The following is a 57,671-nucleotide window of genomic DNA, read 5'->3' as shown; positions in this document are numbered from 1 at the left end:
GCTCGTTTCAACCTTTTACCTGCCGCGCCATAGTCTGGCCGATAAAAAAACACCTCCGCCCTTCTCCCATCGCATGAGCGATGCGGAGAAGCTGACGGAGGTGTTTTCCATTGCGGTCAGACTGTGCGCCGCCAGTCAGCATTGCACGGCAGCGCCAGCCGGCACGACTCAATGCTCGTGCATGCCCTTGTGCAGACGGCGCAAGCCCAGCCACACCACTGCCGCGAACACCGGCACCACGATGCCGGTGGCGATCTCGGGATTGATAGGCACGCCGGCCGCCTTGGCCGCCTTGCCCAGATAGCCGAACAAGCCCACCATGTAGTAAGAAATCGCCGCCACCGACAGGCCTTCCACCGCCTGTTGCAGCTTCAGTTGCTGCGCCGCGCGGGCATTCATCGATTGCAGGATTTGCCGGTTCTGCTGCTCCTGCACGATGCCGATGCGGGTGCGCAGCAAATCATTGGTATGTGCAATCCGCTCGGCCAGCGCCGCCTGCCGCTGCGCCAGCGCCTGGCAGGTATTCATCGCCGGCGCCAATCGCCGGTCCATGAATTCGCCTATGGTCGGCACGCCTTCGATGCGGGTCTCGCGCAACTCTTCGATGCGCGCCTGCACCAGCCTGAAATAAGCTTGCGAGGCGGAAAAACGATAGCTGTTTTCCAGCGACATCTTTTCGATGCGCGCCGCCAGGCCGGTAATCTTGCGCAGGATGCGCTCATCCTCGGCGTGCTCTTCCGGGGTGCCCTTGAAGGATTGATCGGCGGTCACCATCGCGGCGGTCAACGCCGCCAGATCGCCTTCGATCTGATTCATGGTCGGCCCGGCCTGCTGCGCATGCGGCAAGCCCAGCAGAGCCATCATGCGATAGGTTTCGATTTCCAGAATGCGTTGCACCAGACGGCCGCCCTGCAGATCGCGCAGATCGATGTCGCGCACCACGAAGCGGCTGAAGCCGTCCGACTGGATGACAAAGTCGGTCCAGATTTCGCCGCCCTGCAAGACCTTGCTGGAGGTCATCAGCTTGCCTTCGAAGATGGCCTCCATGTCTTGTGCGGTCTGCGCGGTATCGTCGGCGCCATGCTCCAGCACCACGTGCGCCGCCACCATGATCTTGCCTTGCAGCGACAGCAGCCACTCCTGCGGCACATGCGCCAGCGGCACCTGTGCAAAGGCCTGCGCCGTCGGCAAGGCGCTTTGATGCTCTTGCGCAAAAGTGTAAGTGGCAAATTCGGTGTGGCATTCCCACTTCAGGCGAAAACGGCCAAAGTCGTGATAGAAGTGCTTGGCTTCCTGATCCGGTGCAGATACGCCGAAATGCGTGCACAGCGCACTGAGCAAGACATGCTGATCCTTGCCGTGGTTGATGCCGTTGCCCGCTTCACGCACATACACAGCGAGGTGGGTCAGCGTCTCCGGCGCATGCAGCCGCAAAAACGGCCGCGAGTGCACCTCGGCGGCCAGGGCCACGCGTTGCGGATGATTCAGACTGGCATAGACGATCGACATAGTTCCCCTTTTACATTTACTACGGTGTTGCCATTTATTCTGATTGCAGCAGGAGCGGCATGATGCCGTATTTTTCCCCGTTTGACTGCATAAGCTGCACACTCTGCGCCGTTCGACTCCTGCTTACGCGAAATTCATGCCAGCGCGAACATTAAAATCCGGCAAGGCCTAGCCCGGAACACAGGCATCGCGCAGGCAGGCACAACACATGGGCTCAGGATGAGGCTCTATCTACTAATTGGGAGCGCCGACGTCAGAACAGCGCGGCGCAAGCCGGCGGGGCAGACTCAGGATTGCGGCGCCGGGTAGGAGACTTCCAGTATCGTCAGTTGTTCGACGCCGGCCGGCGTCTGCAGGCTGATCTCGTCGCCCTCGCGTGCCTTGGTCAAGGCGCGCGCCACCGGCGAAATCCAGCTGATTTTTCCATTCAGGGGATCCAGCTCATCAATGCCGACGATGGTCACCGTATGCGCTTCGCCCTTCTGATTTTCGTAGGAAATGGTCGCGCCGAAGAAGATCTGGTCGCTGCCGTGATGCACCGCCGGATCGACCACTTCGGCCAGATCCAGACGCTTGGTCAGAAAGCGGATGCGGCGATCGATTTCGCGCAGGCGGCGCTTGCCGTAGATGTAGTCGCCATTTTCCGAGCGGTCGCCGTTGGACGCCGCCCAGGACACGATGCGTACAACTTCCGGCCTATCCTCGTCGATCAGCTTGAGCAACTCATTCTTGATGCGCAGGTGACCGGCCGGCGTCATGTAATTCTTGGTGCCGGCGGGAATTGCCGGCAAGGCCAGCTCATCATCGTCGTCGCCATCGGACTCTTTTACAAACGCTTTATTCATGATTCTTCAACTCTCTGATTGCCCTGATTCCCGGCATGCATGCCGCAGCGGCAGATGCTGCAGCTGCGGCATTGGCGCGCAGCACGGCATCCGACTATCTCGCATTTTAACGGTATGTTAAAGTCGCGGCGAACGCATCTCCGCGCGCTGCATATTTCGGCCTGCGGATCGCATAAAAATGAATGGCAGTCCCTGCGTACTCAATCATCGTCGGATCGCCTCAACACCATTGCCGCATTCAGCCCACCGCTCAACACTCCCGACGCCCATGTCTTCCATGCCCTCAAACACTTCCCGCTATCGTATCGGCCTGGCCGCCAATCGCGCTCATCAGGACGCACCGGACTCCGCACTGGTGCAACTGCTGAGCGGCTCGCGTACATGCATAGAGCTGCTGCAACCGGAGCTGATCGTGGTCGGCCGCACGCTGGATGCGATGGGCCAGATGAAGCTGCTGGACGGCTATGCGCACATCGAGCGCTTTCCCTACGGCCGCCAGGGCGGCCTGATGAAGCTGGTGTCGCGCGTGGTCGATACCGACCCGGCACGCACGCTGGACGCCATCATCTATCTGATCGATCCGGTCGATCCTTCTTCCACCTTCCCGGAAGCCGTGGCGCTCAAGCGCCAGTGCGTGATTCACGGCAAGCCGTTTTTATCGACGCTGGCCGGCGCGCAGGAGTGGTTCGAACTGGAAGCGGTGGCCAACGGCGCCGCGCCTGATCCGGCACTGAACGATCGCTTCGATCTGGCGCAGGAAGGCATCGCCCTGATCGCGCACGATGCCATGAAGTCGCGCATGCTGGAGCTGGCTGAAAAACATTTCGAGGTACTCGACAAATTCGGCTTCCGCTGCGCTACCGGCACCACCGGCGGCTTGCTCAATGAGCTGGCGGTCAAGATCAAGGGAGAAGCCGGTCGCAACTGGGTCAAGCCTTTCCTGAGCGGTCCGCTGGGCGGCGATGCGCAGATCGCAGAACTGATCCTCGATGAACAATGCCGGCGCGTGCTGTTCCTGGAAGACCCGCACGTCGCGCGCCAGCACGAGGCCGACATCCAGTTGCTGGAACGCGCCGCGCGCACCGTGACCGGCTATGCATCCTGCATGAGCGACATCAAATGGGGCGACCGCTGGCTACGCCAGATCAATGCACGCCAGAACCCGTGAACCGCGCTGAGCGCCCACTCCCACGTTGAACAAATCCCCTCGCCCGCTGCGCAGCTTCGCGGTCCGGTTGCGCAAGGTCTTGCTGGCGCCCTGCATCTGGCTGATCGCCTTGCTGCTGATGCTGGAGGAATGGCTGTGGGCAGTGACGCAGCGTTTCATGGACTGGCTGCCCAACTGGCCTCTGCTGATGCGCGTGCAGCGCTGGATTGCGGACTTGCCGCCCTATGCTGCATTGGCCATTTTCATCGCACCCAGCCTCTTGCTGCTCCCGGTCAAACTGCTGGCGCTGATGTCGATCGCGCACGGCCATCCGACGCTGGGCTTGCTGGTGATCCTGATCGCCAAGGTACTCGGCACCGCCCTGGTAGCGCGTATTTATCTGCTGACACAGCGCAATCTGCTGAAGCTGGCATGGTTCGCGCGCTGGCGTATTACCCTGCTGAATTTCAAGGACAAGATGATTGCTCAGCTGCACGCAACGCGCGGCTGGCGGCAGATTCAAGGCCTCATGGCGAGCATCAGGCTGGGCGTCAAACGGTATTGGGAAGCGCTGAAAATGCGCAGGGAAAATCGAGATCGGTCATCAGCGATGTGGAGCGGTTTGCAGCGTGTGAAGCGGCTGGGCCGGAAATTCCTGGCGCTGATCAGGCGCAAGAATCGCTGAAATCAAGACAGCACCGGACGGTACTGAGACCTGCCGCATTGCAGACTTGTCGAATGTCTGGGGCAAAGACGGCGTCATGCTCAACCGGGACGGCGATGGCAGCATACACAAGCTGCCTGCCTCCACCTCAATCGTCGTCGTCCTCGTCCTTGAACGCTTCCTGAGCCGCCGGCGATGGCACGCCGAGGTTGGTGGAAATGCTGTTGCCCCATTCGAAGGCCAGCTTTTCAGCCTCGAAGAAATCTTCCCAGGTCAGCGAGAGTTCGGTCAGCAGCGCATTCATTTCCACCAGATTATCTTCGCGCTGCTCGGTGCACTCCACCAGGCGCAAGACTGAACCGTAGAAACCGCCGTGATGCAGCAAGGCTTCGCGAATTTCGGCGCTGACGGTGATCTGGCGCAAAACCCCTTCCATGTTCATGCCGAACAGCACATCGACCAGCGACATGATGCCGACGGTGAAGGAAATCTCGGACATCTTGCGACGGCCCGGACGAATCTTCTCGGTGATCAGCTCCAGCATCTTGCCGCGCGTGGCCGCCAGAATCAGCAGCGGCGACAGCGTGTGCGCCTTGTGGCGATCGGTATTGGCGAACAGCAGAATCTGCATCCAGCGCTTCAATTGCCGGCGCCCCAGCACGATCAGAGCCTGGCCCAGCGAATCGATGAACTTCTGGAAGCCGTAGACCGGCGTATTGACCAATCGCAGCAGGGTCAGGCTGAGCGCCACATCGCGTTTGATGTAGCGCACGATTTCGCCGTTGTCCACATTGCGCACCAGCAGCGCCAGAATGTGCATGATGACGATCTTGGAGGCTTCCAGCTTCTTGCCTTGCAAGACCATGGGCTTGGCGAAGTAATAGCCCTGAAAGTAGTCGAAGCCGAAGGTCACGCAATCGCGGAACTGCTGCAGGGTTTCGACCTTCTCGGCCAGCAGCTTCTTGTCCGCGCGCTTGAAGTGCACGCTCAGCTTGAGCAACTTGCTCGGATCCACTTCCATCACGTCGATCTTGATGATCTTGACCAGCGGCATCAATTGCTCGATCTCTTCCGAGGCGGCAACCACGTCATCCAGCGCAAAGACATAACCGGCGTCGGCCAGTTGCTTGACGCGTGCCACCAGTTCAGGCGTGACTTTGACGGTTTCCAGAATTTCCAGTACTACCTTGTCGGCCGGCAGAAAATGGATGAAGTCGCTCATCAGCACAGCGGCATCAACATTGATGAAGCCTTGCAGCGCGCCGATGACGTTATTGAGACCGAGTTCGGAGGCGTGTGCGATCACCGCGGCGGTCGCCGACACGTCGTCCTTGACGTTGGCCGGACCTACTGCGGCGCTGCGAAACAGGAGTTCGTAGCCGATCAGTTCCTGCTCGCGATTCAGAATCGGTTGGCGGGCAAGGAAAAAATCGAGCGCAGGCAGCACGGGGTTGATTTGATCGGAAGGCGAGTCGGTCATGGTTATTGTTTTAAATTACCCCAGCAACGGCGTGAAATGTTTTCCCTGAACAACATCGCGCATTGTAAGCGCTGTTACCGCTTCTTTGGCAAAACACAGGCTTGCCCGCTGAAAAAAAACAGCACTTTCTCCGACCCGGAAAAATTGCGAATACGTCATGCCTCACCTGTCTCCAGCAGAAAATCTGCCTCTTCATCCACGCCGAGCACGTCGACCAGATACGGCATCATCTCACGCAGCATCGGTTCCAGCGTCCATGGCGGATTCAGAATAAACATGCCGCTGGCGTGCAGACCGAAGCCATCCGGCGCCGGGCCATGGATAGACAAGGTCACATTCAGCCAGCTCTTGGCACCCAGGCGCTTCAGGCGCTCAGGCAATTGTTTGGATTCATTGCGTTGCAGAACCGGATACCAGACCGCATACGTGCCGGTCGGAAAACGCAGCAGCGCTTCTTCCAGCACATCGCGCACGCGCGAATAATCGCGCTTGTCTTCGTAAGGAGGATCGATCAGCACCAGGCCGCGACGCGAAGGCGGCGGCAACATGGCTTTCAGACTGGCGAAGCCATCGGCCCGCTGCACCATCACTCGCTTGCCGCGCGCCGAAGGACGTTGTCCTTGCGCCAGGGCATGTGCTTCGAGCTTGCGGAAATTTTCTTCCAGAATCTTGCCTTCGGCGGGATGCAGCTCGAACAGACGCAAGCGATCCTGCTCGCGCATCTTCTTTTCCGCGCAATAAGGCGAACCCGGGTAGTAGCGCATCTTGCCGCTCGGGTTCATGTCTTTGATCAGTTGAACGTATTCGGCCAGCGCTTCGGGCAGATCGTCGCGATCCCACAAACGTGCTATGCCGGTTTCATACTCGGCATTCTTGCTGGCGAAATTGCTATCGAGCGCATACACACCGGCGCCGGCGTGCGTGTCGATCACCATGTAGGCGGTTTCTTTTTGACCGAGGTAACGCAGTAATTGGATCGTCACGGAGTGCTTGAGCACGTCGGCGTGATTGCCAGCGTGGAAGGCGTGGCGGTAACTCAGCATAAGAAAATCAGTTCTCTTTAAACGTTACTTTGCTTGGGTCAAACGTCTTTGACTCAAGGATATTTTTGCCGAATCAGCGAATAATTTGGCATTCTAACAAGGATAAACGCTGAATAGCGGACGGCTCCCTTTATTGTTACAAACTACTCCGCGCTTAACAATTCTTTACTGCAAGGCTTCACTCGCATTCGCTCACTGCTTCTCAATTCCGATCCCGGCTTTCTCAGCGCGCTCAAGTAATAGTTACTTCCAGGCTTAACTGTTAGCCACGCGATCCAGCCTGAAGTAAGCATCCAGCAATGAGGTCTTGTAGACCGCGCCCAGCAGCAGCGGCTCTTCGCTACTCGCAATCACAGGCAAACGCTCGCCCTGATGATCGAGAAACAATTCCAGCGCTTCGCCCAGCGACATTTCGGGCGTCACTTCGTGCAGAAAATGGGGCCGCAGAAAATCCCTGGCGCGCTTGTCGCCGGCATCTTTCTTATCCATCAGGCAAGACGTGATGTCCTGCAAGGCCACGACGCCGCAGTAGTAATTGCGAGCGTCCACAATGTAGATATATTTGACCGGATATTTGAAGAACAGCGCACTCATTTCCGACAACGTCGCCTCAGTGCCCAGCACGGTTTCGGCCGGGCGGATCAGTTCGCTCATATGCGTCCCGCGCAGCTTCAGGCGCTCCTGCGCGTCGCGATGCCGCTTGAGCGTGATCTCGTACATGGAGCGGCCATCGATACTGCGTGCGATCACGTAGGCAACGACACAAGACAACATCAGCGGCAAGACCACCTGATAGCTGAGGGTCATTTCAAAGATCATCAGAATCGCCATCAGCGGCGCATTGGTGGCGGCCGCCAGAAAGGCGCCCATGCCGACCATGGCATACGCAAACGGTTGCGAGATCTGATACGGCAGCAAGGCATGCGCCATGTCGCCGAACAGGAAACCGGCAGCCGCCCCCACGAACAGGGTCGGCGTAAAAATACCGCCGACGGCGCCGGACCCGGTAGTCAGCGCAGTTGCCAGAATCTTGAACAGCGCCACCGACAATACCGCCGTCCACACCCAGTGCGTATGCAACAAGGAATTCACCACGCTGTAACCATTGCCCCAGACCTCGGGCACCTGCACCGAGATCAGACCGACCAGCAAGCCGCCGACGCCAAGCCGCACCGGCAACGGCAGCTTGGTCTTGCGAAACACCTGCTTGCTGAAATCAAGCAGACGCAAAAACTGCGGCGCCAGACAGCCCGCCAGAATCCCAAGCAGCACGAACAACAACAATTCGGGACCGGCGATTTCCGGGAAGAACGGCATTTCGTAGGCCGGTTTGTAACCCGGCAATTCGCGCATCGTAATATTGGCGACCACCGAAGCCACCACCACCGGGCCGAAGCTTTCCATCACCAGCGCGCCGAGCACGATCTCGGTCACAAAAAAAGCGCCGGCGATGGGAGCGTTGTAAGCCGAGGTAATTCCGGCGGCGGCACCGCAAGCCACCAGCAACCGCAGACGCGAAGAAGGAAAATGAGAGATGCGCCCGATCAGCGAAGCGCACAAGGCCGCCAGTTGCACCATCGACCCTTCGCGGCCGATGGAACCGCCGGAGGCGATTGTGGAGAGCGATGAAATACTGCGCAACAAGGTGTGCCGCACCGGAATCTGACCATCGCCGATCGCCACCGCTTCCATATAGTCGGAGCCGGCGCTGGCCGGCATGCGTTTGGCCCAGACCAGGAACAGGCCGGCCACAATGCCGCCGCAAGTCGGCAACAACACTCGCATTTGCCATGGAAGGCCTTTGGCGATTTCGACGAAACTGCCGCTGTGACCGGTCAGCAGGATCTGCAAACCGGCGATGCATTCGCGAAAAGCAATGGTCGCCAGCGCGCCGACAAAACCTGCTACCGCGCCCCACAAAAGCATGGAATGGGTTTCGGAAACGCGCAAGCCATTGATCAGGCGCAAGCGATATTTGAGCAAGAGATCGCGCATAGCCAGGCGGCCTCAGCCTTGATCCGACATGAGGGAATTGAGATGGGCGAGATCGGCGGAGATGGCCGTTTCTGCCTTCTTTTGCATGCGTTGATAGCGAGCCAGGACTTCCCGGCCCAGCGCGGTGATCACAGCGCCGCCGCCGCGTGCGCCGCCGGTTGCGGTTTCCACCAGCGGCGAAGCAAAACAGCGGTTCATTTCTTCCACCAGCAACCAGGCGCGCCGATAGGACATTTCCATCTCACGCGCACCGCCGGAGATTGAGCCGCTACGTTCTATCGCCTGCAAAAGTTCGGCCTTGCCGGGGCCGAAAGCAATACTTTCGCCCTGCATCACGCGTAATCTGACGGCCTTGGAATAAGTCATGCGCGAGATTGTAACAAGGCAGATGCAGATGGTCAGACAGAATTGTGGCGGATGCGACAGATTTAGCGGCCCGAGGTTAAGACGCAATACCGGATTGCAGTCAGCAAGGAGCCGGCAAGACCTGCGGTTGACGCTCGTTATATCCTTGCGTATATTCCGAATGCGATTTCAAAGCGCGCACGAAGGATGACGCCCGTGCGCGCTTTTGCATGTCTGCGAGGGCCATTTTCATGCGTCGGCAGAGCAAGACCGCAAGTACAGCGCAATCCTGCCGCCCTCGCCATCACATAATGAATCAGACTTCGAGGAAAACATCCATGTTCACCAAGACCACATTCAAGGCTGCCGGCAGCATCGCATTGGCCACAGCCCTGCTGTTTTCGGCCCCGGCCGCGCAAGCCACCGATCTGGTGGTGTCGGCTGCCGCCAGCCTGACCAACGCCTTCAAGGACCTGGCGCAGTCCTTCGAGCAACAGAATCCGGGCGTCAAGGTGATCACCAATTTCGGCGCCTCCGACATCCTGATGCAGCAGATCGTGCAAGGTGCGCCGGCCGATGTCTTCGCCTCGGCAGATCAGACCGCGATGGACAAGGCGGTCGCCGAAAAGGCCGTCAATGCCGCCACCCGCAAGAATTTCGCCGCCAACCAGATCGTGCTGATCGTACCGAACGACAGCAAGCTGAATCTGAGTTCGCTGAACGACCTGACCAAGCCCGAAGTCAAGCACATTGCCTACGGCAATCCGGCTTCAGTGCCGTTCGGCCGTTACACCAAGGTCGCGCTGGAACATGCCGGCCTGTGGGATCAAGTCTCGGCCAAGGGCGTGCTGGCGCAGAACGTGCGCCAGAGTCTGGATTACGTGGCACGCGGTGAAGTCGAAGCCGGCTTCGTGTTCGCCACCGATGCGGCAGTGATGCCGGACAAGGTCAAGGTCGCGGTGCGCATTCCTTCCGACTCGCCTGCGACATATCCGATTGCCCTGACCGCCGGCACCAAGCAGAGCGAACTGGCTGCCAAATTCCTGGCCTACGTGCTGTCGCCGACCGGCCAGACCGTGCTGGCGCGTTATGGTTTTCTGAAACCTTAAACTGCCAGGCTGCCTCATGCATTCAGTCTGGACACCGCTGCTGCTCTCGCTCAAGGTCGCGGGCTGGGCCACCGCGCTCAATCTGATCTTCGGCGTTGCAGTGGCTTATGGCTTGTCGCGCTGGCGTTCGACTGCACGCGACCTGGTCGACTCCATCCTGACCTTGCCGCTGGTGCTGCCGCCCACTGTTCTGGGTTATTACCTGCTGGTGCTGTTCGGACGCCGCGGCACTTTCGGCGCCTGGCTCGACAGCATAGGCGTGCAACTGGTATTCACCTGGCAAGGTGCCGTGGTGGCCTCCACCATTGTCGCGTTTCCGCTGGTATTGAAAGCGGCGCGCGCCGCGTTTGAAAATGTCGATGCACAACTGGAAGATGCCGCGCGCATATTGGGCGTCTCCGAGCTCGGCGTGTTCTTCCGCGTCAGCCTGCCGTTGGCGGCCAAGGGCATCGTCGCCGGCGTGCTGCTGGCATTCGCCCGCGCCCTCGGCGAATTCGGCGCCACGCTGATGATCGCCGGCAATCTGCCGGGCCGCACTCAGACCTTGTCGGTCGCGATATACGAAGCGGTGCAAGCCGGCGACGACGCCACCGCCACCATGCTGGTACTGATCACTTCGATCACCTGCGTGGTGGTGCTGATGGTGGCCGGACGGCTGGTGCCGAATCGCACGCCGCTGCCTTTGCGCTGATCTGAACACGACTAAAATGCGCCGTACCAAGGCACTCCGAAACCGACCAGACCCGACAGATTTTCCATCGTGAGCGTAGAAATCCAGATCCAGAAAGAATTGCGGGCGGGCGAGCGCAGCTTCCGGCTGAACATCAGTTTTGCCTCGGAAAGCCGGCGCATCGTGCTGTATGGCCCGTCGGGTTCAGGCAAGAGTCTGACGCTCAAGGCCATGGCCGGCCTGATGACACCCGACAGCGGCAGCATTCGTCTGCATCAGCGCCTGCTGTTCGACGCCCGGCAGCGGATCAATCTGAAGCCGCAACAACGCAAGGTGGCCTATCTGTTTCAGGATTACGCCTTGTTTCCGCATCTGACCGTAGCGCAAAACATCGCCTTCGGCCTGCGCAGCGGCGCCCTCAATCTGTCTCGCCCGACAGAGCATCCCTCGGTGCAAAAGTGGTTGCAGGCCTTCGATCTCAAGAACATCGCCGGCAATTATCCGGCACAGATTTCCGGCGGTCAGCGCCAGCGTGTCGCGCTGGCGCGCGCGCTGGTGCCGGAGCCCGACATCCTGCTGCTGGACGAGCCATTTTCCGCGCTCGACCTCTCGCTGCGGGAGCGCATGCGCAAGGAGCTCGGCGAGCTGCAGCAGCAATTGCAGGTGCCGATGCTGCTGATCACCCACGATCCGGCCGATGTGGAGGCCCTGGGTGAGGTCGTGTTCGACGTGCGCGACGGTGAAATTCAGGGCCAGCGCACACTGTGATGTTGAATGCGTCGGCGCGACACGGCGCACATGTTTGGACCTCGCCATATCAAATCTCGCCAGACCATAAAAAAAGCCGCACTCTTGTGAAGTGCGGCCTTTCTTACAGCGGGGATGTTGTCCCCTCTCTCCTCTCGCAATCTTTCACCTGAATTGATCAGGCCACTTTTCGATCCGCCTTTTGTTCGAAGAACTGTTCGTCCTCGGTGGAACCGTGCAGTGCAGTGGTCGACGACTGACCTTGCTGAATCGCCTGGGTCACCGCATCGAAATAGCCGGTGCCGACTTCGCGCTGATGCTTGACGGCGGTGAAGCCCTTTTCAGCGGCAGCGAATTCCGCTTCCTGCAGTTCAACGAAGGCCGACATCTGGTTACGGGCATAGCCGTGCGCCAGATTGAACATCGAGTAGTTCAGCGCATGGAAACCGGCCAGCGTGATGAACTGGAACTTGTAGCCCATGGCGCCCAGCTCGCGCTGGAATTTGGCGATGGTGGCATCGTCCAGATTCTTCTTCCAGTTGAACGACGGCGAGCAGTTGTACGACAGCATCTTGCCGGGGAACTTGGCATGAATCGCTTCCGCGAATTTTTTGGCGAAGGCCAGATCCGGCTTGCCGGTTTCGCACCAGACCAGATCGGCATATTCGGAATAGGCCAGACCGCGCGAGATCGCCTGATCGATGCCGGGGCGCGTCTTGAAGAAGCCTTCGACCGTGCGCTCACCGGTGACGAAAGGCTTGTCGTTGTCATCCACGTCGGAAGTCAGCAGGTCGGCCGCTTCGGCATCGGTACGCGCAATCACCAGCGTATTGGTGCCGGAAACGTCGGCCGCCAGGCGCGCCGCATTCAGCTTTTCGACCGCTTCGCGGGTCGGCACCAGCACCTTGCCGCCCATGTGGCCGCACTTCTTCACGGATGCCAGCTGATCTTCGAAGTGCACGCCGGCGGCGCCGGCTTCAATCATCGATTTCATCAGCTCGAAGGCGTTCAGCACGCCGCCGAAACCGGCTTCGGCATCGGCCACGATAGGTGCGAAAAAGTCGATGTCGTTCTTGCCTTCCGACCATTGGATCTGGTCGGCGCGCTGGAAAGTATTGTTGATGCGCTTGACCACCATCGGCACCGAATTGGCCGGATACAGCGATTGATCCGGATACATTTCGCCGGCCAGGTTGGCGTCGCCGGCCACTTGCCAGCCCGACAGATAAATCGCCTTCAGCCCGGCCTTCACCTGTTGCATGGCCTGATTGCCGGTCAGAGCGCCCAGCGCATTGACGAAGGGTTCATTGTTGATCAGATTCCACAGCTTCTCCGCACCGCGCTTGGCCAGCGTGTGCTCGATCTGCACCGAGCCGCGCAGACGCACCACGTCCTCGGCGCTGTAATTGCGCTTGATGCCGTTCCAGCGGGAATTTTCTGCCCAGTCGGTAGTGAGCGCCTGAATTTGTTGTTCGCGAGTTGCCATGGTAAGTCTCCTTTGAGGTCAAAAAATGAAGCCGGGAAAATGAACCTGAAACGAGCGAAAAGTAATTCGGAACACGTCGCATCGGCGCTCAAAATCACTTTGCACTGCAAATTCCATGACTTCATAGTAGACCTCGATGTGCGTAGCAACAATGTCTTATATAAGACATAAAAACATTTTTTTATTATTTATATTCAATCACTTAGACTATTAATTTTGCGATGCGAAACCATATTTCTGAAAATGAAAAATAATTTTGGTGCTGTGCAATCGCGTATTTCACAATGCAAAATGAAAACTGCTCATCGTGAAATCTGCCGATTATTTCTGTTCAATTTCGGCGCCGTGATCCAAGTCGACACGGCCAGGCTTACGAAAAAGTCTGCAGCCGATTGAATCTTGCATAATAATAGTCAGCTCGCGAAATCAATGAAATCCGCAGCTACAACAATGCCTGCAACTGCGGCGGCAAGGCCAGACACGGTGGCGACACCGTTTGCCTGGCTTGCGCCACGGCTGACTGCAACCGGCTGCGACACACAACAGGACTGAAACAATGACGACAAGAGAAGAGACGCTCGCGCTGTGGCATGCGCAAGAAAAAGAAGTCAGAGCCCGGCTGGCGGCGCCTGGAGTATCCACGCTGGCGGACCTGAAAGCCGGCAGCGGCATGGCGTTTCTGCAGAAAATCTGGGACGGCCAGTTGCCGTCGGTACCTATCGGCGAAACCCTGGATTTCATCCCGGTAGAAGGCGAACCCGGGCGCATCGTATTTCAGGGCACACCGGACAAGCGTCATTACAATCCGCTGGGCAGCGTGCATGGCGGCTATTTTTGCACCCTGCTGGATTCGGCGGTGGGCTGCGCGGTGCATTCGGTGCTACCGCAAGGTCTGGGTTATACGACGCTGGAGCTCAAGGTCAACCTGATCCGCACACTGACGGACAAGTCCGGGCCGGTGCGCGCTGAAGGCAAAGTGATTCAGGTGGGCAAGCAGGTCGGTATTGCCGAAGGCCGCATCCTCGATGCCGAGGGCAAGATTTATGCGCATGCCACCACCACCTGCCTGATTTTTCCTCTGCCCTGAATCAGAACCGCAGATATTCAAGCAACGGTGCGGGCGACTGGTCTGAGAGGCAACACGCCCAACCACTTAAGGCGCCGCAGTTTGTTGTTATATAGAAGCGGCCGGCAAGAGCAGGCAGCTTGCCGGCGTGGCCCATATCAAATCTGCAGTTCCATGCAACATTCAGCGTCATGCAGCGTCATGCGCTAACGCCTGCCAGCCCTGCCGATCGCCTCAATCGGCGGGTTCGGTTTCGAGGGCGGTCCGATCATCGGTTGTTTAATCCTCCAAGAAGGCACAAAATGGCGGCTACGAAAATTTAATCGCGCCGCAACGCGTCTATAGCCTTCATGCATTACGCCCTGGATATTCGTACGTTTCTGTTCAGTCACTATTTCTACACAGGGGTACGCATCGCCATCGGAGTGATCGGCCTGACCTTGCTGGTCTTCAACGTGGCCGACGACATGCAGGTCACGATGACGGTCTTCCTCGGTGCGCTCTGCACCAGCCTGATGGACTTGCCCAGTCCGCTGCGTCACAAATTCAATGAAATGCTGGCCGGCGTGCTGCTCTGTACGCTGGTCATGCTCATCATCAGCCTGTGCGCGCCCTTCCCCTGGCTGGTGAGCGCCATGATGGTGGTAGTCAGCTTCTTCGCCAGCATGATGGTGGTCTACGGCAAGAAAACCATGCCGCTGCAATTCGCAGCGCTGATGGTGATGACGCTGACCATGGAAAACCAGTTGCCGATCGGCGCGGCGATCATACACAGCTTCTTCTTCCTGTGCGGCGGCCTCGGCTATCTGGCCTATTCGATGGCGGTATCCTGGTTTTTGCGGCGCCGCATCAAGCAGCAGATTCTGGCCGAGGCCTTGTTCGAACTGGCGCGCTATCTGCGCATCAAGGCCGACTTTTACGATGTACGCAAGGATCTCACCGCCCAATTCAATCTGCTGGTGCGCCAGCAGATCGTGCTGGCCGACAAGCAGCAGGCCGCGCGCGACCTGATCCTGCGCGATCTGCACACCAAGCAGGATGGCCTGCTGGTGCAGGTCCACCTGAGCATGCTCGAGCTGTACGAGCAGATTCTCTCGACCCACGGCGACTACGCTTTCCTGCGCAGCCATTTCGGCGACAGCGACGTCATGATCTTCCTGCGCGATCTGGCCAACAAGACCGCCGAAGACATTGAGTCCATCGCCTACGCCATCACGCGCAAGCGCGAATCGACGCCAAGCGTCAACTACAAGGCCGAACTGCGCGCGATCCAGTATGAAATGCAGCAGTTGCAGCAAGACAATCAGGCCGGCAAGATTCCAGACGAGGCGCTGACCATCCTGCGCGTGACCTACAACAAGATCCGCGACATCATCGAACTGATCGGTCAGTTGCACCTCGCCACTTCGCGTCCGGTCGACCCGATTCCTATCCTGCCGGGTTCCGACATGACGCCGTTCATGACCCAGCAGAAATACAAGTTCGGCCTGCTGCTGTCCAACCTGCGCTGGCAATCGCCGATCTTCCGCTTCGCCATTCGTGTCGCGCTGGCCGTCACCACAGGACTGTGGATCTCCAATCACCTGCCCTACATGGCGCACGGCTACTGGATCGTGCTGACCATCGTCATCATCCTCAAACCCAATTTCAGCTCCACCAAGCAACGCATGGCCGATCGCCTGATCGGCACCGTCATCGGCTGTCTGATCACGGCGCTGATCCTGCGTTTCGTGCACAGCCAGGCCGGTCTGATGGCGGTGCTGTTCCTGGCCAGCGTCGCGGCACCGGCCTTTACCTACGTCAAATACCGCTATACCGCGATCGCCGCCTCGGTGCAAATCCTGATGCTGCTCAACCTGCTGCTGCCGGCCGGCCATCAGGGCGTGGTCGGCGAACGTCTGGTCGACACCATCATCGGCGTCATCATCGCCACCATCTTCAGCTACGTGCTGCCGAGCTGGGAATATCGCGACCTGCCGCGCCTGATGCGCGGCGTCCTGAAATCCGGCGAACGCTATCTCACCGCCAGCCGCGACATGCTGGAAGGCAAGGTCGGCGACGACTTCTTCTATCGCGTTTGCCGCAAGGGCTTCATGGACAGCCTGTCGGCCCTGATTTCGGCGCTGGTGCGCATGATGGATGAGCCGGTCAGCAAGCACCGCGCGGTCAAGGAAATCAATCGTTTCATCGTGCAGAATTATCTGGTCGCAGCCCACATCGCGGCCTTGCGCATACTGCTGCGCCGCCATGCCGAAGGCCTGCCGCGCGATGCCGTGAATGACATCGTCGAGCGCAGTTATCAGCAGGCCAGCGATCAGATCAGCACCGCTCAGCGTATTCTGGCGCCGGCCAAGATGCGCAAGGCCAAGGCCTCCGCCAGCGCGGTGGCCGTAGCCGACGCCGCCTCAGCCACCGTGCCGATGCCGAATGATGAACAGGTGCTGGTCGGCCCAATGCTGCCGGAGCAAGTATCGGTTGAGACCAGCAACTGGTCCGGCTGGCATACCCTGCAACGCCGCAGTGCTCTGCTGAACCAGGACTTACAGGAAATCGTCACGCAGACCGTGGCGATTCAGCGGGTCTTGCGCGAGCCCTGAAGCACTGGCTGGCGGCATCGTAGATGAGAACGGAAGCGCAGTGAGCGCCTGCACGACACCTGTATGACAGAGTCCATGTGATCAATCGCCCTGCTCTTTTCATCGCCCGCTCTCCGACGAAAAAATGCTTCGCAGATCGTGATTCACCACGCAGACTCGAAGCATTTTTAAAGCAAGCTGCTTTGCTTTTTCATCTTTAAAACGCAATCAAACCAGAAACCGGCACTATTCAGCTCCGCCGGTTTTTCCTGTTCTGCAAGCCACAATCGGCATGCTAAATTCCGCCGCTTCACATTGGGCCGGCGCGCAGTCGCGTCGGCCCGAGGATGCGGCGCCGGCCCCCGTGCGTCGTCCATCCCGCCCTTTTCGGAGACGAACCATGCGGCAAAAAGTAATTCTCGATTGCGATCCCGGCCATGACGATGCCATCAACATCATGCTCGCCTGCGCCAGCCCGGAACTCGAACTCATGGCGGTCACCACCACTTATGGCAACGTCAGCCTGGAGCGCACGACTTACAATGCGCGCGTGATCCGCGAGATGATAGGACACGACTTTCCCATTTGTGCCGGTGCTGAACTTCCGCTGATGCGCAACCGGCTCAGCGCTGAATCCTGCCACGGCGCCAGCGGCCTCGACGGCCCCGATCTGCCGAAACCGGTGCGCGATGTCGAACCCATGCACGCCGTCAATTTCATCATTGAATCGGTGTTTCGTTATCCGCATCAGATCAAGATTCTGCCGACCGGGCCGCTGACCAATCTGGCGCTGGCGATGCGACTGGAACCCAAAATCATTCCGCTGATTCAGGAAGTGGTGCTGATGGGCGGCAGCGTCGACGTCGGCAACTGGAGTCCGGCCGCCGAATACAACATTCTGTGCGATCCGCACGCCGCCCGCGTGGTCTTTGAAAGCGCGGCGCCGGTCACCATGTTCGGCCTCAATATCACGCATCAGGCCATCGCCTCGCCGGCGCGTGTTGACGCCTTCCGCAAGCTCGGCACCCGCAACGGCGAATTCGCCGCGGTATTGCTGGAGTTCTTCCGCGAGCATCACGAACAGCGCTACGGCTGGGACGGCGGTGCCTTGCACGACCCCATGACGGCGGCCTATCTGATCAAACCCGAACTGTTTGAATTCCGCGACATGCACGTCGCCGTCGAAACCCAGGAAGGCAGCAGCTACGGCCGCACCAACTGCGACTACTGGCGCGTGCTGGAAGCTCAAAAACGCAGCAAAGTCGGCGTCAAGGTCGATGCCGACGGATTCTTTGCGCTACTGACCGAGCGCATCGCCCGCTTTCCCTGATCCGCTTGCCGGGACGGCCGGGTAGCCGGCGATCAGTTCATTGCCCGCGCCGCCTCCCGCCGGTCTCCCATCAGCCGCCTACGCCCACGCCACCTTCATGCCGCGCCTATGTCCATTCTGAAAGCACTCATCTCGATCGCGCTGCTGTTGCTGCTCGCCTATGCTTTGTCGCCCGACCGGCGCCGCATCGCCTGGCGCACCGTGCTGCTGGCGCTGTTGTTGCAAAGTCTGCTATTCATCGTGATTTCATATATTCCGCCGGTGCGCGCCGCCTTTTTCAGCATCGGCGCCGCCTTCACCGCCCTGCTCGATTTTGCCGGCGTCGGCGCCCATTTCCTGCTGGGCAATCTGACCTCGGACAATTTCGGCCTGGTCAGGAATGCGGCCGGCGAAGTCAGCTTGGGCACCGTCGTCGCGCAAGACAGCAGCGAACAGTTGAAGCTGTTCGACTGGATCTATGCCTTCAAGGTCTTTCCCATCCTGATCTTCTTTGCCGCGCTCACCAGCGTGCTTTACCACTTCGGCATCCTGCAAAAACTGGTGGCGGCGATGGCCTGGCTGATGCGCCGAAGCATGCGCCTGAGCGGTGTGGAAAGTCTGGCGACCGCCGGCAATCTGTTTCTCGGCATGTCCGAATCGCCCTTGCTGGTGCGCCCCTATCTGAAGCACATGACGCAGTCGGAGCTGGCTTGCCTGCTGATCGGTGCCATGTCTTTGCTGGCCGGCAGCACGCTCGGCGCCTACGTCGGCCTGCTGGGCGGCGACAATCCGGTCGATCAGGCGCGCTTCGCCTCGATGCTGATTCTGGCGTCCTTCATGAACGCCCCGGCCGCCATCATCTTTGCCAAGATCCTGTTCCCTGAAAACCCTCAGCATTTGGCCGTTGCCATCAGCGCACGCGCCGGCATGTCCAGTTCCATGCACGCAAGCGACTCCGGCGAAGGCGAAGATACGCAGGAGCATGGCGCCGGCCGCTCCTTGATGACTGCCATCGTTGACGGCGCAATGGACGGCGTCAAGATGTGCGTCGCCAGCGCCGCGATCCTGATCGCCATCATTTCGCTGATTGCCCTGCTCAATGCGCTGACCCGCGATCTGGCGGGCGAGCTGCTGGGCGTCAATGCATGGATACGCACCAGCAGCGGCGGCGTGTTCGACGGCCTGACCTTTCAATATCTGTTCGGACAGATCATGCGCGTCGTGGCCTTCATGATCGGCGTCAGCTGGAGTGAGTCGCTGCAGGTCGGCAGCCTGCTAGGCACCAAGATCGTGATCAATGAATTCGTCGCCTACATCGAGCTGACCAGGATGCGCACCGCCGGACAATTGTCGCAGCACGCGGTATTCATCTCGACCTTTGCACTATCCAGTTTTTCCAACTTCGGTACGGTCGGCATCATGACCGCCGGCATCTCTGCGCTGGCGCCCTCGCAACGCGACACGCTGGGGCGCATTGGCCTGCGCTGCCTGCTGGGTGCGGTGCTGGCCGGTTTTCTGACGGCCAGTACCGCCGCCATGTGGACTTCCCTGGCTAACTGAAGATTGAAACAAGAGGTTCGACCATGAGCTGCAACAGCAACGTTCATTCCGCCATATCGCCCAGCCACATCGCCATTCGCGGCGGCACGGTGGTCAACGCCGACCACCAGTTTCGCGCCGACGTGCTGTGCCGCGACGGCCGCATCGTCGCCGTCGGCGAGCAGATCGAGGTGCCGGCCGGCGCCGCCATCATCGACGCCGGCGGCCAGTACGTGATGCCGGGCGGCATCGATCCGCATACCCACATGCAACTGCCTTTCATGGGCACGGTCACGGCCGACGATTTCTATTCCGGCACCGCCGCCGCGCTGGCAGGCGGCACCACCAGTATCATCGATTTCGTGATTCCGGCGCCTCAGCAATCGCTGCTGGAAGCATTTCACATCTGGCGCGGCTGGGCTGAAAAATCGGCCGCAGATTATTCCTTCCACGTCGCCGTCACCTGGTGGAGCGACAGCGTCGCTGCCGAGATGGAAACCCTGGTCCGACAGCATGGCGTCAACAGCTTCAAGCACTTCATGGCGTACAAGAACGCCATCATGGCCGACGACAGCGTGCTGATCAGCAGCTTCGCGCGGGCGCTGGAACTCGGCGCCATGCCGACCGTGCATGCAGAAAACGGCGAACTGGTGCATCTGCTGCAACAGCAATTGCTGGCGCAAGGCATGCGCGCGCCGGCGGCGCATCCGCTGTCGCGCCCACCGCAGGTCGAGGCCGAAGCCGCCGGCCGCGCCATCGCCATTGCCAATGTGCTGCAAACGCCGCTGTACATCGTGCATGTCTCCTGCGCCGAATCGCTGGCGGCGATTGCCCGCGCCCGCGCTGCCGGCCAGCGCGTCTACGGTGAAGTGCTGGCCGGGCATCTGCTCATCGACGACAGCGTCTACGCCAACCCTGACTTTGCCGGCGCTGCGGCCCATGTCATGAGTCCGCCGTTTCGCCCGGCCGAACATCAGCAAGCCTTGTGGAAGGGATTGCGCAGCGGCGACCTGCACACCACCGCCACTGATCACTGCACCTTCTGCGCCGGGCAAAAGGCCATGGGCCGATCCGATTTCACGAAAATTCCGAACGGCTGCGGCGGTGTGGAAGAACGCATGAGCGTGATCTGGGATGCCGGCGTCGGCAGCGGCTGGCTCACGCCTTCGGAATTCGTCGCCATCACTTCGGCCAATGCCGCGCGCATTTTTAATATCTATCCGCGCAAGGGCTCTGTGAGCGTAGGTGCGGATGCCGATCTGGTGGTGTGGGACCCGCTGGCCAGCCGCACCCTCTCAGCCGCCACCCAGCATTCGCTGGGCGACTTCAATGTGTTTGAGGGGCGTACAGTACAGGGTCTGCCCAGCCATACCATCAGCCGCGGCAAGCTGGTGTTCGAACGCGGCGAACTGCGCGCAGAACGCGGCGCAGGCCGCTATGTAAGACGGCCGCCATTCGCCCCGCAAAAACAGATCTTGCAAGCGCCGGGCAAGCACGACAAACAAGGGAGCAAGCAAAAATGATCGTCATCATCGGCAGCATCAACATGGATCTGGTACTGGAAGTGCCGCGCATGCCCTTGCCCGGCGAGACCCTGGCCGGCGGCCGCTTCCACACCGCGCACGGCGGCAAGGGCGCGAATCAGGCGGTAGCCTGCGCGCGCCTCAGCCGGGCGCCGGCGCAGACAGCCATGATCGGCTGTGTCGGCGACGATGCCTTCGGCGCGGCATTGCGCGAAAGTCTAACCAATGACGGCGTCGATATCCGCCATCTGCAGCAAGTGCCCGATACCGCCAGCGGCATTGCCGCCATCACGGTCGATGCTCAGGGCCAGAACAGCATCCTGCTGGCCGCCGGCGCCAATGCCGAACTGCATCCGCGCCACATTGATCAGGCCGAACAATTGCTCAGCCGCGCCAGCATCGTGGTGCTGCAGCTGGAAGTGCCGCTGGCCACCATCAGCCACGCCATCGAGCGCGCTCATGCGCTGGGCAAGACGGTGGTGCTCAATCCGGCGCCGGCAGCGCCGCTGCCGTCAGCATTGTTGAGCAAGGTCGATTACCTGATCCCTAACGAAATCGAAGCCGGCATGTTGCTAGGCACCAGTCTGGACGGCGGCGACATGCAGGCAGTGCAAGCCGCCGCGATCGCCCTGCAGGCGCAGGGCTGCCGCAATGTGCTGATCACGCTGGGCAGTCGCGGCGTCTATGCGGCGCTGGGCGAAACATGCGCGCACCATGCCGCTACCGTGGTCGATGCCGTCGACAGCACCGCCGCCGGCGATACCTTTATCGGCGGCTTCGTCACGGCCCTGTCGGAAGGCCAGACACCGCAGGCTGCCATTGCCTTTGGTCAGAACGCGGCAGCCTATAGCGTGGCCCGGCGCGGCGCGCAGACCTCGATTCCTTACCGACGCCAGATCGCTTGATCCGCACATGCGTGCATGTGCGCGTGTATGCGTTTGCATGCGATCCTCAACAAAAAGGGCCGCCTGAGATGGCGGCCCTTTTTTCATTGCAGACTTAGCACCTCACTCGGCGTGACTGCAGCAGCTTTCGCCGGAATGTATGCCGGAGCCTGCAGCAAGCGTCTGCGCCGGCGATGACAGCTTCGCCTGCCCCGTGTCAGCCTTTGCCGAGCGCAATTGCCTTGCCGCCGCCACCATGTTGGCCAGCGCCGCATAGGTCTCGGGCCAGTTGCGTGTCTTCAGGCCGCAATCCGGGTTGACCCACAGACGCTGATCGGGAATCACGCCGCGCGCCTTCTGCATCAGGCGCACCATTGCCGCGACCTCGGGAATACGCGGCGAGTGAATGTCGTACACGCCGGGGCCGATATCGTTGGGATACGCGTACTCACCGAAGCCGTCCAGCAACTCCATGTCGGAACGCGAGGTTTCGATGGTGATGACGTCGGCGTCCATGGCTGCGATCCAGGGCAGGATGTCGTTGAACTCCGAATAGCACATGTGCGTGTGAATCTGCGTCTCATCCTGTACGCCGGCTGCGCTGATGCGGAAAGCGCGCACCGCCCAGTCCAGATACTCGCGCCAGTCGGCGGCTTTGAGCGGCAAGCCTTCGCGGAAGGCAGGTTCGTCGATCTGAATCATGCCGATGCCGGCCTTTTCCAGATCCACCACTTCATCGCGCAAGGCCAGCGCAATCTGCAGCGCGGTGGTCGAGCGCGGCTGATCGTCGCGTACGAAGGACCATTGCAGCATCGTCACCGGGCCGGTCAGCATGCCCTTCATCGGTTTCTCGGTCAGGCTTTGGGCAAACTTGCTCCAGCCTACCGTCATCGCTTCGGGGCGATACACGTCGCCATAGATGAAAGGCGGCTTCACGCAGCGCGAGCCATAGCTCTGCACCCAGCCGTTGGCGGTGAAAGCGTAACCCCACAATTGCTCGCCGAAATATTCGACCATGTCGTTGCGCTCAGGCTCGCCGTGCACCAGCACATCGAGGCCCAACTCTTCCTGCTTGTCCACCACCAGACGGATTTCATCGCGCATCTTTTCCAGATAATCCAGATGGCCAATTTCGCCGCGCTTGTAGGCCGCACGCGTCTGGCGGATCTCCGCCGTCTGCGGAAAGGAGCCGATGGTGGTGGTCGGGAAAGCCGGCAATTGCCATTTCTTTTGCTGGGTCGCGATACGCTCGGCAAAACCCGAGTGGCGCTCGGCATCGGCCGCCGTCACGCCTTGCAGGCGCTTTTGCACCAGCGCGTTGTGGATGCGTTCGGAACTGTTGCGCGCAGCACGCGCGGCACGCGCCAGATAGAGTTTTTGCTTCAACACTGCACCACCGTCCTCGCCTTCGCTCCTTCCCAGCGCATCCCTGAGCAGCACCACCTCGTCCAGCTTCTGCACCGCAAATGCCAGCCAGCTTTTCAGCTCGGCATCCAGCTTGTTTTCATTCGCCAGATCGACCGGCACGTGCAACAGCGAGCAGCTTGATGCAATCCACAAACGCTCACCGAGTTGCGCCTGCGCCGTCTGCAAGATCTGCAGCGCGTGGTCGACATCGGTGCGCCAGATATTGCGGCCGTCCACCACGCCCAGCGACAACACCTTGTCTTGCGGCCAGCCGGCTATGAATGCAGCCAGTTGCTGCGGCGCCCGCACCAGATCCAGATGCACGCCCGCCACCGGCAAACCGCTCAGCAATTCAGCGTGCGCGGCCACGCCGTCGAAATAGGTCGCCAGCAGCAAGGAAGGAATCGATTGCGGCTCCACCGCCAGCGCCGAATACACCGGCGCAAACGCACGCCGCCATTGCGCGTCCAGCTCCAGCGCCAGAATCGGCTCATCGATCTGCACCCATTCCACGCCGGCCGTCTTCAGCTTTTGCAGCAGCGCCTGATAGGCCTTCAGCACGCGCGGCAGCAAGTCCAGCTTGTGCGACAGGCCGCTCTTGATCTTGCCCAGATACAGCAGGCTCAACGGCCCGAGCAGCACGACCTTGGCCTGTGCCTTGCCGCCTTGCCGCAGCAGGGCCCGGGCTTCGGCGATTTCATCGAACAGCCACTCGGCGCCGCCGTCGAAGCCGACATCGGCAGTCCATTCCGGCACCAGATAGTGATAATTGGTATCGAACCATTTGGTCATCTCCATCGCGAAGTTGACCTGGTCGCCGCGCGCCAGCGTGTAATAGTCGGCCAGCGTCAGCCGTTGCGCATCAAAACCGAAACGGGTCGGCAGCGCACCCAGCAGCGCCAGCGTATTCAGCACCTGGTCGTACCAGGCGAAATCGCCCACCGTGATCAGATCCAGACCGGCATCGACTTGCGCCTGCCAATGGCGCGCCCGCAGCGTGCGGCCGGTCTCTTGCAGATGCTGCAAGGCCGCGGCATCGCCCGGCTGCTTCCAGAATGCTTCCATTGCAAACTTCAATTCGCGCTGTGCGCCTATGCGCGGAAAACCCAAAACGTGTGCCACTGCCATGCCGACCTCCGGTATTCGTCAAAATGATCTGGAATCTGAAAGCCGCATTGATCGCATTGGTCGCGTTCATCGCATTGATGTGAGATTTGATGGAAATCATCGCTGCGGCATTTCGATGCTGGCATCTTGCCGGGCGCTCATATATTATTCAAACGATATATTCTATGAATAAACTTGAGATTTACTAATAGTCAGTCGGAGCAAGGCTTTGCGCCGGATTTTCGGTACTTTTCGCCCCGAACCAAGGCTGAGCACGGATAAGAACGCATGCAATCGATACTTGAATTACGCCATCTGAAAACCCTGCAAGCGCTCAAGGAAGCCGGCAATCTGATGCGCGCCGCGACGCTGCTCAACGTCACCCAGTCGGCGCTGTCGCATCAGATCAAGCAACTGGAAGATCATCACGGCGCACCGCTGTTCGAGCGCAAATCGGTGCCGGTGCGCTTCACCCCGGCCGGCGAGCGTCTGCTGAAACTGGCGGAAAGCGTGCTGCCGCAGGTCGCCAATGCCGAACGCGATCTGGTACGACTGCAGCAAGGCGTCGCCGGGCAACTGCGCATCGCGGTCGAATGCCATACCTGCTTCGACTGGCTGATGCCGTCCATGGACGCCTTCCGCCGCCGCTGGCCGGAAGTGGATATGGATATCGTCTCGGGTTTTCAGGCCGACCCCATCGGCCTGCTGTATGACCGGCGTGCCGACATCGCCATCGTGGCCGACATCGATCCCGGCGAAGACGTGGATTTCCACGCCTTGTTCCGCTTTGAGATCGTGGCGCTGCTGGCGCACGATCATCCGCTGGCTGATCGGCCCTTTCTGAGCGCCAAGGATTTCGCCACCGACACGCTGATCACTTACCCGGTGCCGGACGACATGCTGGACGTGGTGCGCCAGGTGCTCAAACCGGCCGGCATCCAGACCGAGCGCCGCACCACCGAATTGACGGTCGCCATGCTGCAACTGGTGGCGAGCCGGCGCGGCATCGCCACGCTGCCGATCTGGGCGGCGCAAAATTATCTGAACCGGGATTATGTGCTGGCCAAACGCATCACGCCCAATGGCCTGACCGGCCGGCTATACGCGGCTTGTTTGCCGGAAGTATCCGAGAAATCCTATCTGAGCGAATTCATCGCCACCACGCGCGAGACCAGCTATCTGAATCTGCCCAGCGTGGAGTTGCTGTAGCCGGGGCCGGCAAGTGCCAGGCAGGCGCCGGCCTCGGCAACAATTCAATAGGCCAGGATGCGATGCATCCGCTTCTGATCGAACATGCGTGAATCGGCCACCCGCAACAGCGTTTCCACATCCAGTCCGTCCTGCGGGAACAGCGCCACGCCGACCGAGGCATCGATCTGATACTCGTGACCATCGCGGCCCGGTATCGGCTTGTTGATCGAATGGCGGATCTTCTCGGCAATCGACTTGGCGATTTCTTCGTCAGACACGCCATGCAGATACACCACGAATTCATCGCCGCCGAAGCGCGCAACCGTATCGTCGCGGCGCAGCGCGCGCTGCAGTTGTGACGCCACCGAAATCAGCACGCGGTCGCCTTCGTCATGACCGAACTGATCGTTGACCGCCTTGAAGCGATCCAGATCGATGAACAGCAAGGCAAAGTGCAGCGGATTGGCCTCCGAGGCATTGCGTCGACGGAATTCGATCTGCGCAATCAGCGAGTCGCGATTCAGTACATTGGTCAGGCGATCGGTGCGCAGATTGCGCTCCATTTCCTGGAAGCTCTGCGCCAGCTGACCGATTTCATCGCTGCGGTCGATATTCAACTTGGGGAAAGGCTCGCCGTTGCCGATGCTCTTGGCCGCCAGCGTCAGCATGCGGATATCTCGCAGCACCCAGCGCAGCAGCACAAAGCCGATGACGAAGGTCAGGCATACCGCGACCAGGCCCAGCAACAGCGTCTGATAGACGCCGCCGGTGACCGAGCCCAGAAAATCGGAACGCGGCGCCGCACTGATCGCCAGCCAGTCGATGCCGGCGTCATCGTGATGCAAGCGGAAGGCCACCGCGATCTGATTGTTGCCGGCCGGCGATGCCAGCAACACCAATTGGCCGGGAACCGGCTTGTTCGTTTTCAGATATTCCTGCACCGCCATGAAAGCCTGCTGCACGGTAGCCGACGTGCTGCGGCTGGCGTTCAGGCGCTCGAACTCGCTGCCGGTGGTCGGCTTGTAGAGGGCTTCGTTGGCGGAAGACGCGATCATCTCGCCGCCCATTTCAGTCACGAAGGCGACGCCATTGCTGCCCAGCGGCAAGGTCTGCAAAAAAGTCGTCAGATGGCGCAGGCCGATGCTGCTGGTGGCCACGCCCAGCAATTGGCCGCTCTCGGCATAGACCGGCTTGGACAGCGTCAGACCGAGGAATTTGAGACGAAAATCGGTAAACACCGGCGACCAGGTTTCGCGCTTGCGCTCGACCGCCCGGGTATACCAGGGGCGATCGCGCGGTTCGTATTCCTGCACGGCGCGCAACTTCATTTCGGTGCCGGGGCCGTTCAGGTAGTACACATAATTCTTGCCGCCCTGACCGTCGCGTGTGCTGAACATGTAGACATTCGCGCTTTCCTGGCGCAGGCCGGTAAAGCTGCCGTCGACTCCGCCGAAATAGACGTAGCTCGGATCTTCGAACAAGGAATTGGCGATCCACAAACGCTCTTCCAGCAAGCGGCGATCAGTGGGGAAAGGAATCAGTACCGGCTTGCCGCCGATTTCAAGGGGAGGAATGGGATCCGGCGCAACCACGCGCAGACTTTCACGCGCGCTCAGGGTCTGGCGATCGATCGCCTGGCCGACGCGGCCCATGACCTCCATCAAGGCATTGCGTGCCAGTACTTCCGTGGCGTCATTACCCGCACGATAGAGAAACCATCCTATCGTGCATGCGAGACACACCATCAGAAAGATGAACGGCAAAATAAACAGCCGCTGCAAAGAAGACTGCTTCAGAATGACACCCCCTGCCCTTCACTGCCACCAATTTTTCGCACGATCTTGTCCTGCGCCCGTGTTTGCTTTTGCACTGCAAATTGTTGCCGTCATGCAGCAAAATGTTTTCGTAAGGGCAACTATTGTATGCGAAAAAAAACCCTTGAATCTCAGCCAATTTTTTTTCGATTTATCTATCGAATTTATAGCGAGTTATAGAACTAGATAGCATAGGCCTTTCGCTTTGAGCAAGGCTTTTCCTAGTCCCACCTCTTACTCTCTCTCTGCATGAAAAAAATCATGTCAAATGTGTAGCCTTTCTGCAATAAATCCCATCTTTATATGTATGACAACTTTCATCTGCAGTGCAATAAAAAAACGCGATGAGGTCGCCCTCATCGCGTTTGAATTTCCTGCAGGGCCAAGCCTTTTTGAAGCGCCGGCACGGCAGATATTGCCTTTATTGAAACAAATCAGGCCGCAGTGAATTCCAGCGCACCGTCCTTGACGGCGATGTGCACCACATCCTTGGGCCCGAATTTCCCGGCCAGGATCAGTTTCGACAGCGGATTTTCGATTTCCTGCTGAATCGCGCGCTTCAGGGGCCGCGCGCCATACACCGGATCGAAGCCGGCCTCGGCGATCTTCTGCAAGCCGGCGTCCGAGATCTGCAAACCGATGTCCAGCTTGTTCAGACGCTGCTCCAGAATCTTCAACTGGATACGCGCGATGGCGCCGATGTTCTTCTCGTCGAGCGCATGGAACACCACGATCTCGTCGATACGGTTGATGAACTCGGGACGGAAATGCCCGCGCACTTCAGCCATCACGGCCAGCTTCACCAGGCCCGGATCGCTGTCTTCCATCGCCTGAATCCTGTGCGACCCCAGATTGGAGGTCATCACGATCACGGTGTTCTTGAAGTCCACCGTGCGCCCCTGACCGTCAGTCATGCGGCCATCGTCCAGCACCTGCAGCAGCACGTTGAAGACATCCGGATGCGCCTTCTCGATTTCGTCGAGCAGAATCACGCTGTACGGTTTGCGCCGCACCGCCTCGGTCAGATAACCGCCTTCTTCGAACCCGACATAACCCGGTGGCGCACCGATCAGCCGTGCCACAGAGTGCTTCTCCATGAATTCACTCATGTCGATGCGGATCATCGATTCTTCGGTATCGAACAGATAAGTCGCCAGCGCCTTGCACAGCTCGGTCTTACCGACCCCGGTCGGGCCCAGGAACATGAAAGAACCGTAAGGCCGGCCAGGATCGCCAAGCCCTGCGCGGGAACGGCGGATGGCATCGGAAACGGCCACAATCGCCTCTTCCTGCCCCACCACGCGCTGATGCAATACCTCTTCGATATGCAAGAGTTTCTCGCGCTCGCCCTGCATCATGCGCGACACCGGGATGCCGGTGGCGCGCGCCACGATTTCGGCGATTTCTTCCGCACCCACCTGGGTACGCACCAGGGTGGGCTTGTGCGCGGCGATGCCGGCTTCGTCCTTCTTGTTCTGCACTTCCAGCGCTTTTTCCAGCTCCGACAGCTTGCCGTACTTCAGTTCGGACACCCGCTGCCAGTCGCTCTTGCGGGTTGCCTCTTCCATTTGCAGGCGCACCTTTTCGATCTCTTCCTTCAGTTGCTGGCTGCCCTGCACGCTGGCTTTTTCCGACTTCCAGACTTCTTCCAGATCGGCGTATTCACGGCCCAGCTTTTCGATTTCATCCTCGATCAGCTGCAGACGTTTTTGCGAAGCTTCATCCTTCTCGCGCTTGACCGCTTCGCGCTCGATCTTGAGCTGGATCAGACGACGATCCAGCTTGTCCATCACCTCTGGCTTGGAATCGATTTCGATCTTGATCTTGGCCGCCGCCTCGTCGATCAGATCAATCGCCTTGTCGGGCAAAAAGCGGTCGGTGATATAGCGATGCGACAGCTCGGCCGCGGCCACGATGGCCGGGTCGGTAATATCGACGCCGTGGTGCACCTCATACTTTTCCTGCAGACCGCGCAGGATCGCGATGGTGGCCTCCACGCTGGGCTCATCGACCAGAATTTTCTGGAAGCGACGCTCCAGCGCGGCGTCCTTTTCGATGTATTTGCGATACTCATCGAGCGTGGTGGCGCCGACGCAATGCAGTTCGCCGCGCGCCAGCGCCGGCTTCAGCATATTGCCGGCGTCCATCGCGCCTTCGGCCTTGCCGGCGCCGACCATGGTGTGCAGCTCATCGATGAAGACGATGGTCTGGCCTTCGTCCTGCGCGATTTCCTTCAAGACCGATTTCAGGCGTTCTTCGAATTCGCCGCGATACTTGGCGCCGGCCAGCAAGGAGGCCATATCGAGCGATAGCACGCGCTTGGACTTCAGGCTGTCCGGCACTTCGCCGTTGACGATGCGCTGCGCCAGACCTTCGACGATGGCGGTCTTGCCGACGCCCGGTTCGCCGATCAGCACCGGATTGTTCTTGCTGCGACGTTGCAGCACCTGAATCGCGCGACGGATTTCATCGTCGCGGCCGATCACCGGATCCAGCTTGCCGTTGCGGGCGCGCTCGGTCAGATCGAGGGTGTATTTTTTAAGGGCTTCGCGCTGGCCTTCGTCCTGCTGCGAGGACACGCTGGCGCCGCCGCGCACGGCGGTAATCGCTGCTTCCAGCGACTTGCGCGACAAGCCATGTTCACGCGCCAGTTTGCCGGCATCGGACTTGTCGTCGAGCAGGCCGAGCAGCACCATTTCGCTGGCGACGAACTGGTCGCCGCGCTTTTGCGCTTCCTTGTCGGCCAGATTCAGCAAGGCCAGCAGCTCCCGCCCCACCTGCACTTCGCCGCCGTTGCCGGTGACCTTGGGCAAGCGCTGTATGGCGCCCAGCAACGCGGTGTTGAGACTGGCGACATTCACGCCGGCGCGCTGCAACAGGGAATGGCTGCCGCCATCATCCTGATTCAGCAAGGCGCGCAGCAAATGCAGCGGGTCTATATATTGATTGTCATTGCCGACAGCCTGGCTCTGCGCATCAGCCAGCGCTTCCTGCAATTTGGTCGTGAGTTTGTCGATTCGCATGTTTCGCTCCAATTTTTCAATGAATACAAAATTGGGCCGTACGGTCGATTTTCAAGCGAAGCGCGATAGCTAAATCGTCGCGCAGACAGAAGCGAATCGGCATTGAATTTGATCTGCATCAGCTTCGTTTTCCGGCGCCGGGGAACCACTCCACCGCACTGCGAACTGTGGCGGAGAAAACAAGGACCTAGGCGCCGGAAGTGGCAACTGCCGCCCTATCCGGCCAGCGCCCGATAGCTTGCAAAGCCGGCCACACACAGAATGATGGATCCGAACAGATGCAGTGCCGAATGGCCGATGGCCAACAGGTAATCGCCACGCTGCAGCAGCATCATGGCTTCAGCCGAAAATGTAGAGAAAGTTGTCAGGCCGCCCAGAAATCCGGTGATGGCAAACAGACGCCATTCCGGCGAGAGGCTTTGATGCTGCTCGAAATACGCCACCAGAAAGCCGATCACGTAGCCGCCGATCCAGTTGGCTGCCAGCGTGCCGATAGGCAAGGCATGCCCGGCCACGTTCATCACCACGCTCATGCGCCAGCGCAGCCATGCGCCCAGTGTTGCCCCCGCCCCGACCGCCAGCCATCCCATATGTATCCTCTGCGCAATTGCATTTCATGTTTGAAGAAAGTGCCATGATGCCAGAACGGCTGCGCTTCAGACAGGTGCTGCGCCGGCAAAATCGCCGGTGCCGGCCGTCTCAGAGACTGCCATGCGCGGCGCCTTCGTTGGCGGTATTGATGCCCTGCATTTCTTCGCGCAAGGTGGCGATGCGTTCCATCGCCAGATGATCTTCCTGCAAGGCCTTGTCCACGCTTTCATGCATCCAGTCGACCCAGGTGCTGATCTTGGCGTCCAGATACTGGCGCGAGGGATACAAGGCGTACACCCCCATCTGCTGCATGCGATGCTGCGGCAGCACGCGCACGATGGTGCCGGCGCGCAAGGGGTCAACCGCCGAATAGATAGGCAGCACGCCGATACCCATGCCTTCGCGGATGCTGAGCAGCATGGCTTCCGCCACATTCACCTGAAAGTTGCTCTTGATCGCAATCTGGGTATGACCGTCCGGGCCCTCGATCACCCATTCATCGAGCGGCGAGACCGGACTCACCAGTTGCAGGCAGGCATGATTGACCAGATCTTCCGGTTTTTGCGGTGAGCCGTATTTGGCAACGTAGGCCGGCGAGGCGCACAGCATGCTGAAAGTGCTGCCCAGCTGACGAAAGATCAGGCCGGAGTCGGGTAATTCACGCGCCAGCACCAGTGAGACGTCATAGCCCTCTTCCAGCATGTCCGGAATGCGTTGTGCCAGCGTCAGCTCAACCGCGACATCGGGATAACGCTTCTGATAGCCTGAAATCGCCGGAATCACATAACGCTGGCCGAAGCTGGTCATCGCATGAATCCGCAGCCGGCCGGACGGCTTGACGTAGGCGGCGCTGGCTTCGGCTTCGGCTTCTTCGACGTAAGACATGATCTGCTGACAGCGCAGCAGATAGCGCTCGCCGGCTTCGGTCAGGGCGATGCGGCGCGTCGTGCGATTCATCAGGCGCGTGCGCAGATGGCGCTCCAGATCGGCCACCGCGCGCGAGACGTGTGCGGTCGTCAGGCCCATCTGCTGGGCCGCCGAGGTAAAACTGCCGGCATCGACCACGCGCGCAAAAATGCGCATGTTTTGCAAGGTATCCATTCCACTCCTATGCTGAAAACCAGGGCGGAAAATCGCTGAAGGTGAGATTTCCGGCAAGCGGCATTCACAAGAAACGAGCGTGAAAGCAACAGACGCTGGGCGGGAATCAGCTAAAAATCGACAGAACAACAATGAAACATCGACGAAAAAACGGCAGGTATACAAGAATCCTGAATCACGCAAACCACTTTCATGCGTAAATGAATCCGCGTTTTTACTATCGGCAAAGTCAAATCTGCGGCTTCCCTTGAAGAAAATCCGAATTTAAACTCGCATTATTTCTGTCCATTCTCAGCATTTCCGACACTGGTGGGCATCAGCATTGTTACTCAATTCAGGGGAATCATTGTTGCAGTATTTGATAAAAACCATTGCGTATAAGCGAATTTTTCCATTTATCGTTACAAAATATAATGCATAGCATCTGATATTTGCATATTTTTAGGTAATGACATGAACAGTAGTTCCAATCGTCGCCTGCTGGTTTTCCCCTTCATTGCGCTGAGCTTGATAATTGCCGGCTGCGCCGATCAGGGTGGCATCAAGCCCCAGGCCAATGTGCGCGAAGTCGCCACGCTGGACGCCGGCCAGGCCATACGCCAGGTCGGCGCCGAAGCCGGCTGGCCCAGCCGGGCCTGGTGGCAAGCCTATGCCGACCCGCAACTCGACCGGCTGGTGGCCGCCGCCGTGGCCGGCAATCCCAATATGGCGATCGCCGCCGCCCGCGTACGCCAGGCGCAAGCCATGGCCGTCGTGGCGCATGCCGGCGAATTGCCGCAAGCTTCGCTGGATGCCGCCATCGGCCGCAAGGACTGGTCCGACAACGTGTATTACGGCGCCAGCTTCCGCGACAAGCTGACCTGGAACAACACCGCGGTGCTGAGCCTGTCCTATAACCTCGACCTGTGGGACCGCAACCGCAACACCACCGAACGCGCCCAGGATGAAATCCATGCCGTCGCCGCCGATGCCCGCGCCGCGCAGCTGGAGCTGGAAAGCAATGTCGTTCGCACTTATGTACAGTTGTCGTTGCAATACGGCCTGCTGGACAACACCGAGGCCACGCTGAAACAGGAACAGCAGATTCTGGATCTGGCCAATCGCCGCTTCAGGGGCGGCATCGGCACCCAGATGGAAATCACGCAGGCCGAAGTGCCGCTGCCGGAAACCCGGCGCCAGATGGAAGCGCTCAACGAAAGCATCGCACTCACCCGCAATCAACTGGCGGCGCTGCTGGGTGAAGGCCCCGGCGCCGGCGACAGCATCACCCGCCCCGGCATGAAGCTGCAGGCCGCCCTCGGTTTGCCGAGCGCCTTGCCGGCCGAACTGATCGGCCGCCGTCCCGACATCAGCGCCGCACGCTGGCGTGTGGAAGCTGCCGCCAAGGGCATCGCCGTGGCCAAGGCCAATTTCTATCCCAACATCAATCTGCTGGCCAGCATCGGCCCGACAGCAGCCGGCGGCGGTCTGCTGAGTTTTGCCAGCGCCAAGAACATCACCACCACTTACGGCCCGGCGATTTCGCTGCCGATCTTCGAAGGCGGACGTCTGCGCGGCCAGCTCGGCGCCACCACCGCCGGTTACGATCTGGAAGTGGAACATTACAATCTGCTGCTGACTCAGGCGCTGAAAAGCATCTCGGATCAGGTGGTGACCCTGCGCGCGCTCGACCGCCAGCAGCAGCAAGCCGACCTCTCGGTGCAGGCGGCGCAAAAAAATGTCGATATCGCCACCCGCGCCTATCAGCGCGGCCTGACCAGCTATCTGAACGTGCTGACCGCGCAGACCCAATGGCTGCATCAGCAGCAGATGGTGCAGCAGTTGCTGGCGCAAAAGCTGAATGCCTTTGCCAGCCTGACGGTGGCGCTGGGCGGCGGTCTCGAACCGGCGCCTGAAGAAGTGGCGGCAGCGGATGCCTCGACAGAGGTAAAGGCTCAAGCAGGAGTCGCCAAGTGAGCACGCCCGCCACATCGGTACAGGCATCGCCTTCCCCCTCGCCTGGACGGCAATTGCGCGAGGCCGCCAGCGAATGGTGGCAGACCGATTTCCCCAACTGGATCTATGTCTTCAAGATGGTGTTCGCCGGCTTGCTGGCGCTGGGCATCGGTTACGCACTGAATCTGGACTCGCCGCGCTCGGCCCTGATCACGGTGTTCATCGTGATGCAGCCGCAGAGCGGCATGATCCTGGCCAAGAGTTTTTACCGCGTGGTCGGCACCCTGATCGGTTCGGTCGTCGTGGTGCTGTTCGTCGGCCTGTTCGCACAGACGCCCGAACTGTTCCTGCTGGCCTCGGCCTGCTGGATCGGGCTGTGCACCGTGGGTTCGGCCCACAACCGCAATTTCCGCTCTTACGGTTTCGTGCTGTCCGGCTATACGGTGGCGCTGATCGGTCTGCCGGCGGCGCTCAATCCTGCCACCACCTTCACTTCGGTGATGACGCGCGTGACTGAAATCACGGTCGGCATCGTCTGCGTCGGCGTGGTCAGCGCGCTGGTGTTCCCGCAAGCCAGTTCACCCGGTCTGGTGCGCATCATCCGCTCTCGCTTCACCGCCTTCGTCGATCTGATCGGCAGCACGCTGGGCGGCACCTCCGACCGCAAGCAACTCGAAGCTACCAACGCCCGCTTCGTCGGCGACATCATCGGCCTTGAAGCGCTGCGCAGCTCGGCCATTTTCGAAGACCCGGAAGTGCGCCTGCGCAGCGGCCGCCTGACGCGCATGAACAGTGAATTCATGGCGCTGTCGACCCGCGTGCACGCCCTGCATCAATTGATGAACCGCCTGCACACCAGCAGCAATGCTTCGGCGCAGCGCGTGATCGACATGATCTCGCCCTACTTCCGCGAAGTGCAGCCGCTGCTCACGCGCAGCGGCGGCGAACCGGTCATGGGCGCGCTGGATGCGGCCGATGCAGCGCTCAAGCTGGATGCCTACAAGCAGGAACTGCCGCGCCGGGTGCGCGCCACCCGGACTGAAAACGCACAGTTGCTGGACGACGAGGCGATACTCGATTTCGACACTGCCTCCGAGCTGCTGTATCGCGTGATCGATGAGCTGCACGCCTACACGCTGACCTACGCATCGCTGGTGCAACGGCGCCATGAACGCGAACAATGGGAGCACAACTACGCACCCAAGACCAGCATGGTGACCGCCAGCATCGCCGGCGCCCGCGCTGCGATCACACTGATCGGCCTTTCCACGTTCTGGATTCTGAGCGGCTGGCCCAGCGGTAGCGTAGCGGCGCTCAATGCGGCCGCCTTCTGCGCCATTACCTCGGCCGCGCCGGATCCCGCCAAAGCCACGCGCACCGTGACCATGGGTGTGGTGGTGGCGATGGTGCTTGGCTATGTATATACCTTCCACATCCTGCCGCGCCTGGATGGTTTCTGGATGCTGGCGGCGGCGCTCACGCCGGTGCTGATGATGGCCGTGCTGCTGACCACCAAGCCTAAGCTGGCCGGTTACGGACTGGGCATCTGCATCTTCTTCCCCTTCCTCGCCGTACCCGACAATCTGGTGCACTTCGACGCCGCCGGTTATATCAACGAAGCGATTGCGCTGATCGTGTCGCTGGTGGTCACCACCATCGCTTTCATGCTGCTGTTACCGCCGACCACCAACTGGACCGTGCGCCACCTGGAAAAACAATTGCGCAAGCAAGTGGTGCAAGCCTGCTTCGGCAAGCTGGCGCATCTGGCGCTGCAGTTCGAAAGTGGCACCCGTGATCTGATGCACCAGATCACGGTGCTGACCAGCAGCCGTCCGGGACTGCGCCAGAACGCCTTCGGCTGGATGTTTGCGACGCTGGAAATCGGCCACGCCGTGATTGAATTGCGCACCGAACTGCAGGCCATCCGCAGCGGCAATCCGGGTCTGTTGCCGCCGCCCGCCTATGCTGCGCTGGATCGCCTGCGCGAAACGTTGCCGGAGCTCTTCAACCACCCCAACCCGGCCACCCGGGCCGCAGTGCTGAGCGCCAACGACGGCGCCATCGCCGAAGTGCAACAAGCCATCGGCCCGCATTATCGCGAACGCAGCGAACGCCATCGCCTGCAGCGCACGCTGAGCTACCTGCATTTCATCCGCACCGCCCTGCTCGATCCTTACTCGCCCTTGCAGCCTGCGCCGAAGGACGGCCAAGATAGCAACAGCAACATTACCTCTGGAACCAATGGAGCCTCTCATGCCGCGTGAAATCTCATTCTTCGACGCCTACGTGCCGACGCTGTTGCTGGCGGTGCTGATTGCCGGCGCCATCACGCTGCTGCTGGACCGGGTGCTGGTGCGCTTCGGTGTGTATTCGCTGGTATGGCATCCGGCGCTGGTCCGCGTCAGCCTGTTCACCTGCATCGCGGCCTGGCTCGGGCTGGCCATCTACGCTTAGCCAGTTAAATTCGCTACACAACACCCGGTTCCAAGAAAAACAGATACAGAAATAAGTCAGGAGTTTTCCATCATGTCGGTCAAATCGATTCTTCGCTTCATCATCACCACGCTGATCTTCCTTGCAGCGATCTTGCTGGCCTACAAGCTATGGCAGCACTACATGGAATCGCCATGGACGCGCGACGGCCGCGTGCGCGCCGATGTCGTCAACATCGCACCGGATGTCGCCGGCCAGGTAGTCGCGCTGCCGGTGCGCGACAACCAGTTGGTGCACAAGGGCGATCTGCTGATGGAAATCGACCCGGCCCATTACCAGCTGGCGCTGCAACAGGCCGATGCCACCGTGCTGGCGCGCAAGGCCGATCTTGATGTGCGGCGCGCAGAAGTCGACGGCCGCCGCACCGATCTCAATATGCGCCGTGCACAGGCGCGTCGCCGTGCCGACATGGATGCACTGGTGGTCTCGCGTGAAGCGCGTGAAGATGCCGGCAGCCAGGTTACCTCGGCCGATGCCCAGTTCCAGGCGGCGCAGGCCCAGTATCAATCGGCTCAGGCGCAATACCAGGTGGCACTGGCGCAACGCGACACGGCCAAACTGAATCTGGACCGCACCAAGGTATTTGCACCAGTGGATGGCTACATCACCAATCTGAATGTGCGCCGCGGCGACTTCGCCAGCGCCGGCGTGGCCAAGATCGCCATCATCGACAGCAACTCCTTCTGGGTCTACGGCTACTTCGAAGAAACCAAGCTGCCGCTGCTGAAGGTCGGCGACAAGGCCAGGATTCAACTGATCAACGGTGCCACACTGCGCGGCCACGTGGACAGCATTTCGCGCGGCATTTACGACCGCGACAATCCCCAAAGCCGCGAACTGCTGGCCGACGTCAACCCGACCTTCAACTGGGTACGTCTGGCGCAACGCATCCCGGTGCGTATCCAGATCGACGAAGTGCCGCAAGGCGTGTTGCTGGCGGCGGGTCTGACTTGTACGGTGGTGCTGGAGCCCGGCACATCGGCGCAACAGCCTGCGCAGACGCAAGCGGCGCCGGTCAAAAACTAACGCGTGCAGCATGCAGGCGACAGAGTCGCCAGAACCGCAGAAGTAAAAAAACGGCTTCCGAACTTCACTTCGGAAGCCGTTTTCATTTGCGGGCAGTTAATCGGCAAACACCTGAATCACCAGCCAGATGTTTGCCGCGGAAATCGTCACGAACAACAGCCAGGCCACCGCCTTCACCAGCCAGGAATTGACCAGATCGCCCATCAGATCGCGGCGGTTGGTGAGACGGATCAGGGGATACATGGCGAACGGCAATTGCAGGCTCAACACCACCTGGCTCAACACCAGCAGACGGCCCACCGATTGCGAGCCCAGCATCAATACCCCGATCAGCGCCGGGATCAGCGCCAGTCCACGCGTGATGATGCGTCGCTGCCAGCACGGAATCCGCATCTGCAAAAAGCCGTCCATGATCACCTGCCCGGCTATCGTGCCGGTGAAAGTCGAACTCTGGCCGGCCGCAAACAAGCCCAGTCCGAACAGCACCGCCGCCATCGAGGAACCGGTGATCGGATCGAGCAGGTGATAGGCCACATCCAGATCGGCCACGGTCGTATTGCCGGTGCGATGGAAAGCCGAGGCCGCCAGAATCAGAATGGCAGCGTTGATCGCCATCGCAATCATCAGCGAAACGATGGTGTCGACCCGGGTGTAGCGCACTGCGTCCAGCAAGGAAGCCGGATCGCGCTGCACGCTGCGCGTCTGCACGATGGAGGAATGCAGATACAGGTTGTGCGGCATCACGGTGGCGCCGACGATGCCGATCGCCAGATACAGCGGCTCGCGCCCGGACAGCGCCGACAAGGACGGCACGAAACCCTGTATGACGGCATGCCAGTCGGCCTTGACGAAGGCAAGTTGCGCCAGCAGGCAGGCGGCGATGGTGATCACTAGCCCGAGAATGATGGCCTCAATCTGGCGGAAGCCGCGCCCTTTGAGGCCCAGCACGATCAGGGTATCGAGCGCGGTCAGCATCACGCCGACCGGCAGCGACACGCCCAGCAAGAGATGAAAGGCCAGTGCGCAACCCAGCACCTCGGCCAGATCGCAGGCGATGATGGACAGCTCGGCCATCAGCCACATTCCCTTGCCCGCCAGCGGCGAATATTGCTCGCGCGTATGCACCGCCAGATCCTTGCCGGTGGCAATGCCCAGACGCGCGCACAGGCATTGCAGCAAAATCGCCGCCAGACTCGACAGCAAGACCACGAACAGCAATTGATAACCGAACTGGGAGCCGGCCTGTATCGACGTGGCCCAGTTGCCGGGATCCATATAGCCGATAGAAATCAGCAAGCCGGGGCCGACATAGAGTTTGATTTTTTGCCAGACGCCGGCACCGGGCGGCACCGCAATGGTGCCGGCGATTTCTGCCGGACAGAACGGTGCGGTGGCGGTGGTCGGCAAAACGGGCATGCGCGGCATTCTGAATGGGAATGGCAAGAGCGGAGTTCCTTAAAATTTGTTCCATTTGGCGAGCGCCTGCGCATCGCTCTCGCGCGCATCGACCCAGCGCGCGCCCTGCGGCGTCTGTTCCTTTTTCCAGAACGGCGCCTGCGTTTTCAGATAGTCCATGATGTATTCACAGGCGGCGAAGGCTTCGCCGCGATGCCGCGAAATCACCGCCACCAGCACGATCTGATCCAGCGGCAGCAGCGGGCCGACGCGATGAATCACCAGCGCATCAATGATCTGCCAGCGCCGCCGTGCATCGCCGACGATCTCTTCCAGCGCACGCTCGGTCATGCCGGGATAGTGTTCCAGTTCCAGCTCCGACACCTGCGCGCCGTCATTGAGGTCGCGCACCGCGCCGACGAAAGCCGCCACCGCGCCGACCTGCGGATTGTCACGGCGCAGTTGCGCCACCTCAGCGGAGAGATCGAAATCGGCGGACTGGACGCGGACGGGCATGGCTGAATCTGTTTGAAAAAGGGTGATAGCGCATATCAATGCGCGGGAACTTGCGGCCCCTGATTCTACCAGCAGCGTGCGGCCTGCATTCGACGCGCGCCAGCACCCCAGCGCCAGGACAAAAGAAAAACGGAGGCCCCGGCCTCCGTCTTTTTTTCAGGCTGCGGCGGTCCGTTCAGATACCGCCCGCAAACTGCCATCAGACCAGAAAGCCCCACAACAGCAGCGTCATGCCCAGACCGATCACCGACACCAGGGTCTGAATCACCGACCAGGTCGCCAGCGTCTGCTTCAGGTTGAGTCCGAAGTATTCCTTCACCATCCAGAAGCCGGCGTCGTTGACGTGGCAGAAGAACACCGAACCGGCGCCGATGGCCAAAGCCATCAAGGAATTATGTGTAGGCGACAGCCCCGCCACCAGCGGCGCGACGATGCCTGCCGTGGCGGTGGTGGCCACGGTAGCCGAACCGGTGGCCTGACGCAGCGCCACGGCGATGATCCAGGCCAGCAGGATCAGCGGTACATGGGTGCCGGTAGCAACCTTGGTAATAGTGTCGCTGATACCTGCAGTCAGCAGCGCCTGCTTGAGGCCGCCGCCCGCGCCTATGGTCAGCAAGAGACCGGCGATCGGCGGCAGCGCCTTGCGCAGCGTGGTGCCCACCACGAAGCGGCTGGTGCCCTGGCTCCAGCCCAGCACCACGACCGCGAACAGCACCGTGACGGTCAGCGCAATGATGGGCTCGCCGAAGAAGTTGAGCATCTCGAACAGCTCGGTCTTGGGCGTCAGCCAGATCTTGGCGACGGTGCGCCCCAGCATCAGCAGGACGGGCAGCAGAATGGTGATGATGGAAGGCAGAAAGCCCGGTTGCGACTGGTCTTCGCGGGCGCTGAACAGCTTGCCGATCTGATCCGGCTCGCTCACGTTCAGGCGCGGCGCCAGCCAGTTGCCGTACAGCGGACCGGCGATGATGACCGCCGGAATCGCAACGATGAAGCCCAGCAGCATGGTGGTGCCGAGGTCGGCGTGCAGCGCACTGACGGCGATCAGCGGGCCAGGATGCGGCGGCAGCAAGGCGTGCAAGGTGGTCATGCCAGCCAGTGCAGGAATCGCCACGCGCATGATAGGCATGTCGGAACGGCGCGCCATCACGAAGATGATCGGCGCCATCATCACCAGACCCACTTCAAAGAACAGCGGCAGGCCGATCACCAGCGCCACCACCGCCATCATCCAGGGAATGGCCCTGCCGCGCGCATATTGCAGCAAGGTGCTGACGATGCGGTCGGCGGCGCCGGAGTCCGCCATCAGCGCCCCCAGCATGGCGCCGAGCGCAATGATGATGCCGGCTTCGCCGAGAATGCTGCCGGCGCCCTTGCTGAATGCGGTGGCGATATGTTCCAGCGGCAGGCCGGCCCCGATGCCGGCGACGAAGGTGCCGATCAGGATGGCGAGAAACGGTGCGATGCTGAGAAAGCTGATCAGCGCCACAATCGTCAGCAGCGCCGCCAGCGTCACTAGCAGCAGTTGTGTGTCATGGGCCGCCCAGGCGGCCAATTGGGTAGAAATCACGTCTGAATCCTTCTTTAGGTGTGGATGAGTACGCATCGTTGAACGATGTCTTGTAAGTCTCCCCCGACGGGCATGTTGGCGACATGCTTCGATTTCCTCCCAAAGAAACTGGATTGTCCGGATGCTCATACGCAGAAATGTGCTTCCGCGTTCCGCTTCTGTATTCCTTTAATTTACGTGTTCAGCTGGGTTCCTGCATCGGCGCTGCATCAGCCGTCTATTGCCGTACACCCGCCAGCAGCGCACCGGCGCCGATGAAGGTCGCGCCCGACAGGCGGTTGAACAGGCGCGCCCGGCCGGGCGTTGCCAGCCACGGCGCGACGCGCGCGGCGAAGGCGGCATAGAAGCTGAGCCAGAACAACTCAAAACAGACGAAGGTCGCGCCCAGCATCAGAAATTGCGGCAATTGCGCTGCATGCGGATCGATGAACTGAGGAAAAAATGCGGTGAAGAACAGCAAGGCCTTGGGATTGCTGCCGCCGACCAGCAGTCCTTGCAGATACAGGCGCAGCAGGATCTTGCGACGCGTGGCGCCGGATTCGACAAGGGCGGTGGAGGCGGCTGACTCAGCATCGGCGCCGCCCTCTTTCGACGGTGCCATATCGAACGCCGACTGCCTGGAGAAAAACGTCTTGCAGCCGATATAGCCGAGGTAAGCCACGCCCAGCCATTTCAACACGAGAAAGACCTTCTCCGAACCGGCAAGAATCGCACCGAGACCGGCGGCCGACACCGCCATGATGCAGCACACTGCGGTGATGCTGCCGAGTGCGCTGACAAGCGCGCGCCGTGTGCCGTGATGGATGCCGTTGGTGATGCACATCAGTACCGCCGGGCCCGGCGTGACGGTCAGGACGAAAACGGCGGCGACATACAGCAAAAAGGTTTGCAGGCTCATGGATGAGGATGGATCAGGTAGGTCTGTTCTTGTTGAATTATTGCCTTGGCCGGGCTCGTTTGATTGCGCATTTGACCGAGATCCGGCAGCAGATATCGGATTTCGGTTCAACTTCATGCGGCAATCGCGAACTCTCCGCGCTTCAATTCCTGCGCCACAGGCTGGCAAGCCAGGGCTGTTGCTCGCGCGGCAGGCCGTCAGGCCGGTAATAATGCCGCAATTCGGAAAAACCTGCAGCGAGCAGGTAACGCCGCCAGCCTTCCAGGCTGTGCCAGACGCCATAGCGCTCACCGCTCCAGCCCTCCTTGTCGTCGCCGCGCGGATTGGAGCTGAACAGAATCCCGCCGGTTTTCAGCGTCGCATGCAATTGCGCCAGCACACTCGGCAAAGCGGCCGACGGCACGTGAAACAGCGAGGCATTGGCATACACGCCATCGAAGCGCCCGGCGGGCAAGTCCAGTTGTAGAAAGTCCTGATGCCAGACCTCGCAGCCCGATGCCGCGCGCGCCATCTCGACGAAACCCAGTGTGCCATCGAGGCCGACCGGCTGATGCCCGAGCGCCTTGAACGCCAGCAGATCACGCCCCGGCCCACAGCCGAAATCGAGGATGGAAAAAGCGGCGTCAGCATCTGCCCCCGGCAAGGCGTAGCCGGTCTTCAAGCCATCCAGCAACGCGGCGATGTTCTGGCTGACGTCATGATCCCAGGTACCTTCGCGGAACTGTTCTGCATTGCGCTGATAGTGGTCCAACGTGACGAGCGAAGTCTGATTCATGAGCGGCTCATTGTGCGGTGGCAAAAGACAAAACCGGCCGGCTCAGCCACCGGTTACCGGCGGGAAGAAAGCCACTTCGCCATCGTCTTCGATCAGCGTGTCGGCTTCGGTCATCACCTGATCGTAGGCCATGCGCAGAGCTTTTTCCGGCGCCAGCACTTCGGCCCAGATACCGCCGCGGCCCATCAGAAAAGCACGGACGTCGCCCACGGTTTTGACGCCGGGCGGCACCTCAAGGACTTCCTGCGAGGTTTGCAGCGCTTCGCGCACGCTGGCGAAGAAACGTAATTCGATTTTCATGAAAGCACATCCGAGAAAGAAATGAAGCGCACCATATCGCCGGCGGCAATGGTCTGGCCCGGTGGATTATCGACCAGGCCGTCGGCCCACACGGTGGAGGTCAGCACGTTGGAACCCTGGCTGGGGAACAGATCCAGCCCGCCTTCGGCGTTGCGCCGCACGCGCAGGAATTCCTGACGCTTGTCGGCTTTGGGCCAGTTGAAATCGGCGCGCATCGCGGTGACTTGCGGCGCGACTGCGGCGGCATCCATGCCCTGCAGACGCAGGATGAACGGCCGCACGAACATCAGGAAGGTGACGAAGGACGAGACCGGATTGCCCGGCAGGCCGATGAAGAAGGCCGGACCGTTGCTGCTGCCGGAGCCACCGCCCTTGCTGCTATCGACGGCGCGATCAACTTCGCCGAAGGCCAGCGGCTTGCCCGGCTTCATGGCGATCTGCCACATATTGAGCCGCCCTTCGGCTTCGACTGCCGGCTTGACATGATCCTCCTCGCCCACCGACACGCCGCCGCTGGTGATGATCAGATCATGCGCGGCTGCCGCCGCACGCAAAGTCTGGCGCGTCGCCGCCAGTTGATCCGGCACGATGCCGAAATCGCTGATCTCGCAACCCAGCTTTTGCAACAGGCCGCGCAGCAGAAAACGGTTGGAGTTGTAAATCGCGCCCGGCTTGAGCGGTTCGCCCGGCATGCTCAGTTCATCGCCGGTGAAGAACACGGCCACGCGCAACTTGCGGCGCACGCTCAGCGTCGCCTGTCCAATGGATGCCGCCAGCCCCAGTTCTTGCGGACGCAGGCGCGTGCCGGCGTGCAGGATGGTGCTGCCGGCGCGGATGTCTTCACCGATGTGGCGCACCCATTCGCCGCTGGCCGGCGCGTGGCGCACGATAACGTAGTCGCCATCGGCCTCGCGCACCGCTTCGCAGACTTCCTGCATGACGGCGGCGTCGGCGCCTTGCGGCATCATGGCGCCGGTGAAAATGCGGGCGGCGGTGCCGGCTTGCAGCGGCGTGCCGACGTGGCCGGCGGGAATGCGTTGCGACACCTTGAGTTTCGCTTCGCCGCCGGCGCAATCTGCCGCGCGCACCGCATAGCCGTCCATCTGCGAATTGTCCATGCCAGGCACATTGATCTGCGACTGCACCGCCGCTGCCAGCACGCGGCCGCAGGCGTCCAAGGTCGGCAGTTCTTCGACTTCACTGACAGGAGCTGCTGCCTTGAGCAGGATTTCCAGAGCCTGCGCTACGCTGAGCAGCGGCGGCCGCATCGGCTTGCCAGCTGCGCCACTTGCGGCGGAAGAATCTGAAGAAGCGGGAGAGGACGAATTCGGCGGCATGGGAATGATCGGTTCGTGTGAAATCGGTAAGGCCGGGTAATCCGCGTAGCGTTTCGTCCGGCCGGATACAACGGCCTGCCATTTTAGAGCAATCCGCCGCAGCAGGCGCCGCAAACGAAGAACGCCGCTAGGCGGCGTTCAGCTTAAGACATGTGCATGGCGAACCGGCGCAGGATTTACAGGCCGGTATGTTGCGCGACGAAGGCCTTGATCTTGCCGGCCTCTGCCGGCATCACTTCAAAGCGCTGCGGCAATGCTTCGATGTTTTCAAAACCGGCCGGACGTTCGGCGTCGCGTCCCAGCGCTTCGCGTATGGTCTCGTTGAACTTGGCCGGCAAGGCGGTTTCGAGCACGATCATGGTGACGCCCGGCGTCAGGTTTTCACGCGCCACCTTGATGCCGTCGGCGGTGTGCGTGTCGACCGTGATGCCATATGCCTGTTCGGCGAAGCGGATGGTTTCCAGACGATCGGTGTGCGTCGATTTGCCGGAGGCAAAACCGTAGCGGATCACGCTGGCGAATTCATTGCCGTCGCTGCCGTCCTTGCCGGTCAGATCGAAACCGCCAGCGGTCTCGACCTTGTGGAACAGGTCTTTGACACGCTGGCTGTCGCGGCCGAGCAAATCGAACACGAAACGCTCGAAATTCGAGGCCTTGCTGATGTCCATGCTGGGGCTGCTGGTGTGATAGGTCTCGGCCGACTTGCGCACGCGGTAGACGCCGGTGCGGAAGAATTCGTCGAGCACGTCGTTTTCATTGGTGGCGACCACCAGTTTGTCGATGGGCAGGCCCATCATGCGTGCGATGTGGCCGGCGCAGATATTGCCGAAATTGCCGGACGGCACGGTGAACGAGACCTTTTGCTCGTTGCTGGTGGTGGCGCTCAGATAACCGCGGAAGTAGTACACCACCTGCGCCACGACGCGCGCCCAGTTGATCGAATTGACGGTGCCGATCTTTTGCGTGGCCTTGTAATCGAGATCGTTGGACACCGCCTTGACGATGTCCTGGCAATCGTCGAACACGCCTTCCACCGCCAGATTGAAGATGTTGGGGTCTTGCAGGCTGAACATCTGCGCGGTCTGGAAGGCGCTCATCTTCTTGTGCGGCGACAGCATGAACACGCGTATGCCCTGCTTGCCGCGCATCGCGTACTCGGCGGCGCTGCCGGTGTCGCCTGAGGTGGCGCCGACGATATTGAGTTCCGCGCCCTTCTTGGCCAGCGCATATTCAAACAGATTGCCCAGCAACTGCATTGCCATGTCCTTGAAGGCCAGCGTCGGGCCATTGGAAAGGCCTTGCAGCACCAGCTTCTTGCCGTCCTGCTCTTCCAGCGTACGCAGCGGCGTGATGCGCGCAGCGTCATCGCCGGCGCGCGTGTTGCGATAGACGTCGGCGGTGTAGGTCTTGTGCGTCAGCGCCTTCAGATCGGCGTCAGGAATATCGGTCGCGAATTTCTTCAGCACTTCGTAGGCCAGGTCGGCGTACGACAGCGTGCGCCATTGATCCAGCTCGGCGCCGCTTACCTGCGGATAGTGTGCCGGCAGATACAGGCCGCCGTCCGGGGCCAGACCGCCCAGCAGGATTTCGGAAAAGGAAGGAGTAGCTGAGTGACCGCGAGTCGATACGTATTGCATGGCTGAATATGTTTTTGCGTAATGGTGAGTATGGGCGATAGCCGAAATATCGGCAGGCGCGCGGGCGCGCGTTGCAAAGACCGACATTATAGCCGCGTCGCCGCCGGCAACGACATCCGGGCGCGCATCCGGGCGGGTAAGTCCGGCCGCATCACTGAGCGCATGCTGACAAGCCGGCAGGTTTTGAAATAAAACGTTACCAGTCTTGAAACGGCCCGGAAGGCAGGCTATGCTGCGCCACTCGGGCAGATGGCAGTCAGGAGAAAAAAGGCCGTCAGCATGGGCGCGAAGCGTGATTCAGACGACAGATCAGTGAATTAATCCGGCGCCGGCGCCTCAAAACACGGTTACAACAAAACAAGGATACGGCATGAAACAAAGCACCAAGCACAGCATGAAGAAATGGATTGCAGCGGCAGGCATCGCTGCCGGCACACTGGCCTGTGCTACGGCACACGCCGAAAGCTGGCAAGCCATCGGTGGTTCGGACACCTCCGAACTGTCGATCGACACCGACTCGATCATCGAAAGCGGCGGTATCCGCCAGGCCTGGTCGATGTGGAATTTCAAGGAAGCGCGTCCGAACAAGGGCGATTCCGGCTTTCCCAGCCTGAAGTCCTACAAGGATATGCACCAGTACAACTGCAAGGCCGGCACCATGAAGCTGACCAATGAAATCATCTACGCTGAAAACGACGGCAAGGGCGACATGCGCAACCATTCCGACGCGCTCAAGGGCATGGAATTCTCCAAGCCGAAGCCGATGTCGGTGGCCGATGCCATGTTCCAGGCAGTGTGCAGCTACGAAATGCCGAAGAAGTAAAGCAAGCAGCGCCCGCTGTACCCGCAAATGAAGCGAGCGCCCATGAGGCGCTCGTTTTGTTATTGGCGACGCGCTTCTGCGCGTCGGCCTGCTCAATGCGCAAACGGCCCCGGCGATTTCTTTCCGGGCATCATCGACCGCCGGCGATCAATGGCTTACAAAAAACGGAGCCCGCAGGCTCCGTTTTCATTTGAGGCTCAGCTTAAGGCCGAGCCATCAATCAGCTCAGCTCTTCCAGACGAATCTTGGTCACGCTGCCCACCACCGTCGACAGGGCTTCGATCTTGGCGATGGCCGCTTCGATGTTCCGCTCCTGCGTCTGATGCGTCAGCATGATGATGTCGGTCTGCTGCTCGCCTTCGGCCGGCTCTTTCTGCAGCATGGCATCGATGGAAATTGACGAGTCCGCCAGAATGCGCGTGACGTCGGCCAGCACGCCAGGCTTGTCGGCCACATGCATGCGCAGGTAGTAGCTGGTGGTGACATCCTGCATCGCTAGCACCGGCGTGTCGGCCATGGCGTTCGGCTGGAATGCCAGATAAGGCACGCGATGCCCGGGGTCGGCAGTTGCCAGACGGGTGATGTCAACCAGATCGGCGATCACGGCCGAGGCGGTCGGCTCGGAGCCTGCACCCTTGCCGTAGTACAGGGTTTCGCCGACGGCGTCGCCGCGCACCATGACCGCATTCATCGCGCCTTCGACATTGGCGATCAGACGGCTGGTCGGGATCAGCGTCGGATGCACGCGCAGCTCGATGCCCTTCTCGGTCTGGCGCGTGATGCCCAGCAGCTTGATGCGATAGCCCAGCTGTTCAGCGTAGGTGATGTCGCTGGCCTGCAGCTTGGTGATGCCTTCCACGTGCGCCTTGTTGAACTGCACCGGAATACCGAAAGCGATCGAAGCCATGATGGTCAGCTTGTGCGCAGCGTCCACGCCTTCGATGTCGAAGGTCGGATCGGCTTCGGCATAGCCCAGACGTTGCGCTTCCTTGAGCACGACGTCGAAGTCCAGCCCCTTGTCGCGCATTTCGGACAGGATGAAATTGGTGGTGCCGTTGATGATGCCGGCGATCCACTGAATGCGGTTGGCGGTCAGGCCTTCGCGCAAGGCCTTGATGATAGGGATGCCGCCGGCCACTGCCGCTTCGAACGCGACCATCACGCCCTTCTCCTGCGCGGCCTTGAAGATTTCGTTGCCGTGCGTGGCGATCAGCGCCTTGTTGGCGGTGACCACGTGCTTGCCATTGGCGATCGCCTTCAGAACCAGATCCTTGGCGATGCCGTAGCCGCCGATCAGTTCGATGACAATATCGATGTCCGGGTCGCTGACCACCAGATTGGCGTCGTTGACCACCTTGACTTCTCCATTGGTCAGCTCGGTGGCGCGCTCTGTGTTCAGATCGGCCACCATCGTAATTTCAATGCCGCGTCCCGCGCGACGCGCAATCTCTTCCTGATTGCGCTTGAGAACATTGAAAGTACCGGAACCCACGGTACCGATGCCGAGCAAACCTACTTTGATGGATTTCATATTGTCTTCGTGGTTGATAAAAATGACCGCCACGCGGGTGTGGCGGGTACTGCGGTAAAACTCATGCTGATGCTGCTATCCGAAACAGGCAAGTTCAAGCCGCCTGACGCAGCATCAGGCCGTCCCGTGGCGGCGGCGATAGCCTTCCAGGAAATGCGCGATACGGCCCATCGATTCCGCCAGATCGTCAGGATTCGGCAGGAACACCACGCGGAAGTGATCCGGCGTCGGGCAGTTGAAACCGGTGCCCTGCACGATCAGCACTTTTTCTTCTGCCAGCAATTCGTAGGCGAATTCCTGATCGTCCTTGATCGGATAGATTTCAGGATCGAGGCGCGGGAACATGTACAGCGCCGACTTCGGTTTGACGCAGGTCACGCCGGGAATGGCGGTCAGCAGCTGGTGCGCCAGATCGCGTTGCCTGGTCAGACGGCCGCCGGGCGCGACCAGATCGTTGATACTCTGATAACCGCCCAGCGCGGTCTGGATCGCATATTGGCCGGGTGCATTGGCGCACAGGCGCATCGAGGCCAGCATGTTGAGACCTTCGATGTAATCCTTGGCGTGCTTCTTTTCGCCCGAGACCACCATCCAGCCGGCGCGATAGCCGCAGGAGCGATAGTTCTTGGACAGGCCGTTGAAGGTGATGAACAGCACATCATCGGCCAGCGACGCCAGCGAGGTGTGCGTGTTGCCGTCGTACAGCACCTTGTCGTAGATTTCGTCGGCGAAGATGATCAGCTGATGCTGACGCGCCACCTCGACCAGTTCCTTCAGCACTTCCGTGGTGTACAGCGCGCCGGTAGGATTGTTCGGATTGATCACCACGATGGCCTTGGTGTTCGAATTGATCTTGCTCCTGATGTCGGCAATATCGGGTTGCCAGCCGGCCTGCTCGTCGCACACGTAATGCACCGGCTTGCCGCCGGACAGGCTGACCGCCGCCGTCCACAGCGGATAGTCGGGCGACGGCACCAGCACTTCGTCGCCGGTGTTGAGCAAGGCGTTCATGCTCATCACGATCAGCTCGGAGGCGCCGTTGCCGAGGTAGATGTCGTCAATCGTGACGCCGTGGATATTCTTTTGCTGGGTGTAATGCATGATGGACTTGCGCGGCGCGAACAGGCCCTTGGAGTCGGTATAACCCGAGGCATTGCCCATGTTGCGGATCATGTCCTGCACGATCTCTTCCGGCGCGTCGAAACCGAAGGCGGCCAGATTGCCGATGTTCAGCTTGATGATCTTTTGCCCTTCTTCTTCCATCTGACGGGCTTTTTCCAGCACAGGACCACGAATGTCGTAGCAGACATCGGCCAGTTTCTTCGATTTCTGAATCGGTCGCACAGCACCATCCTTTGGCAGTTTGTTTATTTGCAGCAAGTCAGCAGAATCAGTCCTCTGACGCGGCAGTCTCGTCTTTCCGGATCGTCCGGATCAGTTTCTTCACAGCATGAGCACGGGCCGGTCGCCTGCTTTGCGTCTCCGGGCCGGCGGCCCGATCAGAGGGGGGTGCGGAACAGGCGCTTAGCGCTCTTCGATTTGCAATATATCGGTAGATGGTTTGCGAGTTCGAGTCCCCCTCCTGGCACCAGGCGGCGCATCCTAAGCCGCAGCCGGGCTCAGCGGGAACCGGCCATTTTGCCGAAAGCCGTCGATTTTATCAATCAAATACGCGTCGCCGCGGAAAGGAAACGGCTACAATGCAGCACTTTACGACCTGATTGCCGAAAGACATGCCGCTCCGGCTGCATTCCGGCCCATCTCGCCATGAAGCTTCACTCTAATCAAACCCAGCAATACCAGACCGTGACCGGTTACGACGACCAGGGCGTCGAACTGAACGCAGTCCACTTTACCCACAGCCTGCTGGTGCTGCCTGAATCCCCGCCCGTGCCATGGCCGGTCGATTCCTTCGAGCAACTGACGACGGAACACTTCGCCCATATCGACTCCACGCAGCCCGATGTCGTGATAGTCGGCACCGGCGAGCGCCAGCGCTTTGTCCATCCCCGGCTGACTGCGGTGCTGACCGACCGCCGCATCGGCGTGGAATGCATGGATAATCAGGCCGCTTGCCGGACCTACAACATCCTGATGGCCGAAGGCCGCAAGGTGGCGCTGGCGCTGATCATCACCCCGCCACAATAAAAACACTCTAGGAATCTGCATTAATGCGTGAACTGCACAAATCGACGGCATTCGTCTGGACCTTGGTCATCCTGTTTTTGCTGGTCTGGCTTTACATGCTGGGCGCACGCACTCTGGTGCCGACCGATGAAGGCCGCTATGCCGAAATGGCGCGCGAAATGGTCGCCACTCAGGACTGGATCACCACCCGCCTGAACGGCATCAAATATTTTGAAAAGCCGCCGCTGCAAACCTGGATGAACGCCGTCACCTTCGAACTGTTCGGACTCGGCGAGTGGCAGGCGCGTCTGTGGACCGGCCTGTGCGGCCTGCTCGGCATCGGCCTGTCGGTCTACACCGGCAGCCGCGTGTTCAACAACGGCCGCATCGGTTTCTATGCAGGCCTGGTGCTGGCGTCGAGCTTCTTCTGGGCCGGCATGGGTCACATCAACACGCTCGACATGGGCCTGACCGGCATGATGACGATTGCGCTGTGCGGTTTGCTGATGGGACAACGCGACGAAGCCACCCGCGAATCTCAGCGCAACTGGATGCTGCTGTGCTGGGCCGGCATGGCGCTGGCGGTGCTGTCCAAGGGATTGATCGGCATCGTGCTGCCGGGCGCAGTGCTGGTGCTGTACACCGTGGTCTTGCGCGACTGGGCGATCTGGAAGCGCCTGCATCTGGTCAAGGGCCTGATCCTGTTCTTCGCCATCACCACGCCGTGGTTTGTATTGGTGTCGATGAAGAATCCGGAATTTCCTCAGTTCTTCTTCATTCATGAACACTTCCAGCGCTTCACCAGCAAGATCCACAGTCGCACCGGTCCCTGGTATTACTTCATTCCGATTCTGCTGCTGGGCATGGTGCCCTGGCTGGGCGTGATGTTTCAGGGTCTGTGGTCGGGCGTGCGCGAACAGCGCGACGGCTCGTCCTTCAACAGCCTGAGCAGCGGCCGTTTCCAACCGAAGAAGATGCTGTTGATCTGGACCGTGTTCATCTTCGTGTTCTTCAGCATTTCGGACTCCAAGCTGCCGTCCTACATCCTGCCGATCTTCCCTTCTCTGGCGATTCTGATCGCCTGCTATCTGGAACGCGCCGATTACAAGGCGGTGGCCTGGGCCGGCTCGCTGGTGGCAGTGCCCTGCGCAGTGGCGCTGGCCTTCATTCCGCGCGTGCCGTCGCTGGCCAAGGACGCGTTTTCGCTGCCGCTGGTGGAAGCGCACGTGCCCTGGATTTACGCCGCGACCATCATCGCCTTCGTCGGCGGCGTGGCCGCGATCCGTCTGGCGCGCCAGCACAAGGACGCCGCCGTGGTGGCACTGGCTGCCACCGGCTTCCTCGCCGGCCAGTTGCTGATGCTGGGCCATGATCCGCAAGGCCGCTACTCGGCCGGCGTCGATTACCTGCCGGCGCTGCAGGCCGAACTCAAGCCTGAAACCCCGATGTATCTGGTCGGCCGCTACGAACAGGCGCTGCCGTTCTATCTGCAACGCACCATGACGCTGGTCGAGCACGCCGATGAAATGGAGTTCGGCCTGAAGCAGGAGCCGTATCTGTGGATGCCGACGGTCGATGCCTTCGTTGCGCAATGGGTGGCGGACAAGAATGCCGGCAAGAAGGACATCGCCATCATGGATCCGAAGATTTATCAGAAGCTGCAGGAGCGCGGCGTGCCGATGCGCCTGATCGGCCAGGATCCGCGCCGCGTGATCGTGGCCAACGATCCGGGCGCCGCTGCGACCATTCCTGCCGCCGCCGACAACAAGAAAACCGCACCATGACCCTGACCACCTTCGGCTTCATTTTCGTCGGCATCTGCCTCAACGCCGTCGCTCAGCTGCTGCTGAAAGCCGGCACCAACGCGGTCGGCGCGATTCACCTGACGGCGGAAAACTGGTTCGGTACCGGCCTCAAGCTGGCGACCCAATTGCCCATCCTCGGCGGCCTGAGCTGCTACGTGATTTCGGTGGTGGTCTGGATCATCGGTCTGTCGCGCGTGGATGTGACGATTGCCTACCCGCTGCTGTCACTGGGCTACATCATCAATGCCATCGGCGCCTGGTATTTCCTGGGCGAAGTGATGTCGGCGCAGCGTATCCTGGCCATCGGCGTCATCATCATCGGCGTGGTTTTGCTGACCAAAAGCTGATTTACAATAGCGCGCGGTTGTCGGCCACGGCCCTGCCGGCCGCCAACCTCATCATTATTTCATCTGACTTCCTCTCATAAGCGATCATCCATGAGCCTGCCTTTCCTCCCGTTTTCCAAACCGACCATCGATGAAGCCACCATTGCCGCCGTCGGCGATGTGCTGCGCTCCGGCTGGATCACCAGCGGTCCGAAAGTCCAGGCATTCGAAAAAGAGCTGTCCGACTATTTCGGCGGCCGCATCGTGCGTACCTTCAATTCGGGTACTTGCACCATGGAAATTGCACTGCGCATCGCCGGCATCGGCGCCGGCGACGAGGTCATCACGACACCGATTTCCTGGGTAGCGACTGCCAACGTGATCATCGAAACCGGTGCCACGCCGGTGTTTGCCGATATCGATCCGGTCACCCGCAACATTGATCTGGACAAGCTGGAAGCCGCCATCACCCCCCGCACCAAGGCCATCATCCCGGTCTATCTGTCGGGTCTGCCGACCGACATGGATCGCTTGTATGCGATTGCCAAGAAGCACAATCTGCGCGTGGTGGAAGACGCGGCGCAGGCGCTGGGTTCTACCTGGAACGGCAAGCGCATCGGCTCATTCGGTGACATGGTGTCGTTCAGTTTTCAGGCCAACAAGAATGTCACCAGCTCCGAAGGCGGCTGCCTGGTGTTGAACAATGCCGACGAAGCGCGTCTGGCCGAAAAATATCGCCTGCAAGGCGTGACCCGCAGCGGCTTCGACGGTCTGGAAGTGGATGTGCTGGGCGGCAAGTTCAACATGACCGATGTTGCGGCCGCCATCGGCCTGGGTCAGTTCGCCCACATCGAGCACATCACGTCCAAGCGCAAAGAATTGGCAAAGCACTACTTCGCCAGCTTCGGCAAGGACTTCGAAGCGGAATTCGGCGCCCAGCTGCCGGTTGCCGACTTCGAGAATTCCAACTGGCACATGTTCCAGCTGGTCTTGCCGGAACGCATCACGCGCGCCGCCTTCATGGAAAAGATGATGGAACAGCAAGTCGGCATCGGCTATCACTACCCGCCTATCCATTTGCTGAAACTTTATCGCGATCGCGGCTTCAAGGAAGGTATGTTCCCGGTTGCAGAACGCGTGGGACGCCTGATCGTGTCGCTGCCGATGTTTACTGCAATGAGTAAAGAAGATGTGGAACGTGCCGTCGACACTGTAAAATCCGTGCTTCGTTAATCTTGCGTCAAGTTTTTTAACCCCGATTTAAATCAGGCAGGCCTGAACATGGCGCCGCCGGTTGGCACAGCTCAACCGAATGGCGGCGATGATCGGGCCTTCCGCCTATTTTTAGTACGAGTATCGATGAAACCAGAACTGTCAGTGGTCATCCCGGTTTACAACGAGGAATCCGGCCTCGCCAAATTGTTTGAACGCTTGTATCCGGCGCTAGACGCGCTGGGCTACAGCTATGAAATCATTTTCGTCAACGACGGCAGCCGCGACCGTTCGGCCGGTATCCTGGCCGAGCAGTTCAGCCTGCGCCCCGATGTGACGCGCGTAGTCTTGTTCAACGGCAACTACGGCCAGCATATGGCGATCATGGCCGGCTTCGAAGCCACGCGCGGCGACGTCGTCGTCACGCTCGATGCCGACCTGCAGAATCCGCCCGAAGAAATCGGCAATCTGGTCGCCAAGATGCGCGAAGGCTACGACTACGTCGGCTCGATCCGCCGTGAGCGTCAGGACTCGGCATGGCGCACTGTGGCCTCCAAGGCCATGAACCGCCTGCGCGAAAAAATCACACGCATCAAGATGACCGACCAGGGCAACATGCTGCGCGCCTACGGCCGCAACGTGATCGACCTGGTCAACCAATGCCGCGAGGTCAACACCTTTGTGCCGGCGCTGGCCTATACCTTCGCGCGCAAGCCTACCGAAATCATCGTTGAGCACGAAGAGCGCTCGGCCGGCGAATCGAAGTATTCGCTGTACAGCCTGATCCGCCTCAATTTCGATCTGGTCACCGGCTTTTCGCTGGTGCCGCTGCAGTTTTTCTCGCTGCTGGGCATCGCGCTGTCGTTCGCCTCGGCCGCCCTGTTTGTGCTGATCGTGCTGCGCCGCCTGCTGCTGGGCGCTGAAGTCGGCGGTGTATTTACGCTGTTTGCGATCACTTTCTTCCTGATGGGCGTTATCCTCTTCAGTATCGGCCTGCTGGGCGAATACATCGGCCGCATTTACATGCAGGTGCGCTCGCGCCCTCGCTATGTGGTGCAGACCATTCTTGAACAAACCTCTTCGGAAGAAAAACAGACATCATGAACGCCGTCGTTTTCGCCTACCACGATGTAGGCGTACGCTGCCTCAAAGTGCTGCTCGCGCGCGGTGTCCGCGTATCGCTGGTGGTGACTCACGAGGACAATCCGGACGAGAACATCTGGTTCGGTTCGGTTGCGGCCCTGTGCAGCGACAACGGCATTCCTTTCATCACACCCGCCGATCCGCGCACGCCGCAGGTGCTGGCACAGGTGCAGGCGGCGCAACCGGACTTCATTTTCAGCTTCTACTATCGCCACATGCTGCCGGTGGAATTGCTGGCGGTGGCCAAGCGCGGCGCCTACAACATGCATGGTTCGCTGCTGCCGAAGTACCGCGGCCGCGTGCCGATCAACTGGGCGGTGCTGCACGGCGAGATCGAAACCGGCGCCACGCTGCACGAAATGACGCTCAAACCGGACGCCGGCAGCATCGTGGCGCAGACTTCGGTGCCTATCCTGCCGGAAGACACCGCCTATGAAGTCTTCGGCAAGGTGGTGGTGGCCGCTGAGCAGACTTTGTGGAATGTGCTGCCGGCGATGCTGTCGGACCGCACCCCGCAATTGCCAAACGATCTGAGCAAGGGCAGTTACTATGGCGGCCGCAAGCCTGAAGACGGCCGTCTGGACTGGCGCAGAACCGCGCGCGAAGTGCATAATCTGGTGCGCGCAGTGGCCCCGCCCTATCCCGGCGCTTTCGAAGAAATCGCGGGTGATAAAATTACGGTCACACGAACGCGACTGGTGCCGCCGTTTGCGCATCCTGCATTGCAGAAAGCGCACGGCATGCAAGACAAGTTCTTTGAAGGCGGACGCCTGTACGCGCGCTGCGGCGACGGCAACTTCCTGCAAATTTTGGGTATCCGGATCAATGATCAGGACGCTTCTCTCAACAATTATCTGAAATACATGGCCTCCTGAAGGCCGCTATACACCATGAAAAAAGTCCTCATTCTCGGCGTCAACGGCTTCATCGGCCATCACCTGTCCAAGCGCATCCTGGAAACCACAGACTGGCATGTCTATGGCATGGACATGATGACCGACCGCATCACCGACATTCTGGAAAACGAGGCTTACAAGTCGCGCATGCACTTCTTCGAAGGCGACATCACGATCAATCAGGAATGGGTCGAGTACCACGTCAAGAAGTGCGACGTGATCCTGCCGCTGGTAGCGATCGCCACGCCTTCGACCTACGTCAGCCAGCCGCTGCGCGTATTCGAACTGGACTTCGAAGCCAATCTGCCTATCGTGCGTTCCGCGGCCAAGTACAAGAAGCATCTGGTGTTCCCGTCGACGTCCGAAGTCTATGGCATGTGCCATGACGAAGAATTCGATTCGGAAGAATCCGAGCTGATCTGCGGCCCGATCAACAAGCCGCGCTGGATCTACTCCTGTGCCAAGCAATTGATGGATCGCGTGATCTGGGGCTACGGCATGGAGTCCGGCCTGAACTTCACCCTGTTCCGTCCGTTCAACTGGATCGGCGCCGGTCTGGATTCTATCCACACCCCGAAGGAAGGCAGCTCGCGCGTCGTGACGCAGTTCTTCGGCCACATCGTGCGCGGCGAGAACATCTCGCTGGTGGATGGCGGTCAGCAAAAGCGCGCCTTCACCTACATCGATGACGGCATCGATGCGCTGATGAAGATCATCGCCAACGAAGGCGGCGTGGCTTCGGGCAAGATCTATAACATCGGCAATCCGGTCAACAACTACTCGATCCGCGATCTGGCCGACATGATGCTGAAGCTGGCTGCCGAGTACCCTGAGTACGCTGACAGCGCCAAACAGGTCAAACTGGTGGAAACCACTTCGACCGCCTACTACGGCAAGGGCTATCAGGACGTGCAGAACCGCGTGCCGAAGATCACCAACACCTGCGAAGAATTGAACTGGAAGCCGACCACCACCATGGCCGACACCCTGCGCAACATCTTCGACGCTTATCGCGGCCAGGTGGCGGAAGCCAAGGCGCTGATGGACTGATGAGTGTTGATACTCACGCTGCAATGAAGTGATCTCCGGATTACTTCAGGGCAAAAACAAATAACTCCGCTGCGGCGGAGTTATTTTTTTGCGCATCGCCTTCGAAAGAGACCTTGCTGCTGTCAGCAAACACTCAGCAAGTCTTCAGCATTTTTCAGCATGGACAAAGCTCAGCGGCGGTAGCCTGTCACTTACTTGCTAGACCGACAATCTCCGCATTCTGTTTCGCTCAATTTATGCGCTTGCATAGCCTGATCGCAGCCGCTGTGTATTGTTCTATCACTTCCGTAATGCTAGGCTGACGCATGGTTTGCAAAAACGCTGCTCTCGACGTTTTAAACAATCAGCGCCCGGCAGATTCAAGGTTTGGCAAGATGGCGTTTCATGTTTCCCCTGCCTCCGTTTCACCGTCACCTTCTGCATGCCTCAAATCCCCAAGCGATGCGTTGAATTCGCGCAGCGCCGTTCACCTCAAGACGAATTTTTCAGCTCAGCACTTTGCCTAAACTCACTCTCAAAATCGATGCCGACACCTATCGCGGCACCCGCGAAGGCGTTCCGAATCTGGTGCGCCAGTTACAACGGCACAAGGCCAACGCCACCTTCCTTTTCTCGCTCGGCTACGATCACACCGGCTGGGCGCTGAAACAGATTTTCCGCCCGGGTTTTTTCAGCAAGGTCTCGCGCACTTCTGTGGTCGAGCAC

At 60.1% G+C, this 57,671-nt stretch carries 47 protein-coding genes (1 of these 47 only partly in view); 25 read left to right on the top strand and 22 right to left on the bottom strand.

Annotation, left to right across the window (positions count from 1 at the left end; genetic code table 11):
* Window positions 1–168: 168 nt before the first annotated feature.
* Window positions 169–1,509 carry a DUF3422 family protein gene (locus PQR62_RS12090; protein ID WP_408158173.1) on the bottom strand — a complete coding sequence of 447 codons (1,341 nt, stop codon included), beginning with the start codon at window positions 1,507–1,509 and terminating at the stop codon, window positions 169–171.
* A 287-nt stretch (window positions 1,510–1,796) separates the two neighbouring features.
* A complete protein-coding gene (gene greB, locus PQR62_RS12085; RefSeq protein WP_408158171.1) occupies window positions 1,797–2,354 on the bottom strand; it encodes a transcription elongation factor GreB in 558 nt (185 codons plus the stop codon).
* Between the two features lie 277 nt (window positions 2,355–2,631).
* On the opposite strand from greB, the gene PQR62_RS12080 reads away from it, so the two are divergent.
* Both PQR62_RS12080 and PQR62_RS12075 read left to right on the top strand, forming a co-directional pair.
* On the top strand, window positions 2,632–3,522 hold the full coding sequence (locus PQR62_RS12080) for a methylglyoxal synthase (RefSeq protein WP_408158170.1): 891 nt from the start codon (window positions 2,632–2,634) through the stop codon (window positions 3,520–3,522).
* A 25-nt stretch (window positions 3,523–3,547) separates the two neighbouring features.
* Window positions 3,548–4,186 (top strand): hypothetical protein, encoded by a 639-nt coding sequence (locus tag PQR62_RS12075; RefSeq protein WP_408158168.1) that lies wholly within the window; start codon window positions 3,548–3,550, stop codon window positions 4,184–4,186.
* 127 nt (window positions 4,187–4,313) lie between these two features.
* On the opposite strand, the gene PQR62_RS12070 is transcribed toward PQR62_RS12075, so the two are convergent.
* The 4 genes from PQR62_RS12070 to PQR62_RS12055 form a co-directional block, all read right to left on the bottom strand.
* Complete coding sequence (locus PQR62_RS12070) at window positions 4,314–5,645, bottom strand: EAL and HDOD domain-containing protein (RefSeq protein WP_408158166.1); 1,332 nt, start codon at window positions 5,643–5,645, stop codon at window positions 4,314–4,316.
* Window positions 5,646–5,800: 155 nt separating this feature from the next.
* Window positions 5,801–6,688 (bottom strand): 23S rRNA (adenine(2030)-N(6))-methyltransferase RlmJ, encoded by an 888-nt coding sequence (locus PQR62_RS12065; RefSeq protein WP_408158164.1) that lies wholly within the window; start codon window positions 6,686–6,688, stop codon window positions 5,801–5,803.
* A gap of 255 nt (window positions 6,689–6,943) precedes the next feature.
* A complete protein-coding gene (locus PQR62_RS12060; protein WP_408158162.1) occupies window positions 6,944–8,683 on the bottom strand; it encodes a ClcB-like voltage-gated chloride channel protein in 1,740 nt (579 codons plus the stop codon).
* 12 nt (window positions 8,684–8,695) lie between these two features.
* Entirely contained in the window at window positions 8,696–9,049 is a 354-nt protein-coding gene (locus PQR62_RS12055; protein ID WP_408158161.1) for a winged helix-turn-helix domain-containing protein, read from the bottom strand.
* Between the two features lie 317 nt (window positions 9,050–9,366).
* Here PQR62_RS12055 and modA point away from each other — a divergent pair, with 317 nt between their 5' ends.
* From modA to PQR62_RS12040, 3 genes are all read left to right on the top strand, one after another.
* Window positions 9,367–10,137, top strand: coding sequence for a molybdate ABC transporter substrate-binding protein (gene modA / locus PQR62_RS12050; protein WP_408158159.1), 771 nt, complete (start codon window positions 9,367–9,369; stop codon window positions 10,135–10,137).
* Window positions 10,138–10,153: 16 nt separating this feature from the next.
* Window positions 10,154–10,828, top strand: coding sequence for a molybdate ABC transporter permease subunit (gene modB / locus PQR62_RS12045; RefSeq protein WP_408158157.1), 675 nt, complete (start codon window positions 10,154–10,156; stop codon window positions 10,826–10,828).
* 69 nt (window positions 10,829–10,897) lie between these two features.
* Window positions 10,898–11,575 (top strand): sulfate/molybdate ABC transporter ATP-binding protein, encoded by a 678-nt coding sequence (locus tag PQR62_RS12040; RefSeq protein WP_408158155.1) that lies wholly within the window; start codon window positions 10,898–10,900, stop codon window positions 11,573–11,575.
* Window positions 11,576–11,732: 157 nt separating this feature from the next.
* Here the strand turns inward: PQR62_RS12040 and aceA are convergent, their stop codons facing one another.
* Window positions 11,733–13,040, bottom strand: a complete 1,308-nt coding sequence (aceA, locus tag PQR62_RS12035) for an isocitrate lyase (RefSeq protein WP_408158153.1) — start codon at window positions 13,038–13,040, stop codon at window positions 11,733–11,735.
* Window positions 13,041–13,596: 556 nt separating this feature from the next.
* Between aceA and PQR62_RS12030 the strand changes: the two genes are divergently transcribed.
* The 6 genes from PQR62_RS12030 (at window position 13,597) to rbsK (ending at window position 21,958) form a co-directional block, all read left to right on the top strand.
* Window positions 13,597–14,127, top strand: coding sequence for a PaaI family thioesterase (locus tag PQR62_RS12030; protein WP_408158152.1), 531 nt, complete (start codon window positions 13,597–13,599; stop codon window positions 14,125–14,127).
* A 329-nt stretch (window positions 14,128–14,456) separates the two neighbouring features.
* Window positions 14,457–16,703, top strand: a complete 2,247-nt coding sequence (locus tag PQR62_RS12025; protein ID WP_408158150.1) for an FUSC family protein — start codon at window positions 14,457–14,459, stop codon at window positions 16,701–16,703.
* A 379-nt stretch (window positions 16,704–17,082) separates the two neighbouring features.
* The gene (locus tag PQR62_RS12020) at window positions 17,083–18,012 is read left to right on the top strand and encodes a nucleoside hydrolase (protein WP_408158148.1); all 930 of its coding nucleotides are present in this window, start codon (window positions 17,083–17,085) and stop codon (window positions 18,010–18,012) included.
* A 108-nt stretch (window positions 18,013–18,120) separates the two neighbouring features.
* Window positions 18,121–19,551: a NupC/NupG family nucleoside CNT transporter gene (locus PQR62_RS12015; RefSeq protein WP_408158146.1), complete on the top strand. Its 1,431-nt coding sequence runs from the start codon at window positions 18,121–18,123 to the stop codon at window positions 19,549–19,551.
* A 23-nt stretch (window positions 19,552–19,574) separates the two neighbouring features.
* Window positions 19,575–21,053, top strand: coding sequence for a dihydropyrimidinase (hydA, locus tag PQR62_RS12010; RefSeq protein ID WP_408158144.1), 1,479 nt, complete (start codon window positions 19,575–19,577; stop codon window positions 21,051–21,053).
* On the top strand, window positions 21,050–21,958 hold the full coding sequence (rbsK, locus tag PQR62_RS12005) for a ribokinase (RefSeq protein ID WP_408158142.1): 909 nt from the start codon (window positions 21,050–21,052) through the stop codon (window positions 21,956–21,958). Before hydA ends, rbsK begins: the two co-directional genes overlap by 4 nt.
* 102 nt (window positions 21,959–22,060) lie before the next feature.
* On the opposite strand, the gene metE is transcribed toward rbsK, so the two are convergent.
* Window positions 22,061–24,472: a 5-methyltetrahydropteroyltriglutamate--homocysteine S-methyltransferase gene (gene metE / locus PQR62_RS12000; protein ID WP_408158141.1), complete on the bottom strand. Its 2,412-nt coding sequence runs from the start codon at window positions 24,470–24,472 to the stop codon at window positions 22,061–22,063.
* 267 nt (window positions 24,473–24,739) lie between these two features.
* On the opposite strand from metE, the gene PQR62_RS11995 reads away from it, so the two are divergent.
* Entirely contained in the window at window positions 24,740–25,660 is a 921-nt protein-coding gene (locus PQR62_RS11995) for a LysR family transcriptional regulator (RefSeq protein ID WP_408158139.1), read from the top strand.
* A gap of 44 nt (window positions 25,661–25,704) precedes the next feature.
* Here PQR62_RS11995 and PQR62_RS11990 read toward each other — a convergent pair whose 3' ends face one another.
* The 4 genes from PQR62_RS11990 to PQR62_RS11975 all read right to left on the bottom strand — a co-directional run bounded on the left by PQR62_RS11990 (window position 25,705) and on the right by PQR62_RS11975 (window position 32,171).
* The gene (locus PQR62_RS11990) at window positions 25,705–27,423 is read right to left on the bottom strand and encodes a diguanylate cyclase domain-containing protein (protein WP_459251857.1); all 1,719 of its coding nucleotides are present in this window, start codon (window positions 27,421–27,423) and stop codon (window positions 25,705–25,707) included.
* A gap of 467 nt (window positions 27,424–27,890) precedes the next feature.
* Entirely contained in the window at window positions 27,891–30,479 is a 2,589-nt protein-coding gene (gene clpB / locus PQR62_RS11985; protein ID WP_408158137.1) for an ATP-dependent chaperone ClpB, read from the bottom strand.
* A gap of 215 nt (window positions 30,480–30,694) precedes the next feature.
* Entirely contained in the window at window positions 30,695–31,069 is a 375-nt protein-coding gene (gene crcB, locus PQR62_RS11980; RefSeq protein WP_408158135.1) for a fluoride efflux transporter CrcB, read from the bottom strand.
* Window positions 31,070–31,178: 109 nt separating this feature from the next.
* Window positions 31,179–32,171 (bottom strand): LysR family transcriptional regulator, encoded by a 993-nt coding sequence (locus tag PQR62_RS11975; protein ID WP_408158133.1) that lies wholly within the window; start codon window positions 32,169–32,171, stop codon window positions 31,179–31,181.
* 453 nt (window positions 32,172–32,624) lie between these two features.
* Between PQR62_RS11975 and PQR62_RS11970 the strand changes: the two genes are divergently transcribed.
* The 4 genes from PQR62_RS11970 to PQR62_RS11955 all read left to right on the top strand — a co-directional run bounded on the left by PQR62_RS11970 (window position 32,625) and on the right by PQR62_RS11955 (window position 37,625).
* Window positions 32,625–34,127 (top strand): efflux transporter outer membrane subunit, encoded by a 1,503-nt coding sequence (locus PQR62_RS11970; RefSeq protein ID WP_408158132.1) that lies wholly within the window; start codon window positions 32,625–32,627, stop codon window positions 34,125–34,127.
* A complete protein-coding gene (locus tag PQR62_RS11965; RefSeq protein WP_408158130.1) occupies window positions 34,124–36,370 on the top strand; it encodes an FUSC family protein in 2,247 nt (748 codons plus the stop codon). The genes PQR62_RS11970 and PQR62_RS11965 overlap by 4 nt, the downstream gene beginning before the upstream one ends.
* Window positions 36,360–36,560: a DUF1656 domain-containing protein gene (locus PQR62_RS11960; protein WP_408158128.1), complete on the top strand. Its 201-nt coding sequence runs from the start codon at window positions 36,360–36,362 to the stop codon at window positions 36,558–36,560. Before PQR62_RS11965 ends, PQR62_RS11960 begins: the two co-directional genes overlap by 11 nt.
* A 72-nt stretch (window positions 36,561–36,632) precedes the next feature.
* Window positions 36,633–37,625, top strand: coding sequence for an HlyD family secretion protein (locus PQR62_RS11955; RefSeq protein ID WP_408158126.1), 993 nt, complete (start codon window positions 36,633–36,635; stop codon window positions 37,623–37,625).
* 96 nt (window positions 37,626–37,721) lie between these two features.
* Here PQR62_RS11955 and PQR62_RS11950 read toward each other — a convergent pair whose 3' ends face one another.
* The 8 genes from PQR62_RS11950 to thrC form a co-directional block, all read right to left on the bottom strand.
* Window positions 37,722–39,050: an Nramp family divalent metal transporter gene (locus PQR62_RS11950; RefSeq protein WP_408158539.1), complete on the bottom strand. Its 1,329-nt coding sequence runs from the start codon at window positions 39,048–39,050 to the stop codon at window positions 37,722–37,724.
* Window positions 39,051–39,080: 30 nt separating this feature from the next.
* Window positions 39,081–39,536, bottom strand: a complete 456-nt coding sequence (gene moaE / locus PQR62_RS11945) for a molybdopterin synthase catalytic subunit MoaE (protein ID WP_408158124.1) — start codon at window positions 39,534–39,536, stop codon at window positions 39,081–39,083.
* A gap of 199 nt (window positions 39,537–39,735) precedes the next feature.
* Window positions 39,736–41,106, bottom strand: coding sequence for a GntT/GntP/DsdX family permease (locus tag PQR62_RS11940; protein ID WP_408158122.1), 1,371 nt, complete (start codon window positions 41,104–41,106; stop codon window positions 39,736–39,738).
* A 217-nt stretch (window positions 41,107–41,323) separates the two neighbouring features.
* Complete coding sequence (locus PQR62_RS11935) at window positions 41,324–42,004, bottom strand: LysE family translocator (protein WP_408158120.1); 681 nt, start codon at window positions 42,002–42,004, stop codon at window positions 41,324–41,326.
* A 142-nt stretch (window positions 42,005–42,146) separates the two neighbouring features.
* Window positions 42,147–42,779: a class I SAM-dependent methyltransferase gene (locus PQR62_RS11930; RefSeq protein ID WP_408158118.1), complete on the bottom strand. Its 633-nt coding sequence runs from the start codon at window positions 42,777–42,779 to the stop codon at window positions 42,147–42,149.
* Window positions 42,780–42,821: 42 nt separating this feature from the next.
* A complete protein-coding gene (gene moaD / locus PQR62_RS11925) occupies window positions 42,822–43,079 on the bottom strand; it encodes a molybdopterin converting factor subunit 1 (RefSeq protein WP_408158116.1) in 258 nt (85 codons plus the stop codon).
* Window positions 43,076–44,347, bottom strand: a complete 1,272-nt coding sequence (locus tag PQR62_RS11920; RefSeq protein ID WP_408158114.1) for a molybdopterin molybdotransferase MoeA — start codon at window positions 44,345–44,347, stop codon at window positions 43,076–43,078. Before PQR62_RS11920 ends, moaD begins: the two co-directional genes overlap by 4 nt.
* A 245-nt stretch (window positions 44,348–44,592) precedes the next feature.
* On the bottom strand, window positions 44,593–46,053 hold the full coding sequence (gene thrC / locus PQR62_RS11915; protein ID WP_408158112.1) for a threonine synthase: 1,461 nt from the start codon (window positions 46,051–46,053) through the stop codon (window positions 44,593–44,595).
* Between the two features lie 370 nt (window positions 46,054–46,423).
* Between thrC and PQR62_RS11910 the strand changes: the two genes are divergently transcribed.
* On the top strand, window positions 46,424–46,876 hold the full coding sequence (locus tag PQR62_RS11910) for a surface-adhesin E family protein (RefSeq protein ID WP_408158111.1): 453 nt from the start codon (window positions 46,424–46,426) through the stop codon (window positions 46,874–46,876).
* Between the two features lie 220 nt (window positions 46,877–47,096).
* Here PQR62_RS11910 and PQR62_RS11905 read toward each other — a convergent pair whose 3' ends face one another.
* Together PQR62_RS11905 and PQR62_RS11900 are read right to left on the bottom strand one after the other, a co-directional pair.
* Window positions 47,097–48,407: a homoserine dehydrogenase gene (locus tag PQR62_RS11905; RefSeq protein ID WP_408158109.1), complete on the bottom strand. Its 1,311-nt coding sequence runs from the start codon at window positions 48,405–48,407 to the stop codon at window positions 47,097–47,099.
* Between the two features lie 114 nt (window positions 48,408–48,521).
* The gene (locus tag PQR62_RS11900) at window positions 48,522–49,751 is read right to left on the bottom strand and encodes a pyridoxal phosphate-dependent aminotransferase (protein WP_408158107.1); all 1,230 of its coding nucleotides are present in this window, start codon (window positions 49,749–49,751) and stop codon (window positions 48,522–48,524) included.
* 423 nt (window positions 49,752–50,174) lie between these two features.
* Here PQR62_RS11900 and PQR62_RS11895 point away from each other — a divergent pair, with 423 nt between their 5' ends.
* From PQR62_RS11895 to PQR62_RS11860, 8 genes are all read left to right on the top strand, one after another.
* Window positions 50,175–50,555 (top strand): Mth938-like domain-containing protein, encoded by a 381-nt coding sequence (locus PQR62_RS11895; protein ID WP_408158105.1) that lies wholly within the window; start codon window positions 50,175–50,177, stop codon window positions 50,553–50,555.
* A gap of 23 nt (window positions 50,556–50,578) precedes the next feature.
* Window positions 50,579–52,318: a glycosyltransferase family 39 protein gene (locus PQR62_RS11890; RefSeq protein ID WP_408158103.1), complete on the top strand. Its 1,740-nt coding sequence runs from the start codon at window positions 50,579–50,581 to the stop codon at window positions 52,316–52,318.
* The gene (locus PQR62_RS11885) at window positions 52,315–52,686 is read left to right on the top strand and encodes an EamA family transporter (RefSeq protein ID WP_408158101.1); all 372 of its coding nucleotides are present in this window, start codon (window positions 52,315–52,317) and stop codon (window positions 52,684–52,686) included. The genes PQR62_RS11890 and PQR62_RS11885 overlap by 4 nt, the downstream gene beginning before the upstream one ends.
* Window positions 52,687–52,776: 90 nt before the next feature.
* Complete coding sequence (locus tag PQR62_RS11880; RefSeq protein WP_408158099.1) at window positions 52,777–53,898, top strand: DegT/DnrJ/EryC1/StrS family aminotransferase; 1,122 nt, start codon at window positions 52,777–52,779, stop codon at window positions 53,896–53,898.
* 126 nt (window positions 53,899–54,024) lie between these two features.
* Complete coding sequence (locus PQR62_RS11875) at window positions 54,025–54,981, top strand: glycosyltransferase (RefSeq protein WP_408158097.1); 957 nt, start codon at window positions 54,025–54,027, stop codon at window positions 54,979–54,981.
* Window positions 54,978–55,895 carry a formyltransferase gene (locus PQR62_RS11870; protein ID WP_408158095.1) on the top strand — a complete coding sequence of 306 codons (918 nt, stop codon included), beginning with the start codon at window positions 54,978–54,980 and terminating at the stop codon, window positions 55,893–55,895. The genes PQR62_RS11875 and PQR62_RS11870 overlap by 4 nt, the downstream gene beginning before the upstream one ends.
* A 15-nt stretch (window positions 55,896–55,910) precedes the next feature.
* Window positions 55,911–56,966, top strand: a complete 1,056-nt coding sequence (locus PQR62_RS11865; RefSeq protein ID WP_408158093.1) for a bifunctional UDP-4-keto-pentose/UDP-xylose synthase — start codon at window positions 55,911–55,913, stop codon at window positions 56,964–56,966.
* A gap of 498 nt (window positions 56,967–57,464) precedes the next feature.
* On the top strand, window positions 57,465–57,671 hold the 5' end (the start) of the coding sequence (locus tag PQR62_RS11860; RefSeq protein ID WP_408158091.1) for a polysaccharide deacetylase family protein. Its footprint extends 735 nt past the window's final position; the window shows 207 of its 942 coding nt (coding positions 1–207); it begins with the start codon at window positions 57,465–57,467; its stop codon lies beyond the right edge, outside the window.

This window comes from Herbaspirillum lusitanum (genome assembly GCF_046025995.1).
GTDB lineage: Bacteria > Pseudomonadota > Gammaproteobacteria > Burkholderiales > Burkholderiaceae_D > Herbaspirillum > Herbaspirillum lusitanum_A.
The sequence above is the reverse complement of the archived record's forward strand: the minus strand, read 5'-3'. Positions and strand labels throughout refer to the sequence as shown.

Bases quoted from the DNA above. Each gene is read 5' to 3' on its own strand.
- PQR62_RS12090 (WP_408158173.1), bottom strand. From the start codon at position 1,509: ATGTCGATCGTCTATGCCAGTCTGAATCATCCGCAACGCGTGGCCCTG.
- greB (WP_408158171.1), bottom strand. From the start codon at position 2,354: ATGAATAAAGCGTTTGTAAAAGAGTCCGATGGCGACGACGATGATGAG.
- PQR62_RS12080 (WP_408158170.1), top strand. From the start codon at position 2,632: ATGCCCTCAAACACTTCCCGCTATCGTATCGGCCTGGCCGCCAATCGC.
- PQR62_RS12070 (WP_408158166.1), bottom strand. From the start codon at position 5,645: ATGACCGACTCGCCTTCCGATCAAATCAACCCCGTGCTGCCTGCGCTC.
- PQR62_RS12065 (WP_408158164.1), bottom strand. From the start codon at position 6,688: ATGCTGAGTTACCGCCACGCCTTCCACGCTGGCAATCACGCCGACGTG.
- PQR62_RS12060 (WP_408158162.1), bottom strand. From the start codon at position 8,683: ATGCGCGATCTCTTGCTCAAATATCGCTTGCGCCTGATCAATGGCTTG.
- PQR62_RS12055 (WP_408158161.1), bottom strand. From the start codon at position 9,049: ATGACTTATTCCAAGGCCGTCAGATTACGCGTGATGCAGGGCGAAAGT.
- modA (WP_408158159.1), top strand. From the start codon at position 9,367: ATGTTCACCAAGACCACATTCAAGGCTGCCGGCAGCATCGCATTGGCC.
- modB (WP_408158157.1), top strand. From the start codon at position 10,154: ATGCATTCAGTCTGGACACCGCTGCTGCTCTCGCTCAAGGTCGCGGGC.
- aceA (WP_408158153.1), bottom strand. From the start codon at position 13,040: ATGGCAACTCGCGAACAACAAATTCAGGCGCTCACTACCGACTGGGCA.
- PQR62_RS12030 (WP_408158152.1), top strand. From the start codon at position 13,597: ATGACGACAAGAGAAGAGACGCTCGCGCTGTGGCATGCGCAAGAAAAA.
- PQR62_RS12025 (WP_408158150.1), top strand. From the start codon at position 14,457: ATGCATTACGCCCTGGATATTCGTACGTTTCTGTTCAGTCACTATTTC.
- PQR62_RS12020 (WP_408158148.1), top strand. From the start codon at position 17,083: ATGCGGCAAAAAGTAATTCTCGATTGCGATCCCGGCCATGACGATGCC.
- PQR62_RS12015 (WP_408158146.1), top strand. From the start codon at position 18,121: ATGTCCATTCTGAAAGCACTCATCTCGATCGCGCTGCTGTTGCTGCTC.
- hydA (WP_408158144.1), top strand. From the start codon at position 19,575: ATGAGCTGCAACAGCAACGTTCATTCCGCCATATCGCCCAGCCACATC.
- rbsK (WP_408158142.1), top strand. From the start codon at position 21,050: ATGATCGTCATCATCGGCAGCATCAACATGGATCTGGTACTGGAAGTG.
- metE (WP_408158141.1), bottom strand. From the start codon at position 24,472: ATGGCAGTGGCACACGTTTTGGGTTTTCCGCGCATAGGCGCACAGCGC.
- PQR62_RS11995 (WP_408158139.1), top strand. From the start codon at position 24,740: ATGCAATCGATACTTGAATTACGCCATCTGAAAACCCTGCAAGCGCTC.
- clpB (WP_408158137.1), bottom strand. From the start codon at position 30,479: ATGCGAATCGACAAACTCACGACCAAATTGCAGGAAGCGCTGGCTGAT.
- crcB (WP_408158135.1), bottom strand. From the start codon at position 31,069: ATGGGATGGCTGGCGGTCGGGGCGGGGGCAACACTGGGCGCATGGCTG.
- PQR62_RS11975 (WP_408158133.1), bottom strand. From the start codon at position 32,171: ATGGATACCTTGCAAAACATGCGCATTTTTGCGCGCGTGGTCGATGCC.
- PQR62_RS11970 (WP_408158132.1), top strand. From the start codon at position 32,625: ATGAACAGTAGTTCCAATCGTCGCCTGCTGGTTTTCCCCTTCATTGCG.
- PQR62_RS11960 (WP_408158128.1), top strand. From the start codon at position 36,360: ATGCCGCGTGAAATCTCATTCTTCGACGCCTACGTGCCGACGCTGTTG.
- PQR62_RS11955 (WP_408158126.1), top strand. From the start codon at position 36,633: ATGTCGGTCAAATCGATTCTTCGCTTCATCATCACCACGCTGATCTTC.
- PQR62_RS11950 (WP_408158539.1), bottom strand. From the start codon at position 39,050: ATGCCGCGCATGCCCGTTTTGCCGACCACCGCCACCGCACCGTTCTGT.
- moaE (WP_408158124.1), bottom strand. From the start codon at position 39,536: ATGCCCGTCCGCGTCCAGTCCGCCGATTTCGATCTCTCCGCTGAGGTG.
- PQR62_RS11935 (WP_408158120.1), bottom strand. From the start codon at position 42,004: ATGAGCCTGCAAACCTTTTTGCTGTATGTCGCCGCCGTTTTCGTCCTG.
- PQR62_RS11930 (WP_408158118.1), bottom strand. From the start codon at position 42,779: ATGAATCAGACTTCGCTCGTCACGTTGGACCACTATCAGCGCAATGCA.
- moaD (WP_408158116.1), bottom strand. From the start codon at position 43,079: ATGAAAATCGAATTACGTTTCTTCGCCAGCGTGCGCGAAGCGCTGCAA.
- PQR62_RS11920 (WP_408158114.1), bottom strand. From the start codon at position 44,347: ATGCGGCCGCCGCTGCTCAGCGTAGCGCAGGCTCTGGAAATCCTGCTC.
- thrC (WP_408158112.1), bottom strand. From the start codon at position 46,053: ATGCAATACGTATCGACTCGCGGTCACTCAGCTACTCCTTCCTTTTCC.
- PQR62_RS11910 (WP_408158111.1), top strand. From the start codon at position 46,424: ATGAAACAAAGCACCAAGCACAGCATGAAGAAATGGATTGCAGCGGCA.
- PQR62_RS11905 (WP_408158109.1), bottom strand. From the start codon at position 48,407: ATGAAATCCATCAAAGTAGGTTTGCTCGGCATCGGTACCGTGGGTTCC.
- PQR62_RS11895 (WP_408158105.1), top strand. From the start codon at position 50,175: ATGAAGCTTCACTCTAATCAAACCCAGCAATACCAGACCGTGACCGGT.
- PQR62_RS11890 (WP_408158103.1), top strand. From the start codon at position 50,579: ATGCGTGAACTGCACAAATCGACGGCATTCGTCTGGACCTTGGTCATC.
- PQR62_RS11885 (WP_408158101.1), top strand. From the start codon at position 52,315: ATGACCCTGACCACCTTCGGCTTCATTTTCGTCGGCATCTGCCTCAAC.
- PQR62_RS11880 (WP_408158099.1), top strand. From the start codon at position 52,777: ATGAGCCTGCCTTTCCTCCCGTTTTCCAAACCGACCATCGATGAAGCC.
- PQR62_RS11875 (WP_408158097.1), top strand. From the start codon at position 54,025: ATGAAACCAGAACTGTCAGTGGTCATCCCGGTTTACAACGAGGAATCC.
- PQR62_RS11870 (WP_408158095.1), top strand. From the start codon at position 54,978: ATGAACGCCGTCGTTTTCGCCTACCACGATGTAGGCGTACGCTGCCTC.
- PQR62_RS11865 (WP_408158093.1), top strand. From the start codon at position 55,911: ATGAAAAAAGTCCTCATTCTCGGCGTCAACGGCTTCATCGGCCATCAC.